The sequence below is a fragment of the Castellaniella sp. WN genome, assembly GCF_054457555.1.
Map to the genome: position 1 here is coordinate 2613107 of NZ_JBTKZC010000001.1, position 57671 is coordinate 2670777.

Here is a 57671-nt window from a genome sequence, read left to right on the forward strand (position 1 = left end):
GGCGGCTTTCCCGCCGTCAAAGACGTCCATCAGGACGACCGGCCTGCCGGCCGCAAAAGCGCCGAGGACCGCGTTGAAACCGAAAACCCCGCACAGAGGCAAAGCGGCCAGCAGGCAGACCTCATCCTGCAGGAACTGGTATGCCTGCGCCACGCGCCGGCTGTGCGTGGAAATCGTGTATTGAGTGTGCATGACCAGCTTCGGTCCGCTGGTCGTGCCGGACGTGGTGAAGAGAATGCTGAGGTCGTCCGCACGTCCGCTGCCTTCCGTCTTGCCAGGCGGCAAGCCGTCCAAGCTGAACGCCACGGTGGGCCTGCCCAGTATCGTATCCGGCAAGGCCCGCTGCGCCGGATTCAACACGGCGACCCGCTCCAGCGCGCGGACCGCGTCCGGATTCACGTCGGCAAGGATGCCGGGAAAGTCGATCTTGCGAAAATTGAGTTCGAGCACCAGCAGACGCGCGCGTGATTTTTCCAGGATGTGCTCGAGTTCATGCGCTCGATAGCGGGTATTGACGGCCACCAGCGTGGCCCCGAGCCGCCCCAGCGCAAAGAACAGAGCCAGCCATTCCAGACGGTTGACCAGCCAGACGGCAACCCTGTCTCCCCGGCCGATGCCCCGGGCGGCAAGCCAGGACACCGTACCGGCGCACAGCCGGCTGAATTCCTCGTAGGTCACCTTGCGGTGTTCCTCGATCAGGGCAATGGCTTCCGGCTGACGTGCAACCTGCTCCGCCAGAAGGGCCTCCAGGGTCTGCAAGCTCGACATGTTCTAGTACAACTCCATCAGTTTCGCGTTGTCATCCAGGTCGCCGGGCAGCGCCTCGGCGATGATGGCTCCAGACTTCATCACGACCACGCGGTCGGAGATCTTCAGCGCCTCCTTGACGTTCTGCTCGACCAGCAGGATCGACATGCCGGTTCTGGATTGCAGTTCTCGAATGGGGCCGAGGAGATCCTGAAACAGTTTCGGCGCAAGGCCGATCGAAGGCTCATCCATCAACAGGCAGCGCGGACGGCTCAGCAAGGAACGCGCAATCGACACGATCTGCTGCTGTCCACCCGAAAGCGTGCCCGCCCTCTGATGGAAGAACTTGCCCATGGCAGGCAATATCGTCATCACCCACTCCAGGCGCTCGGTGCGTTCGGACTTGGGGACATTGGCGGCCCACAGGCCCATTTTCATGGTCTCGGCCACCGTGAGGCCGGGAAAGACGCCCCGGCCCTCGGGCACCAGCGACAGCCCGGCCGCCGTGAGCGCGCGAGGTTCCAGGGGGGCGTCCTGCGGCTTTCCGTCCAGGTAGATCCGGCCGGCCTGGCGCGCCACCAGTCCGAACAGGGATTTGAGCAGCGTGGACTTGCCGGCGCCGTTATGGCCGATCAGGCAGAGGACCTCGTTCGCACGCAGTTCAAAGTTGAAGTCGTTCAAGACCGGCCGTCCTCCGTAGCCGACGACCAGGCCTTCGGTTCTGAGCACACTTCCATTCATGCCGTCTGCTCTCCAAAGTAGATAGCCGCCAGATGCGGGTCTTTCAGAATCACGTCGGGATCGCCCTCGGACAACAAGGTGCCTTGGTCCAGAAAAGCGATGCGGTCGGAAATTCCGATGACGATGTCCAGATTGTGTTCGATGATGCAGACAGTCACCCCCTGGCTGACTTCGCTGCGCAAAAGCTCCAGGAAGAGGTCATACGAGCCGCGGTCCAGGCCCGAGGCCGGCTCATCCAGCAGCCACAGCTTCGCATCCGCCGCCATGATCCGCGCCATGCTGAGAAACTTGCGCTCCGCATACGCGAGGTCGATGGCCCGGACCTTCGCCTTGCCGGACAGCCGGGTTCTTTCCAGGATGTGCCGCACACGTTCTTCACGGGCCTTCTTGCCCGCCTGGCCGCCCGGCTGCCATATCCAGGACGCCGGCTCCATCACGGTACGGACGTTCTCTTCGACAGTCATCTGATCAAACAGTCGCAGGTCCTGAAAGGTCCGGGCGATTCCCTTGCGCGCGATCTTCCAGTGCGCCTGGCCGACGATCGATTCGCCCTTCCAGACGATGTCTCCCGCAGTGGGGGTCAGATGGCCGGTGATCAGGTTGAACAGCGTGGTCTTGCCCGCGCCGTTCGGCCCCACCAGCGTCGTGACGATCCCGGCGCGGAGGTCGAGAGACACGTTGTTGGTGACCTTCAAGCCGCCGAAATTTTTCTGCAGATCCGAAATCCGCAGCAGGACGTCGTGCTTCGGTGCGTTCATTGTGCTTTTCCTTTGCCGCCCCAAGGCCCGACGATTCCGCCCGGCCGGAATATCATGAGCAACACCATGGCCGCACCATAGGCGATCTGCTGGATTGCGCCGACCTCTGAAGAAGGCAGAAACCACATATAGCTGAAGAGACTGGGCAGCAGCATGAGCAATACGGTTCCTACGACAGGCCCGAACAAAGTCCCTGTGCCGCCGATGATGACCATCGCCATCAGAAGGACCGACGTGTCCAGGGTAAAGCTCTCGACGTTGATGAACCCCAGGTAAAAGGCGTAAAGGGCGCCTGCAATGGCCGCCAGCGCCGAGGAAATCATGACCGACAGTGTCTTGATGACCGCGACATTCTTGCCGAACGCGTGGGAGGCCGACTCGCTGTCACGGATCGCCTTGAGGTTGCGGCCGAAGCTGGAGCGCAGCAGGACATTGGTGATCAGCAGCACCACGATCAGGCAGCCCAAGGACAGCAGCACGAAATAGGCGGGATCGGTGACCGCGAAGCCGAACAGTTCGACAGGCGGAATGCCGATGATGCCGCCCAGGCCGCCCGTAAAGGATTTCCATTCGGCAAATATCGTGACCCCCAGGACCTGGAGGCCCAGCGAGGCCGCGACGAAATATTCGCCCCTCACCCGCAGGGCCGGCAATGCCAGCACCAACGACAGGACCGCTGCCGCCACCATGGCGACCGGAACGGCCAGAAAGAGCGAGGCACTGAAATGCAGTGCAAAATAGGCGGCCGTATAAGCCCCGACGCCGAAAAATATCGCGTGCGCCATGGAGAAGATACCGGCATACCCCATGATGAAATTGAGTGTGATCGCCAGCACTGCGTTGATGCTGATCAGCGTGACAAGGTTCAGGATGTAGGCGGTCATATTCCCGGTTCCTCACGATGCAATGGCGCGGCCGAAAAAACCGGACGGCCGGAAAAGGATGAACAGGAACAGCACGACAAAGGTGACGGCTTCGCTCCACTGAGGTTCCAGATACATCAGGGCGAGGTTCTCGGTGATGCCCAGCAGCAAGCCGGCATAGGCCGCGCCGCGCAGGCTGCCCACTCCGCCCACGATGGTCGCGGCCAGGCTGATCAGCATGACGTGATGTCCGACAGCGGGATTCAAACCCGAACTGCTGGCGCTGAGTACGGCGGCGGGGACCACCAGCAAGGACCCCAGAGCGAACACCACCATCGACAGGCGACGCGGACTGAGCCCATAGACACGGACCAGTTCGGGATTTTCGGACAGCGCCCGCAAGCCCATGCCGACGTGAGTGCGCATGAGAAACGCCTGCAAGGCGAAAAAGAACGCCAGCGCGCAGAGGATGGCGATCCCGGAAAGCGGAGCGACATAAAGATTCGGGAGGATCTCCATGCTGCGCGATAGCGGCGAGGTGACCGAGACGAATCCTCGGCCGAAGATCATCCCGATCAGGTTCTGAACAATGATGCCTATGCCCAGCGAGGCCACGAAAACCGTGAAAAAAGAGCCCTCATGCCGCTGGATCGGCGCATAGACCCAGCGATCAAGGGAGACCCCGAACACGACCACCGCGGCAGTCGCGGCCGCTACGCCCACTGTCCAGTGCAGCTGCAGGATGGAATACAGGTAATAGAAGATATACGCCGCAATGGTGAAGGTCGCGCCATGGGCGAAGTGGAATATCTTGGTCGAACCAAAGATCAGCGAAAATCCTACGGCGATCAGGGCATACAGGGCTCCGACCTGCACGCCATTGATCAACAGTTGCAATAGCAGCATGTCGGCCCGCCCCCCGATTACTCGGCCACGACCGACACCACCTTGCCGCCAGCGCCGTCGATCTCGTTGATCTGCATCGGGCTGACGACCGTCCCGTTTTCCGTGAAGGTTACCTGCCCGCCCACCAGATCAAAGGATTTGTCCTTCAGACGCTGGGCCAGCAGATTCTCTCCGGTCACGGGCTTGCCCTGCTGTTCGAGCTCGTGGGCCAGCAATCCGAACAACCGGGCCGCGTTGTAGTAATTGGCGATATACGCCGTCGGCATCTTGTCGTATTTCTTCCGATAGTCGTCCACAAAGCGCTTGGTGACGGGATCCTGGGAATTCCAGTCGATATTCTGGCTGGTGTACAGGGCGCCCTTGGCTTCCGGCAGCGCGTTGATCTCCGGCACCGAGAAGGCGGTGTAGCTCACCAGCTGCTGCTTGATGCCGTTGTCGCGAAACTGCTTGACGATCTGGGACTGCTGGGCGCCATAGGACGCGATGTAGATCACATCCGGGTTCGCCGAGCGCACGCGGGCGGCAATGCCGCTGAACTGCTGGGCCGTCGCAGGCACGGACAGGGCTTCGATCAGTTCGCCACCGACCTTGGGCAGCGTGTCCTTCAGTTCCTTGCGGATCCCCGCGCCCAGCGGATCATCGACATAGACCAGCACGAAGCGCTTCATCCCGCGCTCCTTGACCAGGTAGGGCAGCACCGCCCGGACCTCGTCATTGGCCAGAGGGATGATGTTCCAGAAATAAGGGCCCAGATCCGCGAGATCCGGGCCGACGCCACCACCGTTGACCGCGACGGTCTTGGTGCGTGCCGCCGTGGTGGAGATGGCCTTGGAAACTCCCGTGAACGCGGACAGCACATAGGGCACCTTGGCGACGTTCACCAGCTTGTTCATGCCGATGACGCCCTGCTGCGGCAGGGCCTGGCTGTCTTCATACTGGACCGACAGCCCCCCGTCGATCATCTTGTCTTCATTGATGTGCTCCACGGCGAGGTTGACCCCGGAGCCGAATACGTCGCCATAGGTGGCGTTCGGGCCGCTCATGGGAAATAGCGCGCCTATCGTGAGATTTGCCGCTGAAGCCGGGAGGCTCCAGGCAGCCATGAACAGCAAACCGAAGCAAAGCGTTTTTTTGAAGGGCAACATGTCTGTCTCCTGATCTTGTCGGCGAGGTCTTGTGGCATGGCCTCGGCGTCATGCAGGCGGCTCCTCCGTCCGGGCAAGAGCACGCCTGATGCTTCGTGGAGTGTGCTCTCGCAGTCAATGCCTCACAATTTTCATTTGAGAAAGAGTCGGTTTCAGCAGCGTTAATCCCAGGGTAAACGCTAGGAACAGTCGCCGCGCAGCGCGGCCCATGCCGGCCCGCCGCCGGGCGGCACCGCGACGCTGTTCAACGTCGGCACCGCGCTTGCGCCCTGCCCATCGGGCCGCAGGCCCAGGCCATGCCGCCGTGGCGCCTGGCCCGGTTTCCCGCCGACCCGACCGAGGACACCGGGCCGGCCGAGGTTCACTCCACCGTCACGCTCTTGGCCAGGTTGCGCGGCTTGTCCACGTCCGTGCCGCGCGCGCAGGCGGTGTGATAGGCCAGCAGTTGCAGCGGCACGGTGTGCAGGATGGGCGAGAGCTTGCCGTAGTGCTCGGGCATGCGGATGACGTGCATGCCCTCGGCGCTGGCGATCTGGGAATCCGCGTCGGCGAAGACGTACAGTTCGCCGCCGCGCGCGCGCACTTCCTGCATGTTGGACTTCAGTTTTTCCAGCAGTTCGTCGTGCGGCGCGATGGTGATGACGGGCATGGCATCGGTCACCAGGGCCAGCGGGCCGTGCTTGAGCTCCCCGGCGGGATAGGCCTCGGCGTGGATATAGCTGATCTCCTTCAGCTTCAGCGCGCCTTCCAGGGCGATCGGGTAATGCATGCCGCGCCCCAGGAACAGGGCATTTTCCTTGCTGGCGAAGCGTTCGGCCCAGGCGATGATCTGCGGCTCCAGCGCCAGCACGGCGGACACGGCCGCCGGCAGGTGGCGCAGGGACTTCACGGCCTGTTCCTCGGCGGCGGCATCCAGACGGCCGCGCGTCCGGGCCAGCGCCAGGGTCAGCAGGTACAGGGCGGTCAGTTGGGTGGTGAAGGCCTTGGTCGAGGCCACGCCGATTTCCACCCCCGCACGGGTGATGAAGGCCAGCTTGCATTCGCGCACCATGGCGCTGGTCGCCACGTTGCAGATGGTCAGGGTCTGGTCCATGCCCAGGCCGCGGGCGTGCTTCAGCGCCGCCAGGGTGTCGGCGGTCTCGCCGGACTGGGAGATGGTGACGACCAGGGTGCGCGGATCGGGCACGCTGGTGCGGTAGCGGTATTCGCTGGCGATCTCTACGTTGACGGGGATGCCGGCCAGGGCTTCGATCCAGTAGCGCGCCGTCAGGCCGGCGTAGTAACTGGTGCCGCAGGCCAGGATCAGCACGCGGTCGATGGCCTGGAACACAGCATGCGCGCCGTCGCCGAACAGTTCCGGCATGATGGCGTCGATGTCCTGCAGGGTGTCGCCCACGGCGCGCGGCTGCTCGAAAATTTCCTTCTGCATGAAATGCCGGTAGGGGCCGAGCTCGGCCTCGCCGGTATGGACCTGGACCGTATGCACGGCGCGCTCCACGGCCTTGCCCTGGGCGTCCGTCACCCACACCCGCGCCAGCTGCAGGTCCACCACGTCGCCGTCTTCCAGGTACATGATCTGGTCGGTGGTGCCGGCCAGCGCCAGCGCGTCGGACGCGAGGTAGTTGCCGTCGGCCCCACGGCCGACGACCAGGGGCGAGCCCTGGCGCGCGCCGACCACGCGGTGCGGTTCCTCGGCGCAGAACACGGCGATGGCGTAGGCGCCGTCCAGGCGGCGCACGGCCTGCTGCACGGCGGCGTACAGGTCGCCGTCGTAGAGGTGGTCCACCAGGTGGGCGATGACCTCGGTGTCGGTCTGGCTCTGGAACATGTAGCCGGCGGCCTGCAGTTCCGCGCGCAGGACGTCGTGGTTCTCGATGATGCCGTTGTGCACCAGCGCGATGCGCGGCGCGCCCTGATCCGGGCCGGAGAAATGGGGATGCGCGTTGTGCGTCAGCGGTGCGCCGTGCGTGGCCCAGCGGGTATGGGCGATGCCGGTCAGGCCCTGGACGCCGTCCTGCGCGGCCTGCGCCGCGAGTTCGGCGACCCGCTGGGTGCTGCGCACCCGCCGCAGCCCGGTGCCCGTGTGCACGGCCACGCCGCAGGAGTCATAGCCCCGGTATTCCAGGCGGCGCAAGCCTTCGAGCAGAACGGGAACGATATTGTGCTGCGCCACTGCGCCGACGATGCCACACATAGAAAGATGCTCCTGATTCGGAAAGACGAGTGGGGACCGGTAGGGGCCGGTCCGGTTCTGCGCTATTGTGGACCGGGGAGAAGGAAATAAGATTTCTATTTCACCTAGAATATGAAATAAAATTTCATATAATATTCATTATGAAATTTTATTTCATAAAATCGCTGTGAATGAATTGAACAACGCAAATATCAGGCTCCCGCGTTTGCTCTTCCCCACGCCTGTTGCGTCCCGGAAACATCTCCATGCCCGCCATCGAACTCGACGATCTGGACCGCCGCATCCTGGACATCCTGCAGCAGGACTGCGCTCTCAGCAACCAGGACCTGGCCGCGCGCGTGCACGCCTCGCCGCCGACCTGCCTGCGGCGGGTGCGTCGTCTGGCCAAGACGGGGATCATCCAGCGGCGGGTGGCGGTTCTGGACCCCGCCCTGATGGGCGCGGCCCTGACTGTCCTGATCGAGGTCACGCTGGACGCGCAGGCGGCCGCGCAAGCCGACGCCTTCGAGGCCCAGCTGCTGGCCGAACCGGCCATCCAGCAGTGCTACCGGGTCAGCAGCGGGCCGGATTTCGTGCTGGTCGCCCTGGTGGCGGACATGGCGGCCTACCAGGCCCTGGCGCTGCGCCGCCTGACGGGCGATCCGCGCGTGCGCAACGTGCGCAGCTTCTTCGCCACGCGGCGCAGTAAATTCGACACCCGGATTCCGCTCGCCCCCTGATTCAGCGGACCTGGTCCAGTTCCTGCGTCTCGGGCACGTCCGCCCAGCGCTCGCGGAACTCCAGGATGTCCGGCAGACAACGCAGGAATGCCTCGACCCGTTCGGGATCGAAATGGCGGCCGCTTTCCTTGCGGATGTGCGCCACGGCGTCCTCGACGGGCAAGGCTGGCTTGTAGGGGCGCACGCTGATCCACGATGTGCTGGCGCATGATGGCCCATTCCACAGCGTCCAGCTTGCCGGGCTTGAGCAGCACGGCGTCGGGAATGCCGATCTTGCCCACATCGTGCATGGGTGCGGCGTTCAGCAGTTCGTCGCCCGCCCCGCCGCGCAACCGGATGACAACGGGTCCTCGGGCGCTTCGGGCCGCCCTTCCAGCACCCGGGCGATCTCTTCGTACAACCGGGGGATGTCCAGGGGCTTGACGGTGAAGCCGCTCATGCCCGCCTGCCGCGCCTCGCGCCGGTCGTTGGCCATCACGCTGGCCGTCAGGGCGATGACCGGCGTCGCCAGCAGGCCCCACGTGCGCTCGTGCTGGCGGATCAGGCGCGTGGCCTGCAGGCCGTCGACCACCGGCATGTGCATGTCCATCAGGACCACGTCGAAGTGGCCGGCCAGGAACGCCTCGACGGCCTGTTCGCCGTTGCGCGCGGCCTCCACATGATGGCCGCCGGACCGCAGCACCAGCGCCAGCAGTTCCAGGTTCTGCTCCACGTCATCGGCGATCAGCACGCGCAAGGGCGGCAGCCGCGGCGCCTCGCCCGGGGACTGAGGATCATCGGGCGCACGGCCCGGCGCCAGCGGCAACCACACGTGGAAGGTGCTGCCCCGGCCGGGCTCGCTCTCGACCTCGATGCGCCCCTTCATGGCTTCCACCAACTGACGGGCGATCGTCGTACCCAGTCCCGTGCCGCCGAAGCGCCGGCTGATCGAGGCATCGGCCTGGGTGAAGGGATCGAAGATCGACCGGACCTGCGCGGGACTCATGCCGATGCCCGTGTCGCGCACCCGCACGCGCACCACCCCGCCCTCCAGGGAAAACAGCACGTCCACCCCTCCGGTCTCGGTGAACTTGATGGCATTGCCCACGAGGTTGGTCAGAATCTGCAGCAGGCGCAGGGTGTCGCCCTTGAAATATTCCGGCATGTCGGCCGGGTAATGAGTCGTCAGGCGCAGACCCCGGGCCTGCGCGCCCAGCCGCAGCGAGGACTCGATCTGCATCGCCAGGCTCTTGAGTGAAAAATCGCGGCTTTCCAGTTCCAGCCGGCCACTGTCCGGCTTGGACGTGTCCAGGATGTCATTGAGCAGCCGCAGCAGGCTACGGGACGACTGGCGGATAGTGTTCAGGTGGCCGCGCTGGGCGGGCGCCAGATCTGTCTGCAGCAGCAGATCGGCGAAGCCGATGATCGAATTCATCGGCGTGCGGATCTCATGGCTCATGTTGGCCAGGAAATGGCTCTTGGCCGCGGCGGCCTGCCCGGCGCGTTCCGCCGCTTCGCGCAGGGATGCCTCCAGCGCCTGCTTGTCGCTGATGCCGGTCAGCATGCCGACGAACAGCATCTCCTGATTGGGCAAGGGCACACGGCCGACGGCCAGCCGCGCCGGCACCAGGCTGCCGTCCTTGCGCCGCCCGACGACCTCTCGGCCCATGCCGATGATGTGCGGCACCCCGGTCGCGCGATAGCGCCGCAAGTAGCCATCGTGCTCGGAGTGATAGGGCTCGGGCATCAGCATCTTGATGTTGCGGCCGACCACTTCCCGGGCCTGATAGCCGAACAGGCGTTCGGCCGAATGGCTGAACGCCTGCACGATGCCCTGGTCGTCGATGGTGATGAGAGCGTCCACGGCCGTATCCAGGATGGCCTGCAGGCGCGACTGGCTCTCGCCGACCTCCCGGTACAGTTCGCGGGTGCGGATGAGGCCGTTCAGCGAAGCGACCAGCACCGCCACCGTCAGGCTGAGGGACGCCAGCCCCAGGGACGCCCAGATGGTGCCCAACCGGATGCCGTGTTCGGCGTCGATGATGCCCGGATCGCCATAGAAGCGGGCAGCCGCCATGCCGGTGTAGTGCATCCCGGCGATCGCCACGCCCATGACCGCCCCGCTGATCAGGAATCGCATCCGCCGCGGAAACGGCGTATGGCGCAGGCCGAAGCGGATCCACAACGCCAGCATCGCCAGTGCCACCGCCACGACGATGGACAGGCCGAACAGCAGCGGGTCGTAGCGCATTTCCAGCGTGCTGACCATGGCCGCCATGCCGGCGTAGTGCATCGCGCCGATGCCTGCGCCGACCGCCACGCCGCCGATCACGAGCGGCCAGCCGACCGGCTCGGGCCGCGCCAGCATCCACAGGGCCATCCACGAGGCCGCCAGGCCAGGCAGCAGGGACAACAGGGTGACGTCCGCGCGATAGTGCATGGGCGCCGGCAGGTGGAACGCCATCATGCCGATGAAGTGCATGGTCCATATCCCGCCGCCCAGAGCGACGGCCCCGGTGCCGATGACCACATGGCGATAGAAACGGCTGCGGGTATGGCGGGCGATGTGCGAGGTCTGCAGCGCCATCAGGGACAGGAAGATCGGCACCGCGACGGACAACAGGACCAGTCCGGGCTGCCAGGCGCCCTCGACCAGGGAGCCCGGCCCTTCGCCGACGACGAAGAAATGGTCAGGCATCATGATGCGGACTCAATCCTTTAAGCCTGAAATGAAAGGGTGTAGATCGTAGCCTATTGATCCGGCCCTCAAACAGTTTTACGCAGCGTATTTGACGTGGAAGTCTTGGAAGTAGGCTTTGACACGTGCCGGCTCGCTGGCGACGACTTGCATGTGCTCTTCTGCAGCGGCGCGTAGTTTGGCCTTCGTGCGTATCGGAACCTTGCGCCCGATGACGTGTTTGAGATCGGCATTCAAGCGTTCTTCGGGATTGAGTTCGGGGCTGTAACTGGGCAGATAGAACACTTCCATCTGATCGGAGTGTGCGGCCAACCACGCCTTCACCGGCTTGCAGTGATGCACGCCCAGGTTGTCCAGGATCAGAAACACCTTGCGCCCGGCATCCTGGACCAGCGACTCGAAGAACTCGATCAACTTTTCGTGATTGAACGCGCCATCAATGATCATCCAGCGTGCCTTGCCCTGGTTGGTGACGCTGGCGATCATCGACAGCTTCTGCCGCGTCCCGCCAATGGCCATCGCCACCGGAGTCTTGCCCTTGGGCGCATAGCTGCGACCGCGCACGTCGGTGTTCACCAGCGCCGTCTCGTCACCCCAGTGGACCTCGCCGCCCTCGGCCTTGGCACGTTCGGCGATGGCCGGATACGTGTCCTCCAACCAGGTTTGCACCGCGGCGGGCGATTGCTCGTAAGCACGCTTGATCGGCTTCTGCGGGGTGAAGCCCCAGCGGGCCAGATACTTGCCCACCGAGCGCACATGCAGCGTCACACCACACTCGCGCTCGATCAGCTGCATAACCGCCGCACGGCTCCACAGCGCAAAGTCCATCTTCAGCTGCTCGGGGCGTTTGTCGCAGATGATGCGGCACACCGTCTGTTCCTGCTCGGCGGTCAGTGCGCGATCCTCGCCACGGCGACGGCCACGCCGACGGGGTGCCAGCGACAGCATCCCCCCCGCCTCATAGCGTGCGATCACCTTGCTCACCGCCGTGTGACTCAGCCCAACGTCAACGGCGATCTGAGGTTTGCTTCGTCCGCGTTTGTACGCACGAATCACCTGCCGACGCCTCTCATGCTGCTCGGCCGGACTGAGCTTTCTTGCATCATCTTTTTCCATCCGCAAAGCATCGCATCAGATCGACAGAATTTCAATCTATTTATGGGCCTGATCTATAACAGAACGCATCGGGCGGGAGCACTGGAATTCGGACCAATTAGGCGCCAATCCAACATGATTCGGGAAAACGAGAGGGTTCGACCCACAATTACATTGACCCTGGGAAATCCCTATGCGAAACTTATGAATTGCTTGTTTTCTGACCTTCTGACCTCGGTTTCACGCCAAGTGCGCCGTTTGGGTTGATTCGGTCGGCACATGCGACTGATTCTTGCCCGGCAGACATCCGCGGCAGCAACCCAGCGGGGACATCCGATTCGTTCCCCGCGGCACACCGCCCGCGCTCGCGGGCGCAAGGAAACTCATGTCCTTCGACTCCCTGGGGCTCGCTCCCCGGCTCGTGGCCGCCCTGCGCGACCTCGGCATCGACACGCCCACCTCCGTCCAGTCCGCCGCCATTCCCCAGGCGCTGGCCGGTCACGACCTGATGGTGTCCTCGCAGACCGGCAGCGGCAAGACCGCCGCCTTCATGCTGCCCGCCCTGCAGCGCCTGAGCCACCGCGCCGGCGCGGGCGGACGCGGCGTGCAGGTCCTGGTCCTGACGCCCACGCGCGAACTCGCCATGCAGGTCGCCGACGCCGCCCGGTCCTACGGCAAGCAGATCGACGGCCTGCGCATCGCCACCGTGGTCGGCGGCATGCCCTACGGCGCGCAGATCAAGTCCCTGTCGCGCCGCGTGGACGTGCTGGTCGCCACCCCGGGCCGCCTGATCGATCACCTGCAGGCGCGCCGCGTGAACCTGTCCACCGTCCAGACCCTGGTACTGGACGAAGCCGACCGCATGCTGGACATGGGCTTCATCGAAGACATCGAGACCATCGTCCGCAGCACGCCGGACGATCGCCAGACGCTGCTGTTCTCGGCCACGCTGGACGGCACGGTCGCCAAGCTGGCGGCCAACCTGATGCGCGACCCGAAGCGCATCGAGATCACCCCCCCTCAGCAAAAGCACGCGAACATCACCCAGCATCTGCTGTACGCGGATGACAAGGCCCACAAGCTGCGCCTGCTGGATCACCTGCTGCGCGACACCAGCCTGGACCAGGCCATCGTCTTCACCGCCACCAAGCGCGGCGCCGACGACCTGGCCGACCACCTGTCCGACGAGGGCTTCGCCGCCGCCGCCCTGCACGGCGACATGAACCAGCGCCAGCGCACCCGCACCCTGGGCCTGATGCAGAAAGGCCAGGTGCGCGTCCTGGTGGCCACCGACGTGGCCGCGCGCGGCATCGACGTGCAGACCATCAGCCACGCCGTGAACTACGACCTGCCCCTGCAGGCCGAGGACTACGTGCACCGCATCGGCCGCACCGGACGCGCCGGACGCAACGGCCAGGCCATCACCCTGGCCGTGCACGCCGAGCGCCACAAGGTCCGCCGCATCGAGCACTTCATCGGTCAGGCCATCCCCATGGAAACCATCCCCGGCCTGGAGCCGCAGCGGTCCGTGCGGCCCACCTACAAGGACAGGCCCGCCCGGGGCGCCCGGCCGCAAGGCGGCAAGCCCCACGGCAAGCCGTGGCACAAGGACGGCCCCGCCACCGGCGCCGCGCCGCGCGCGCGCAAGCCCTGGCAGCAGGACGCCCAGGCGGGCGAGGACACCCGCCCGGCCTACGCCCGCAAGCCTTCCTGGCAGCAAGACGATCAGGCCGATAGCGCCCGGCCGGTGCGTGCCCGAAAGCCCTGGGAACAGGACAAGCCGGCCTTCGCGCGCCCGGATCGAGGCGAGGGCCGCTCCGCCTTCCACCCCAAGGCCGACCGCGCGCCTCACGGCGCTGCTCCGCGCCAGGGCCGCGACGGCGATGCGCCCCGCACCGCCCGGCCCGCCGGCAAGGTCGGCGCCAAGTCGTCCTTCAAGCGGCAGGCCCGCCAGGATCAGGCCCGCGCGCAGCGCCCCCGCTTCGCCTGAGCTCCGGCGCCTCCGCGGTATTGTCGGCCCACCGAGCCGCTTGCAAGCGGCTCGGATTCGGCAGGCACAGGCTCATCCCCGGCACAGGCCGGGGTTTTCGTTTGCGGCGTTGCCGATGTCCGCCTGTTATGCTTCGCCCATGATCGAACTGCCCGCCGTCCACACGCCCTCCGGCCTGCCGGAACCCGACGCCGACGCACGCGCCCACGGCACCCGCGTCCAGGCGATGCTCGCGGAGCGCATCCGCGACGCCGGCGGCTGGCTGCCGTTCGAACGCTGGATGGAGGCCGCCCTGTATGCGCCCGGCCTGGGCTACTACAGCGCCGGCAGCGCCAAATTCCGCCGCGAGGGTGATTTCACCACCGCTCCGGAAACCAGCCCCCTGTTCGGCCAGGCGCTCGCGCGCCAGGTCGCCCAGGTGCTGCAGGCCAGCAGGTCCACCCGCGTCCTGGAATTCGGCGCCGGCTCGGGCGCCCTGGCCGCCGCGCTGATTCCGGCCCTGCGGGACCTGGGATTCGAGGCCGATTACGAGATCCTGGAACTGTCCGCCGACCTGCGCGCCCGCCAGCGGGACCGCCTGTCGGCCTGGGCTGGCCAGGTGCGCTGGCTGGACGCGCTGCCGGCGGCCTTCAGCGGCTGCGTGATCGCCAACGAAGTCCTGGACGCCATGCCCGCCGTCCTGTTCCGCTGGAACGCCGCGGGCGCGCCGGAACTGCTGGGCGTCGCCCTGGACGCCCGGCCCGAGGCCACCGCGCCCTTCCGCTGGGCGGCGCGCGAGGCGCCGCCCCCCACCGCGGCGACCCTGGCCGCCCGCATGCCGCCCCTGCCCGGCTACCAGTCGGAAATGAATCCGCAGGCCGAGGCCTGGGTGCGCGACCTGGGCCGCTGGCTGCAGCGGGGCGCGGCCCTGCTGATCGACTACGGATTCCCACGGGCCGAGTACTACCACCCCCAGCGCCTGCACGGCACGCTGATGTGCCATTTCCGCCACCACGCCCACGACCAGGCGCTGGTTCTGGCGGGTCTGCAGGACATCACCGCCCACGTGGACTTCACCGCCATGGCGGACGCCGCGCTGGACGGCGGCCTGGATGTGCTGGGCTACACGTCGCAGGCTCGCTTCCTGATGAACGCGGGCCTGACGGACCTGATCCGCGCGCCAGGCGACGATCCGGCGCAGCGCGCACGCCAGCTGACCGCCCTGAACACGCTGCTGTCCGAGGCCGAGATGGGCGAACTGTTCAAGGTCCTGGCCATCGGCCGGGGCCTGGACGCGCCCCTGTTGGGCTTTACGCGCGGGGACCGGCGCGACCGGCTGTAAAGCCTACGCCACCTTCAGGCCGAAGCTGTTCATCAGGCGCCGCGTGGCGAAATCCGGCCGCCCGCCGGTGAACAGCGCCGCGTCGTCCTTGTCCGGATGCGGTGCGTCGGCGCGGCGCGGCAGCAGGCTGCGGGCGCGCCGCGCGATGGCCTCGGCCGGGTCCAGCCAGTCCACGGGCCAGGGCGCCAGCCGCCGGAATACGTTGGCCATGAAGGGATAGTGCGTGCAGCCCAGCACCACGATGTCGGTGCGGACGCCGCCGTCCTCCACGAAGCAGGGAGCGATCTCGGCGATCACGGCCTCGTCGCTTACCGGCAAGCCGCGGACGTAGGCTTCCGCCATGCGCGCCAGCCGGGGCGACCCCACCAGGGTCACATGGCATTGCGTGGCAAAGGACTGGATCAGGTCGCGGGTGTAGTCGCGCCGCACCGTGCCCGGCGTCGCCAGCACCGACACCCGCCCGGAGCGCGTGCGCTCGGCCGCGGGCTTGATGGCCGGAACGGTGCCGACGAAGGTCATGCCCGGATAGGCCGCGCGCAGCGCCGCTCCCGCCACGGTGAACGCCGTATTGCAGGCGACGATGCACAGGGCCGGATCATGATCGCGCAGCAGGCCGGCGAACAGATGCACGATCCGGTCCCGCAGGGCGTCCTCGGCCCAGCCGCCGTAGGGGAAGCCGGCGTCGTCGGCCACGTAGAGGAAGCGCCGATCGGGCATCAGCACGCGGGCCTCGCGCAGCACGGTCAGGCCGCCGATGCCGGAATCGAAGACGAGGACGGGCTGGTCCGGATCGGCGTTCAGTGCGGACATGGGGAATTCATGGAAAAAAAGGAGATTGTCCTCCTTTTTGCATTGGCCGGATTTCTCTGGCTGGCCTCCGGCCGTCAGAAGGCGTGGTTCACCTGGACGCGCAGGCCATGGTCCCGCACACCGCCGCCCAGGCGACCGGCGTAGCCGATCTCCACCCGCGTCGTGCGCGTGCGCGCCAGGCTGGCCCGCGCCTCGAGCCGCAGGGCGTCGCGCGCGGCCGGGACGCCCGAGATCTCGAACGTCGGACCACCCGCATACGCCAGCCGCGCCCGAGGAGCCAGGCCGCCCCAGGCATGGACCCAGCCCGCGCCCGCCGTCAGCCGCAAATCGCCGGCCCGGGTCGGCACGAGCCGGCCCGCCCGCACACCCAGCGTCGTCTCGGTGCTGGAGGACGAACCCGAACGTCCCGACAGCGCCGCATCACCCTCCTCGTCGAAGCCACGCACATGCTGCCAGGACTGCGCAGCCTCCGCATAGGGTTCGACTTCCGTCGCCCCCTGCGCCAGCGCGTATCCGAGCTGGGCGAACACCTGCGCCGTCCAGCCGCCATAGCGCGCCGTCTGCCGTCCCAGGTCCGCCACGTCCACCTCGCGGCGCGTGTCCGCCACATGCCAGGACTGCCCGATGCCGCCGCGCAGACGCCAGGGGCCGGCGGCCATGCCGCCGTAGGCCAGCGCATGGTAGCCGTCGAGCATCGCCTCGTCACGCGCCTCGGCGCGCACGCGAGAACGCGTATAGCCCAACGCCACGCCCGCCCGCGCGCCGGACGCCCACGACACGTCGCGGCCGATCATCAAGCCGGTCGCCCGCCGGTCGGCGTCCCGGGATACGCCGGCGCCGTCATGCCGGCTCCAGGCGGCCATCGTCCGGCCCCACAGCCCGTTTCCGCTCCGAGCGACCGGGGACGACGCACCGTCCATCGCCAGGCTCCCCAGGACTTCGCCGCGCACCAGGCGCGCATCCTCGAACATCATCGCGCGCGCGGTCGCGTGCAGCTCGCCCGAGAGCTGGTCGTACAGGTCCGGCGCCCGCCCGGCGTCGCGCAGGTCGATCAGGGCTTCATAAGGCACGGTCCCCGCGCCCATGGATTCGATCGCACCCGCCGCGCCGCGCTGGTTGGCCGTGCGCCCCAGCGAAGCGAAGCTCGTGGCGTTGCGGACCACGGCCAGGTCGAACTGCGTCGGCGCGGACTGCAAAAGGCTCAGGTCGGCGAAGACGTAGTCGTCGCGCACTCCCGCGAAGCCCGGTCCGCCCATGACCCCGCCAACCGTCATGAAGGTCATCGCGCGCCCCAGAGACCCGCCCCGCAGCCCCGGAACCTGAACCTCGCCGCCCCGCAGATCGGCATTGCCCTGGACGTCCAGCCGATCCGCGCCGCCCGCGCCGTCGATCTCGATTTCCAGCACCGAGCCAGGCGCCTGGACGTAATCGCCCGCCACCGTCAGGACACCGATCGAATTGCCCGGCGCCACCCGCCCGAAGGCCTCGGTCGGGCCGGCCGTGCCCGTTCCGGCCAGTATGCCGCCGGACAGCACCGTGAATTTCGACGTGCGCGTATCGCCATTCACTGACAGGCGCCCGCCCTCCACGATCGTATCGCCCGTATAGCGGTTGTGCCCATCCAGGAACAAGGTCCCCGCGCCCGCCTTGACCAGCCCGCCGTCGCCCTCGATGTCGTTGCCGAACCAGGAATCATGGCCTCTCGTATCGGCCCGGAACATCGAGGCGAAACCGTCCGCGCCGAACTCGCCCGGTCCCCGGATCGCCTTGCCCAGGTCCAGCAGGCCGCGCCCGTAGACATCATGATCGGCGTAGATGCCGCCATCGTTCGTGGTCGTGAGGATGACCTCGATGATCTGGCGCGCGCTCATGTAGGGAAAGGCCTGGCGCAGCACGGCCGCGGCGCCCGTCACCACCGGCGCGGCCATCGAGGTGCCGCCCATGGTGACGTAGTAGCCGTTGGCCGGGTCGGGATTGGTGGACCAGATCGGATCGCCGTCGGAGCCTCCGTCCCCGCCTGGCGCGGCCAGGCACCACATCGCCGCCTGGCCGCACCGGTTGCTGTAGCTGGCGATCGCACCAGACGGTCCCACCGAGACCACGGACAGCATGCTGCCGCCCAGATCGGAGAAGTCCAGGCCGCTCACGCGGGTGTCGTTGAAAGCGACGACGACGAACTTCGCCGGATCGTAGGGATCCGGCGTGGCCTCGTCGTCCAGGAAGCGGAACATGGGATCGACGCCGCCATGGAGGAAGAAATCCGGCGTGATCAGGTGGTACATGCCATAGCCCGACACATGCGAAGCCTGGTCCTTGTATTCCCGGTAGTCGTTGCCGGCCGCAAAGACCATCAAGATATCGGCCGCCGCCGCGCGCCGGAGCATGGCCGCCTGGGTCCGCAGCATGCTGATCGGAACGTTCTGGTATTTCAGCAGCTCGGGATGCGCGACCACATTGTCCCAATAGCCCGGGTTATGGATCCGGGGACCGTCCGGATCGGCGGGATCGGGCATCGTCACCGGCGGCATGCCGTTGGGACCGTAGCTGCCGTTCAGGACCTGCGCACCCGCGCGGATGGCATGATCGAAAGCGGTCCAGTCGCGGTCGAAATCCGTGCGCAGGCCCAGCAGGACGGCCTCGTAGGCCACGCCGTGCATCCCCGCGCCGTCGCGCGCCGCGCCGATGATCCCGGCCACATGGGTGCCATGCCCCTGGATCCGGCCGGTGTCTTCATCCAGTTCGGTGTCCGCGTAATCCCGGGGCTGCTGGTCGGAGCGGAAATTCCAGCCGCCGACCACGCGGCCCCGGAACTCCGGATGCCGGGCGTACAGCCCCGAATCCAGCACCGCCACCAGCACGCCCTTGCCGGTATAGCCGCGCGCGTAGGCGTACTGGGCGCCAACCCTTTCAAGCGCCCCGCTGCGCCGGAATTCCGCATCCACGAAATCGGCCGGATCGAACAGAAAATCCCCGGGCGCGGCCAGCGCGACGGCTGACACCCCCAGCCCGCTCAACAAGGCGGACAAACGCCGCCGCGCGAACGACGGGCGCCGCCGCGAAAAGAATCCGGAAGGAATGGAAATGGCCGCGGCACGGCGGGCGAATCGCGGAAGTGGCATCATGGTCAGGTCCGTGATGAGCGAAAGGCCGGCGGGCGGCGTGAATCGTCGGCATTCTCACACGAACCGGCCGGCGCCCGTATTCGAGTAAACCCGCGCTCATCCCAGGGGGATGGCGGCACGCAGCGGATCCCGGCCGTCGCATGCGGCCACCACTGACCGCCACCCCGCCCATCGCTCCGGCTCGACGGCGCCGGATACTCAGGCTCCGACCTGTAGCGCCTCCAGGGCCCGCAGCCGCGCCGCGCGCAGATCGTCGCGGATGCGCACCGCGTCGCCTCCGGCCGCGCGAGCGACGGCGCCGGCGTCCACCGCGCGCACCGCCGCCAGCCGCCGGGTCCACGCAGCCGGATCGACGTCGCCCAGCACACAACCGGCCGCCGCCAGCAGCGCCTCGAAACGATCCGGGCGGCGCAGCGCGTCGCAGGATTCCATCAGCGCCAGCCAGGCGGCGGGGCCGTCCAGTTCCGCAGCATGCCCTTCCCGCATACTCGCCGACGCATCGGTCCGGCCCGCTTGCGCATCGGCGCTGTCGGCCGCCGAAGCCCGCGCCAGGCGTTCCAGCACGCCTGGCAGCAGCCGTGCCAGGTCGCGGCAAACGGAAGGCGCCCGCAGCCGGTCCTGCAGCCCGGGAGCCGAACCCCGGCAGAGCAACGCATAGCGCTGCGCCAGATCCAGGCCCCGTGAGGCGCCGCGCGCCAGGCCATCGGCCACGTCGGCCCGCCACACCAGGCCGGGCGCGACCCGGTCCAGTGCCCCGCATTCGGCCAGCACGTCCAGCATGCGGCCGGGATGATCCGTCATCAGGCCCTTGGCGAACTCCTGCCAGACACGCTCGGGCACCAGGGCGTCGACCTCGCCGTCGCGCACCAGCGTGCGGCACAGGTCCAGGGTTTCCGGGGCGATGGAGAAATCGTGAAAACGCGCGGCGAAGCGCGCCAGGCGCAGCAAGCGCACGGGATCCTCGACGAAGGCCGGCCCCGCGTGGCGCAGCATGCGCGCGCGCGCGTCGGCTTCCCCGCCCAGGGGATCGATCAGCGCGCCATCGGGTGCCTGCGCAATGGCGTTGACCGTGAGGTCGCGGCGGCGCAGGTCGTCTTCCAGGGTGACGTCCGGCCCGGCGTGGAACACAAAGCCCCGGTACCCCCGGCCGGACTTGCGCTCGGTGCGCGCCAGGGCGTATTCCTCGTGCGTGCGCGGATGCAGGAAGACGGGAAAATCCCCGCCCACCGGCGTGAAGCCGCGCGCCGCCATGATTTCTGGGCTGGCCCCCACCACCACCCAATCACGGTCCCCCGCCGTCAGGCCCAGCAAGGCATCGCGCACCGCGCCGCCGACGATGTAGACCTCCAGGCCGGCGACGGCCGGATCGTCCCCTCTCCGGGCGCCGCGGCGCATGGTCACGGCAGGGCCGTCCGCGTCCCGGCCATGGGGCCGACGGTGCCCAGGCGCGCCTTCAGCGAATCAGGCTGGCCGGAAAACAGCATCGAGTAGTAGACCGCGTTGGACAGGACGTTCTTCACGTAGAGGCGGGTCTCGGTGAAGGGAATGGTCTCGGCGAAGATCGCGCCCTCGACCGGCGCCTGCAACTGGGCGCGCCAGCGTTTCGGCCGGCCCGGTCCGGCGTTGTATCCCGCCGTGGCGAGCAGTTCGGACCCGTTCAGGTCCTGCAGCACCATGTTCAGGTAGTTGGTGCCCAGGATCGTGTTGGTGTCGAAATCGTTGACCTGGCCGGGCTTGAAGTCCTTCATGCCGATCTTGCGCGCCACGTGGCGGGCGGTGGCCGGCATCAGCTGCATCAGGCCCGACGCCCCGACGCGTGAGCGGGCATCGGTGATGAAGCGCGATTCCTGGCGGATCAGGCCATAGACCCAGGCGGGATCCAGGTCGATCAGGCGCGCCTTGGCGGCCACCTGGCCCTCGAAGGGGGCGATGAAGCGCTGGCTGAAATCGGCCACGTTCCGGGTCAGCAGCGAGGTATTCACCACCCGGTCGTAGATGTGCTGCTCGCGGGCGAACTCCGCCGCGCCGCGCAACTGGGGATCATTCATGCCGCGCAGGGCGAAGTTCCATTCGGGCACGGCTTCCTTGCGCCAGCCCAGGTCGAACAGCACCACGGCGCGCCGCAGGCCGGGATTGGCCCGCGCCTGAGCGACCCAGGCCGGATCCAGGGGGCCTGGCTGGGCCGGCAGAGCCGGCGTGCGGCCCAGTTCCTCGGCCGCGAGCAGACCGTAGAAGCCCTGATCGCCGACGATGGATTCGTAATACTGGCGCGCGGCCACGGCATTGCCCTGGGCCTCCAGGGCGCGGCCGTACCAGTAGCGCCAGACGGGCTCGTCGGCCTGCCGCGCGCTCATTTTGCGGATGGCCGAGGCCACCCGGTCCCAGTCGATCGGCGCGGCGCGCAATTCGGCGCGGACTTCCCAGGCGTGGTTGTAGTCGGTCATCGGCACGAAGCCGGATTGGCGGTACCAGCGCGCGGCCTCGGGATCGACGTTCAGCGCGGCCACCAGACCGAACTGCCCCCAGACCCATTGCAGGTCGGCTTTCGGTATCCAGCCCGCCCAGCGTTCCTGGATATAGCGGGCGGCCTCGGCCCGGTCGTCGCTGCGCGCCAGGCGCGACAGGGCGATGACGGCCAGTTCGAAATCCATGGCCGTGCGCGGCTGGCCGCGGGATTCCAGCCACTTGCGCGGGTTCTTCATCAAGGCGGCGTACTGCACCATGGCCACGTCGTCGAACACCACGCCGGCCATGCGGTCGGCGTTGCCCTGCTTGCCGGTTTCCAGGGTGTCGCGCAACAGGCCGTTCAGTTCCTTGCGGCTGAGGACGTGGTCGGCCACCGCCCGGTCCAACAGGTCCCAGCAGTCGGCGTTGGGCTGGAACGCGTCCAGGACCTCGGCCGGGCGGGCGCGCTTGCCGCTCTGGTGGCGCGCCAGCAGCAAGGCGCAGCGCACCGATGCCGACGGATCGGCCACCTCCGGAATCCGCAGGGCCTGGGCATAGTCGCCGGCCCGGGTCGACGCCAGGATCCACTCGGCGCGGATGCGCTCGGCGGGATAGGCGCCGGCCGCGTCGGCCAGGAATTGGCGCACTTCGGCGTCGGGGACGGGCCGTGCGCGGTCCTGCAGCCGGTTGAGCAGGGCCCAGTAGCGCGGATACAGTCCCAGCACGGGGTCGGCGGCGGCCAGCGGCGCCAGGCGGTCGAGATCGGCCCAGCGCCGCTTCTGGACGGCCTCGTAGGCGTCCACGACGGCCTGGCGGGCGGCGGGCGGCACCGCCGCCAGCGCCGGCGCAGGGGTCGGGGGCGGCGGAATCTCGGGCGCCGCGGACGCGGGCGCAGGCGTGGCCGCGTCGGCCGCCGGCGCGGCCAGGGCGACGCGCGGAGCCTCGCCCGCCTGCTGCTCGGCCGCCGTGGGCGCCTGGGCGCCCGCGCAGCCCGCCAGCCCCAGCAGGGCCGCCAGGCCCCAGGCCAGGGCGCCAGGGCGCGACCGGGACGAGGCCGGCCCTGCATCCCCGACGAATCCCGGATATCCTATAAAACTACGCCCCATAGTCGAAAACTCCGCGAACCAGTCACCACATGAATCAGAATGCACAGGATAACGCAGCCGCCCTGCGGGCGCGACTCAAACAGCGCCGCGCCGGAATCCCGCCCCAGGACCGCGATCGGGGCGCGCTGCTGATCCGTGGCCGCCTGTACACCTGGCTCGCGACCAACCGGACCCGCCTGCGCGAATCGGGCCGCCCCGACGTCCGCCACATCGCCGCGTTCTGGTCCATGGCCGAAGAACCCGCCCTGCAGGCCCTGCTGCGACAATGGGCGGAAGACGAAACCTTGACGGTTTCGCTGCCGGTCGTCGCCGTGCCCGGCGAGTCGCTGAGCTTCCGCGCCTGGACCCCGGACACTCCCATGAAACCGGGGGCCTACGGAATCCTCGAGCCCGAAGGTCCGGACGCCCCGGCCCCCGACGTCGTGCTGGTGCCCACGCTGGGCTACACCCGCCAGGGCGATCGCCTGGGCTACGGCGGCGGCTACTACGACCGCACCCTGGCCGCGCTGAAGGCGACCGGCCATGCGTTCACGACGGTGGGCATCGCCTGGGTCTGCGGCGATCTGAGCGGCGAACCCTACGCGCCCGCCGCGCACGACGTCCGGCTCGACGCGGTCCTGACCGACAAGGGCTGGGCCGTGCCGGCGCCCGAACTGTAGGCCGCGGGCATCCGTCCGGAACGGCGCCGGCGCGGAAACCCCGCCGGCGCCGGCACTCAGGCGTCGAGTCCCAGGTCGGCGCAGATCCGCGCCACCGCGTCGGCGTTGTTCAGGGTGTAGAAATGCGCCCCCGGCGCGCCCTGCTCCAGCAGTCGCGCGGTCAGCCGCGTGACCACGTCGATACCGAAGGCGCGGATGGATGCCTTGTCGTCGCCGAAGTCCTGCAGCCGCAGCCGCATCCAGCGCGGGATCTCCGCCCCGCACATGGACGAAAATCGCGCCAGCTGGGTGTAGTTGGTCACCGGCATGATGCCCGGCGTAATGGGGATGTCCAGTCCCTGCGCGCGCACCCGGTCGACGAAATCGAAATAGGCGTCGGGATTGAAGAAATACTGGGTGATGGCGCCGTCGGCTCCGGCGCGGACCTTGTCCACGAAATGCCGCAGGTCGGATGCCGCGCTTTCGGCCTGGGGATGCATTTCGGGATAGGCGGCGACCTCGATGTGAAAGTGGTCTGCGTAATGCTCGCGCACGAAGCGCACCAGATCGGCGGCGTGGTGCAGCTCGCCCGTATCGCCGCCCATGCCCGAGGGCAGGTCGCCGCGCAAGGCGACCAGGCGGCGGATACCGCGTGCGCGGTAGTCGTCCAGGATGACGCGCAGGTCGGCGCGCGTCGCGCCGATGCAGGACAGATGCGGCGCCACGTCGACGCCCAGGTTCTGCAGCATCCGCACGGTGTCGGCCGTGCCCGCGCGGGTGGATCCGCCCGCGCCGAAGGTCACGCTGACGTAGGCCGGCCGCAGGGCCGCCAGCCGCTTGGCGGAACGTACCAGGCGTTCCTGGGCGGCGATATCGCGCGGCGGAAAGAATTCCAGGCTGATGGCCGAGGGGGAATTGCTCATGAGGCCAGCAGTCCCGACAGCGCCGTGGACACGATGCTGTAGACGAGCGCGCCGATCACCGCCCACCAGAAGCCATCCACCTGGAAGCCCTTCAGGATGGAGCCGGCGAACCAGAACACCAGGGCATTGAGCACCAGCAGGAACAGGCCCAGCGTGACGATGGTCAGCGGCAGGGTCAGCAGGATCAGCAAGGGTTTGACCACGGCGTTGAGCAGGCCCAGCACCAGCGCGGCGATCAGGGCCGAGCCGAACGAGGCCACGGTGATGCCGGGCAGGATGTAGGCCACGATGAGCAGGGCCACGGCGTTCAGGAACCAGACGAGCAGCAGCATGATGGAACTCCTTTCAATAGCGGTAGTGGTCGGGCTTGAACGGGCCCGCGGCCGGCACGCCGATGTAGTCGGCCTGCTTCTGAGTCAACTGCGTCAGGCGCACGCCGAGCTTCTTCAGGTGCAGGCGGGCGACCTTTTCATCCAGGTGCTTGGGCAGCACGTAGACCTGGCCGGTCCCGTACTGGCCGCCGCGCGTGAACAGCTCGATCTGGGCGATGGTCTGGTTGGTGAAGGACGCCGACATCACGAAGGACGGATGGCCGGTGGCGCAGCCCAGGTTCACCAGGCGGCCCTTGGCGAGCAGGATGACGCGCTTGCCGTCCGGGAAGATGATGTGGTCGACCTGCGGCTTGATTTCCTCCCATGGCAGGTCTTCCACCGAAGCGACATTGATCTCGCTGTCGAAGTGGCCGATGTTGCAGACGATGGCCTGGTCCTTCATGCGGTACAGGTGGTCACGGTCGATGACATGGTAGTTGCCGGTGGCCGTGACGAAGATGTCCGCCTGCTCGACCACGTCCGCGTCGTTCAGGTCCACGACCCGGTAGCCTTCCATCGAGGCCTGCAGCGCGCAGATGGGATCGACTTCCGTCACCCACACCTGGGCGCGCAGGGCGGCCAGTGCCTGGGCGCAGCCCTTGCCCACGTCGCCGAAACCGCAGACCACGGCGACTTTGCCCGCGACCATCACGTCGGTGGCGCGCTTGATGCCGTCCACCAGGGATTCGCGGCAGCCGTACAGGTTGTCGAACTTGGACTTGGTGACCGAATCGTTGACGTTGATGGCGGGAATCTTCAGTTCGCCGCGCTGGGACATCTGGTACAGGCGATGCACGCCGGTGGTGGTTTCCTCGGTCACGCCCCGGATCCGCGCCAGGCGGGTGGAATACCACTTCGGATCGCGGGCCAGCTGCGCCTTGATGGCGGCGAACAGCACGCGCTCTTCTTCGTTGGCCGGATTGGCGATCACGGAAGCGTCGTTCTCGGCGTTCGCGCCCAGATGCAGCAGCAGCGTGGCGTCGCCGCCATCGTCCAGGATCATGTTGGCCTGCTCGCCCGGCCAGTCGAAGATGCGGTGCGTGTACCGCCAGTAGTCCTCCAGGGACTCGCCCTTGACGGCGAACACCGGCGTGCCGCCCGCGGCGATGGCGGCGGCGGCGTGGTCCTGGGTGGAGAAGATGTTGCACGAGGCCCAGCGGACTTCCGCGCCCAGGGCCTTCAGGGTCTCGATCAGCACCGCCGTCTGGATGGTCATGTGCAGGCTGCCGGCGATGCGCGCGCCCTTCAGGGGCTGCGAGGCGGCGAATTCTTCCCGCGTGGCCATCAGGCCGGGCATTTCAGTTTCGGCGATGGCGATTTCGCGACGGCCCCAGTCGGCCAGGGCGATGTCGGCGATGACGTAGTCGTGTGCAGTGCTCATGGTGGTCCTGTAGAGCCTGCGCCGGCGGGGAGCGGAACGGCTGCGCCCCGCCCACCCCGCCCGCGCAGGACGGCGATGGGCGCCGTTTGAAAAAGGAATCCCGAGCCTGGCGGCGCGCGCGGGATCCATCGGACCCCGTCGCCGCGCCGGTGCAGCGCCCCTCGGGCAAGCGGGAATTATAACGTGCGCGCTCCGGCGGAGTTCAGGATGCGGTGTCCGCGGGGAGCCTGGCCGCCATCAGGAAGGCGTCGGAGATGCAGGCATTCTCGCCGAGCCCCTGGGCGATGAACGCCGGCACCGCCGCTTCGACCATTCTGACCGAGCCGCACAGATAGACTTCATAGCCGCTCAGGTCCGGGAAATCGGCCAGCATGGCCTCGTGAACCAGGCCGGTGCGTCCCGTCCAGGCATCGCCCTCGACGGATTCCGAGAGCACCGGCACCACGGTGAAGTTGGCGTGCTCGCGCTGCCACCGCTCGCAGAGTCCGAGCATGTACAGGTCCGCGCGCCGGCGCACGCCCCAGTACAGGCGCATGGGACGCGACACGCCGCGCGCAAAGGCGTCCTCCACGATGCTCTTGACCGGAGCGAAGCCGGTGGCGCCCGCCACGAAAAGAATGGGCTGCGGGCTCTCGCGCAGCGTGAACTGTCCCAGCGGTCCCTCGAAGCGCACGACATCGCCGACCCGCATGCCCTGGAACACGTGGGTCGTGAAGCGCCCCCCGGGAACGAGGCGGACGTGCAGCTCGATCAGCGCGTCGCCGCGCGGCGGGTTCGCGAACGAGAAGGCGCGCCGCTGGCCATCCTCGAGCACGATGTTGATGTACTGGCCCGCCTTGAAATCCAGGATCGCGTCGTCGGACGGCCGCAGGACGAGAAGCATCACGTCGCCGGACAGCGGCTCGAGGCGGACCACGGCGGCGGTGTATTCCCGCACGGCGAGGGCCGCGCCACCGGTGAATCCCTCGACCTCGACGACCATGTCGCCGAGCGGCACGGCGCAGCACATCAGGGCCATGCCCCGGGCCTTCTGGTCGCCGGTCAGCGCACCGGGACTGCAAGGCCGGTGATCATAGGCGCCCCGCCGCACGGTGCAGACGCACAGGCCGCAGGCGCCGTTGCGGCATTCGAAGGGCAGGCCCAGGCCCTCGCGCAGGCCCGCGTCGAGGATGGTCTCGCCCTCGCGCGCCTGGAACCGTGCGCTCGCGCCGTCCTCGCCGTGCACCACGAGCCGCGCCAGCCGCCGCTCGCCGCGCCGGAACCGCGGCGGCCACCAGGGCATCAACGCGAGCAGCACCGAGCCGCCGACCACCAGGGCCCACACCCAGCTCATCGGCCATTGCGTCATCAGCGGGAAAATCGCCATGTAGAACCAGTCGAGCTCCACCCGGACGACCGCCCTGGACAGGTCGCTGACGCCGCCCTGGCTATGCACGGGCGCGACGATCGCGAGCGCCAGCAGAGTCGCGGCCAAGCCTCCGACGATGGGACGCGGCGGCGTCGTGCGCGCCTTCGGCACCCTCTGGGCATGGATCGACATGACCATCAGCACCACCAGCGGCAGACCCACGTGCATGAAGGACAGCAGGGTGAAGAAGCGGTTGCCGACGTGCCCGGAGTAGAGGAAATTGCGCATCAGCGCGCCATCGAAGATCGGCAGCCAGTCGAGCCATTCGAAGGCGGTCACGGTCACGTACTGCGCCAGCTGGTCCCAGGGGAGCATGTAGCCGTTGATGCCCGTGGCATAGACCATCCAGATCAGCATCACCCCCGTCAGCCACGAAAACCAGCGGAACCCGCGGAACCGGTCGAAGGCGAAGTAGCGCAGCATGTGCAGCGCCATGGTGAGCACCATCGCATCCGAAGCGTAGCGGTGCACGCTGCGCAGGATGCCGCCCAGCCACCATTGCGCCGTGCTCAGCGCCATCACCGAATTGTACGCGTCGGGGATTCCGGTCTCGAAGAATGCATAGAGGTACAGGCCGCTGCCCCCCACCACCCAGAACAGGAAAAAAGTGATGGCGCCCAGGTGATAGAAGGGATTGACGCGGTCGCCGAACGCGGCGTTGAACAGCCCCTCGACGGACAGGAAGAGCCACTGCAGCGCGCCCTGGATTCTTTTGATCATTGGATTCCCTTCGGACGCACCACCGGCCGGCGGATGGCGCGGATCGCCACCACCACGAACAGCAGCCCCCCGATGATGGCGACGAGCCCGCCCAGGCCCATCATGCCCATGCCGATCACCTCTCCCGTGCCGCGCAGCACCTGCTCGGCGCCCGCCACCTTGCGCTGCACCCCATAGCCGCCGGACCAGACCAGTCCGATGATGTGGATGAGCTGCCCCACCCCATAGAGCCATGGCTGCCAGGTGGCCATGCGGCCATGCGGCGCCTGGTAGCCCAGCGCGGGCAGGACGCGGTAGACCACGCCCATGAACGCCAGCGTCACGCCGACGATGCAGCCGTGGTAATGGGCCGGGATGCGCACATTGCTGCCGGCGATGAAAATACCGATCACGCCGCCCGCCGCGAACACCAGCACGGAGGACAGGAGCGCCGCGCGCAGCGGCCGCTGCTCGGGAGCGTCCAGCCGGGCCGCGAGCACGCCGTAGACCACCGACAGGCCGACCGGCAGGATGGCGGGGCCGCCGCCCAGGCGCATGGCCCAGGTGAGCAGGTCGCGATGTTCAACGGATGCCACATGATGGGCGAGATAGGCATAGGGCGTGACGAAGACCCCCGCCAGCGCCAGGGAGAACATCATGACCGTGACGCGCGGCGTCAGCGCGGAACGCGCTCCGCAGGCGCTGGCCAGCCACAGCCAGGCCACCAGCATCAGCAGAGTCCAGGTGAACTGCAGGGCATGCCCGCCGCCCCAGAACAGGACCTCGTAGTAGGCCTTGCCATGCAACGCGGTGGGCAGCACGGCCCAGGACCAGGCGAAGCTCAGCACGCCGACGGCCGCGGCGACGGCGGCCGCGCCCAGGCCGAAACCCAGCGCGCCGCGCCCGTCATACCGCATGCCCAGCCGGGGCGCCGCCAGCAGGCTGCGCAGCACCAGCAGCGCCGCGCCCAGGCCGAACATCGACAGGCCCGCCAGGAAAAGCCGCGATTCGAGCACCGGAATATAGTTCGCCATGACAGGCTCACCCGGGTCCAGGAAGGGGGCCAGCGCCATGGCGAGCGTACCGGCGGCGGTGATCCACAGCCCCGGCCGGGCCATCCATTGCGCGCGCGCGGTGCCATACAGACTCCAGAGCAGGCCGGCCATGGCGACGAACCAGACCAGCACCGACAGGTCCACGTGCAGCACCAGGGAAATCCTGAAGAAATCGGCGGCCGGCAGCCACTGGTTCACGACCGGGGTGCGCGAAGCCACCAGCAGCACGGAGAAAACGCCCGATCCGATCAAGGCAGCCAGCCCGAGGCCGAGCCAGGCGCGCCCCAGCGCGAGGCGCGCATCCCCGAAGACGTCCAGCTGATAGTCCGCGCCCAGGCGCGCCGGAGGCGGCGGAGAGGCCGGACCACCCCGCGGACCCGGCACGTGGCAAGGATTCGCGCTCATGTTCATTGCAGGACGATGCCTCCCTGGTCCGCATTGAAATCGATCACCAGCACCTGGGCCGGTGCAAGAGAAACCGTGGCTTCACGCCGGTGGGTAAACCCCTGGACCGCCTGGCTGTCCTTGAAGCGCACGGCGATCCGGTGCTCGCCCGCCGGAACATCCAGGCGCCGGTACAGGGTGGAGGCGCCGTCGCGCGACAGCCCGGAAGGGGCGGCGACGTGGCTGAGGACCGGCCTGCCGTCCAGATCCACCTCGATGCTCACCGGCGAACGTTCCCGCTCGCATTTCATGGCCTTGCGCATGTTGGGCGCCAGCCGGGCCAGTTCCTCGGCGGTATAGGGCCGGCAATCGGCCAGCCGCGCGCCGTGGTGCATGAAGCTGACCTTGATCTGCGCCATGCCGGGAGGCAGGGGATGGTAGGCGGGCCAGCGCGAAAAAACGCCGATCGCCACGGCGAAACAACCGTACAGCAGGGCCTGGCCCGTCCAGCCGAACATGCGTCTCATCATCTCTCCTCGGGGGCGGAAAGCCTCGGGCGCGGATCCGCGATCCGGATGCCGGGCCGACGCCCGCCATCCCGCTCGGACGGAAGCACGTCAGGCGACGCCGCGCGCCCTTTCCCTCTTCTTGCTCGAAATTTTCCTGTTCGCACGCCATTCGTGGACGAAAAAGGCCATCATCAGAATGAAAAAGGTCGCGCCCCCGGCAATCTGGATCGGCAAGGTGTAATCGACCCGATAGGCGCCGGTCTCGGGATCGACCACCGTGCAGAGGATGCGGATGCGGTCCATCAGATTGTCGAGCGTGGAATTCGCCGGACTCATGGGCAGCCCGGCGAGCAGCATCTTCAATGGCTCGCCCAGCTCGCCCGCCGCGACGTCCTCGCCGTATATCTGGCGCACGATGCGCCCGTCGGCATCGAGGACGGAGACCTGGAGCACATGGTCGAACCCCGCCGGCGTAGCGACATAGTCGAAGCCGAAATCCGCCGTCAGCGCCGGCACGATGGCCGCCGGCGGACTCAGGAAGTTCCAGTTGGGCGCCGTGATCCCGTACTGCGCGGCAAACGCCTTGAGCGCCCGCGGCGAATCCGCGGGCTGGTTGAAGCCGATGCTGACGACGCCGAACTGGCTGACGCCCACGCTCTTTTGCAGAGACTCGACGGCCTCCTGCAGCGAACGGGTGGTGGCGGGACAGATCTGGAAGCAGCCGGTGTAGATGAAGCTCACCAGCAAAGGCTTGCCCCGGAAAGAGGAAAGGGCCACCGGGCGGCCCTGGCGATCCAGCAGGATGTGCTCGCCGATCCGCCGCCCGACCGCCGCCTGGCTGGAACGCAGGGCCCGGGCGGAATCCAGCCCGGGAGTTCCAGCCACATCGGCACGGCCCGGGACCGGCATCATCGACGACGCCAGCCCCAGGCCGCATATCACGGCTCCACGCCACAGGCGGGAGAGAATCGACGAACCGGACGCCACCATCTGCCCCAATGTCGCGCGCCCCTCAGCTCAGGCCCCACAATTGGCTGAGATACTTCCAGTTGATGAAGTAGTACAGTACGAAAGCCAGGAGGAAGACCATGGCGAGCACGAAGGTGCCGGGCGCGACGAACCCCGCCGATCCGTAGGTCTGGACCGCCGCCGTCGGCGCGGCGCGCGGGACCGGCGTGAAATGAGGGCTCACCACGCCGGCATCGAGTTTCTTGCCGAACAGCAGGGAACCGATCACGAGATAGACGAAGAGCGCGCCGCCGATGATGGCCACGACCCCGCCGATTCCCACCAGTCCCATCATCAGGTAGGCCGAGCCCGGCCATTCGTAGGCCAGGGCATGGCCGCTGAAGGCCATGTCCCAGTGGCGACGGGACACGCCCAGCGTGCCGGCGCCCATCATCACGAGGCAGAAAAAGTACATCGCGAAGCCGAAGAGGTAGGGCTGTATCCTCGCCAGGTCGGGCGAAATGATCTCGCGCCTGAACAGCACCGGAATCAGGAAATAGGTCAGGCCCATGAAGGTCAGCGTGGACCCGACGACGACGGTCGCGTGAAAGTGGCCAGGCACGTAGATGGTGTTGTGGATCAGCAGGTTGAGCTGCTCGGTGCCCATCATCACCCCGGAAATGCCGCCCAGGAAGCCGAAGCCGACCAGCGAGATGAACACGCTGGAGAACATGGGATTGCCCCAGGGCGCCTTGCGCAGCCACTCGAACAGGCCCTTGTTGAAGCCCTTGGCGCGCTGCGCGACTTCCATGGCGCCGGGAATCGACAAGGCATGGATCATCGAGGCCAGCACGGCGAAATACATGAAGTAGCTGGTATTGACGATCTTCCATTCGGTGCTGACGCCCGGATCGGCCAGGATGTGGTGGGCGCTGGCGAGCTGCAGAAACAGGATGTACAGCAGGAAGGCGCCGCGGCTGACGCGCTCGGACATGGGCTTGGCGCCGAAGGCGATCGCCGCCACGGCATACCAGATCGAAATGTGGGCCGCCACGTTGATCTGCTGGGACGAATGGCCCAGCGCCCACCAGATCACCCGGTACACCAGCGGATCCACGTTCTTCAGGACGCCGATGGACATGAAGAAAGTCGGGATCAGGATGATGGCGCCGGAAAGCAGCGTGAAGACCGCGATGATCGCCGCCGTCATCGCGCCGAACGTCACCAGGGGAACCGAACCTTCGTAGGTCTTTTCCCGCTTGGCGACGGCCATCGTGCCGAAGAACACACCGCAGGCGATCAGCGCGCCGACCGCGAACACGATCAGGCCGAGATAGAACGACCAATGGGCCATCATGGGCACATAGGAAGTCATCATCACGCTGGAATCGCCCCGGAACACGGCAATGTTGTTGACCACGGCGCCAACGAGCATGAGCGCATAGGCGAGCCAGGCGAGCCGGGGAGTGGCGATGCGGCAGCGCAACAGGGTCGATGCGGCGAAGTACATCACCGCGACCTCGAAGAAGAGCATCCAGTAGATCAGCATGTCGAGGCCATGCGCCGTGAGCACCATGTAGAAGGTGTCGGCCGGCAGCCAGTGCACGGCGGGCCAGCGGGTGAGCACCACGCCGATGGCCAGCAGCCCCCCGACGAGCAGCGCCACGATGGCCGTGACGGCATTGATCCTGATGAGCTTTTCGGCTTGGTCCTCGAACTGCAGTCCCGAGCGCGGACACGTGCGATAAGTGGTATGGGTGGCCATGTCGATCCCCGCTTTACTTGACGTACAGGCGGCTCACCATCTCATGGTGGCCGATGCCGCAATACTCGTTGCACACGATGGAAAAGGTGCCCGACTCGTTCGGCGTGACCTTGATCACGTGCTCATAGCCCGGCACCACCTGGATGTTCATGTTCACGGGCTGCAGGGAAAAGCCGTGGTTGTAGTCCATCGCGGTCAGGTGGAGCTTGTAGGTCTTGCCCTTTTCAAGTTCCAGGATCGGCCACCAGCTCCAGAGGCGGGCGATCAGGTAGACGTCGGACCCTTCGGGCGGCGCCACCACGGGGATCTTCTGTTCGGTTTCGGTGCGGACCGTCCACTTGTCCACGAAGGCCTGCGTCTGGGCCATGAACTTCGCGGGATTGGTCTTGTAGGTCTCGGTCGCCAGGTTCTGCTTGCCGTAGACGTGCCAGAACACCATCATGAAGAACATGATCATGCACCAAATGAAGGCAATGACGATCCAGGTGATTTCCAGGCGGTCGAGTGGGTGCTTCCACCACAGCCGCTCCGACGGGGGGAGGATTGCGCTCATGGTGCTTCCTTATCTGGCTGCGGGAATGGTCAGGATGTCGATGAAACCCCAGAGGTTGTAAACAACCATGGGGATGATCACACCCAGAAACAGCAATAAAAAGGGGCTGTCCAGCAACTGCTGGATGAGCGGCACTTTTTCGTCCTCGTCATCATGGTGATCCATGCCTGTCTCCTCTCGTGGCAACCTCCGGGGGCTTTTCTTATCGCTGATAAGGTTGAAAGCCCGGCAAACACTTATTCCGGAGTGATGTGATTGTCCAGACCCGAAGTGGCCGACGCCATGATGCAAATCAATTTCCCGAAATGATTCTCCGGCCGCGCCCGAACCGCCCGCCGGACCACCACCAAAGAGGATGAAAATGCCCGGCGTCCCGGCTCACGCCGGCGCGCCCAGGGCATGGAACAGACGCGCGGCATCCAGCAGCAGCCGCGAGCGGATTTCCAGGGCGTCCAGTTCCGCCAGATCGGCCTGGCGGCCGGCCGCGCGGGCGGCCGACGGCGGCACCGCGCCCAGGGCCGCGCGCCGCGCCGCGTCGGCGGCGGCACCCCGGGCCGCCCCGGCGGCGGCATCCCCGGCGGCTTGCGCGGCGCCCGCCTGCTCCAGCGAGGCCAGCGCATCGGCCACTTCGCGGAAGGCGGCCAGCACCGTGCTCCGGTAATCGTCCTCGGCCGCCGCATAGGCCCGCAGGCCGGCGCGCCGTTGCGCCCGCAGGGCGCCGCCGTGGAACAGCGGCGCCGTCAGGCCGCCCGCCAGGCTCCACAAGGCACCGGCGGGCGACAACGCCGACGGCCAGTCGTAGCCGCCGCGCCCCATGGCCGCCGTCAGCGTCAGGCTGGGAAACAGGTCGGCGCTCGCCGCGCCCGCGTCGTGGGCGGCCGCGCGCAGGGCGGCCGCCGCCGCCTGGACATCGGGCCGCGCGGACAGCAGCGCGGACGGCACCAGGACGGGGATGCGCGCGGGCAAGGCCAGCCGCTCGAACGGGATGGCCCCGGGCGCCTGGTCGGGGGGGCGTCCGAGCAGCACGGCCAGGGCATGCCGGATCGCCAGCGCCTGTGCCCGCAAGCCCGGGATCTGCGCCGCCACGGCCTCGGCCTGGCGACGAGCGTCGAGGACGTCGGCGCGCGACGCGGCGCCCAGGGCCCGCCGGCGGACGGACTCCGCCTCGTCGCACCGCAGTCCGTCGGCCACGGATTCCAGTATCCGCACACGGGCCTGCAGCGCGGACAGGGTCAGCGCGCCGGACACCACGTTCGCCGCCAGCGCCTCGCGGGCAGCGCGCCACTGGGCCGCCCGCTGTTCCACCCGGTCGGCCAGGGCGCGGTTGCGTTCGCGGATCGAGCCGAACAGATCGAAGGTGTAGCGGACCTGGGCCTGGCCGACGAAGGTATCGTAGACCGAGGTTCGGGGCAGCTCGGGCAGAGGCGGCGGCAGTTCCAGCGGCAGGCCGAGCGCGCGCTGGCGCGCGACCTGGGCGCCCAGATCGACCGACGGCAGCTCGGTGGCCCCGGACTGCGCCCGCAGGATCTCACGCGCCGCCTCCAGGCGCTCGCGCGCGGCGGCCAGGTCGGGGTTGGCCGCGCGCGCCTCGGCCACCAGCGCGTCCAGCTCGGGCGCGCCGAACCCCGTCCACCAGGACGCCTCCGGCGCCCGCGCCGCGACCAGTTCCGGGCCGCCCGCCGACACGGCGATCGGCGGCGGACCGGCCGCGTAGCGCGCCGGCCCGGGCATGGCCGGCGGTCGTCCCGAGGGCCCCGGGGCGCAGCCCGACAGGCCCAGGCCCAGCGCGGTCGCCGCCATCATCCGCCAGCCGTTCATGGCCCCTCCCTCATGGCACGCCCCGCATCCGGCTCCGACGCCTCGCCCTCGTCCCTGACCCGGAACATCAGCGCGTACAGGGCCGGCAGCACGAAGACCGTCAACACGGTGGCGCTGGTGATGCCGCCCATCAGGGCGGTCGCCATGGGGCCGAAGAAATCGCTGCGCAGCAGCGGGATCAGCGCCAGCACGGCCGCCGCCGCCGTCAGCGTGATGGGACGGAAGCGCCGCACGGTCGCATCCACGATGGCGTCGATGCGGCGACGGCCGGCCGCGATGTCCTGCTCGATCTGGTCCACCAGGATCACCGAATTGCGCATGATGATGCCGAACATGGCGATCACCCCCAGCAGGGCGACGAAACCGAACGGCTTGCCGAAGAGCAGCAGCGCCAGGACGACGCCGATCAGCCCCAGAGGTGCGGTCAGGACCACCAGCGCCACCCGGGAGAACCGCTGCAACTGGACCATCAGCAGCGTCAGCACGGCCACGACCAGGATCGGCACCTCGGCATCGATCGACGCCTGGGCCTTGGCGCTGTTCTCCACCGCGCCGCCCGCTTCGATCCGGTAGCCCACCGGCAGGCCGGCACGGATGCCCGCGAGCCGCGCGTCCACGGCCCGGGTCAGGTCGATTCCCTCGACACCCGGCGACACCTCGGCGCGCACGGTGATCGTGGGCTGCCGGTCGCGCTCCCAGACGATGGCGGGCTCCAGGCCGTCGCGCAGCCCGCCCAGCACCCCCAGGGGCACGGGGCCCCGGGGCGAGGGCAGGGACAAGTGCGCCAGAGACTCGGGGCCGTCCCGCTCGGATTCCGGCGCGCGCAGGTCGATGCGGATCAGGCGATCGCCCTCGCGGTACTGCGACACGGCCCGGCCCGACAGGGTCATGGCCAGGAAATCCGCGATGTCGCGCGAGGCGATGCCCAGCCGCTGCGCGGCCTGCTGGTCGACCTCGAAACGCGATACGCGGGCCGACGGCTCGTCCCAGTCGAACTGCGTGTTGCGGGCGCGGGGATCGGCGCGCAGCACGGCGGCGACGGCCTCCGCCGCCTGGCGCACGCGCGGGATGTCGTCGCCGCTGACACGGAACTGGACCGGAAAGCCGACGGGCGGCCCCGACTCCAGCCGCGACACCCGTCCGCGCACGGCCGGGAACCCGGTCCTCAACGCCGATTCCAGCCAGGGCTTGAGCGCTTCCCGGTCCTCGATGGACTTCGCCGTCACGACGTACTGCGCGAAATTCGGAGACGGCAGCTGCTGATCCAGCGGCAGGTAGAAGCGCGGCGCGCCGGTGCCCACGAAGCCGACCGCGCGCGCCACCTCCGCACGCCCGTTCAGCAACGCCTCCAGGCGCCTGGCCTGTTCCAGCGTCGCCTCGAACGAGGTGCTTTCGCGCAGACGCAGGTCCACCAGCAGTTCCGGCCGGGCGGAATCGGGGAAGAACTGCTGCGGCACCAGCCGGAAGCCCGCCAGGGCGGCCACGAACAGCGCCAGCGTCGCCGCGACGACGACGACGCGGCGACGCACGCAGGCATGCAGCCAGCGCCGCAGCCGGCGGTAGAAGGGCGAATCGTAGATGTCCCGCGCGGGCGCGCCGTCCGCGAGCGCGGGATGCCCGTGCGGACGCAGCACGGCGTGGCCCAGCAGCGGGATCAGGATCACGGCGGCCAGCCAGGACACCAGCAGCGAAATGGCCGACACCTGGAAGATCGACCGCGTGTATTCCCCGGTATTGGAGCGCGCCAGGGCGATCGGCAGGAAGCCCGCGACCGTGACCAGCGTGCCCGTCAGCATGGGAAACGCCGTGCTGGTGTAGGCGAAGGCAGCCGCGTCTAGCCGGTCCCAGCCCTGTTCGAGCTTCACGGCCATCATCTCGACCGCGATGATGGCGTCGTCCACCAGCAGGCCCAACGCCAGGATCAGGGTACCCAGGGACACCTTGTGCAGCCCGATCCCCATCCAGTCCATGACCAGCGCCGTCAGCGCCAGCACCACCGGAATCGAGATCACGACCACCATGCCGGTGCGCAGCCCCAGCGACACCAGGCTGACCAGCAGCACGATGGCCACGGCCTCGCCCACGGCGCGCAGGAACTCGTCGACCGAGGCCGTCACGGCGTCGGGCATGCTGGCGACCTCCTCCAGCGACAAGCCCGTCGGCAGCCGTGCCCGCAGGCCATCCACCGCGCTCCGCAGCGCCCGCCCCAGATCCACCACGTCATGCCCTTCGGCGGCCGTGACACCGATCCCCAGTACCGGCCGCCCGCCGTGCCGCATCTGCGTGGACGGCGGCTCCGCCGCACCACGCCGGATCTCGGCGACGTCGCCCAGGCGCGCCAGCCGGTCGCCGACGGGAACCAGCGTGTCGGCCAGGTCATCCAGGCTGTGGAACTGCCCCGTGGGTCGCACGTACAGCCGGTCGGACGAGGTCGTCATTACGCCAGGATCGGCCACGGCGTTGCGCGCGGCGATCGCCTGGGCGATGCGCACGGGCGTCAGGCCGGACTGCGCCATGACGGCATTGGGGATGCGGACCTCGATGCGCTCTTCCTGATCGCCGAAATAATCGACTTTGGCCACGCCCGGCACCCGCAGCAGCACGGTGCGCAGGATGTCGGCCTGATCACGCAGTTGCGCCGGCGTGTAGCCGTCGCCCGCCAGCGCGTAGATGTTGGTGTACACGTCGCCGAACTCGTCGTCGAAGAACGGCCCTGCCACCCCGGCGGGCAGCTCGGCGGCCATGTCGCCGATCTTCTTGCGCACCTGGTACCACTCTTCGGGCACTTCGTCGGCCGCCACGGCCTCGCTCATGAAATAGAAAATCGTCGACTGCCCCGGCCGCGAATAGCTGGTGGTGTAATCGCGATGCGGCATTTCCTGCAGCTTGCGCTCGATGCGGTCGGTGACCTGCTCGCGCATCTGTTCCGCCGTGGCGCCGGGCCACAGGGTCTGGACCACCATGACGCGGAAGGTGAAGGGCGGGTCCTCGGACTGCGCCAGGCGCAGGCCCGCCATCGTGCCGGCCGCCACCATGACCGCGATCAGGTAGATCACCAGCGAGCGATGCAGGATCGCCCAGCGCGACAGGTTGAACCCCCCATCCGCCGGATGGGGCGCGGACGGCCCGTTCACCGGCTGTCTCCGCCCGGCGCGGCGGCATGGGGGCGATAGGGCGTCGCCTCGACCCGCTGTCCTTCGGACACCGTATGGGCGCCCTGGGCGAGCACGACCTGTCCGGGTTCGACGCCGGACGAGATCGTCACGGTGTCGGCACCGTAGGCGGCGACCTCGACTGTCCGCGGGACCAGCGTGCCATCCGCGCCCACGACCCAGACCGCCGGCCGATCCTCCCGGTGGAACAGCGCCGTGGCAGGCAGGGTGTAGCGCGCCCCGGCGGTCTCGGGCGCCCGGAAGCGGACCGTGGCCGTCATCCCCAGGCGCAGCGCCGGGGCGGCCGAATCGAGCCGCAGCTTCACCCGGAAACCGAGGTTCGCCGGATCGGCGGCCCGGGCGATTTCCCGCACGCGGGCGGAGAGCCACATACCCGGCCGCGCCACCGGTTCGACCTCGGCCGCCTGTCCAGGCTCGACCTCCGCCACCCGGCGTTCGGGCAGATCGACGACGGCCTCCAGGCCGTCCCCCCAGGCCAGGGTATAAACAGGCTGCCCCGCCGCGACGTTCTGCCCCGTCCAGGCCTGCTCGGCGACGATCACGCCGTCGTGACCGGCGGTCAGCCGCGTGTAGCCCATCTGGTCGCGCGCATGCGCCAGGACCTGGCGGGCCTGTTCGAACTGTGCCCGCGCCTGGGCCAATTGTCCGCGCGTCCGCTCCGCCTGTGCCTGGGCGATCAGCCCCTCGCGCCCCTGGGCCTGGTCCCGTCGCCATTGCCGCTCGGCCACGTCCAGCGCCTCGCGCGCGGCCTGGTGCAGGGCCTGAGCCGACTCCAGGTTCTGGCGCCAGGGCCCGGGATCCAGTTCCGCCAGGACCTGGCCGGCGCGCACGGCGTCGCCCAGCCCCGCATGGCGCCGCAGGATCAGACCCGCCTGCCGGAACGACAGCGGCGTGGATTCGGGCGCGGCGATCACGCCCGGCGCGGTCCAGACGCCGGGATGCGCGTCCGGCCGGACCACGACCGTCGGCGCCGGACGCGGCGGCGGTTCGGCCGGCTCCCGGACGCCGCAGGCGGCCAGCGCGACGCAGGCGGTCGCCAGGGCCAGACGGTACGACGGACGTGCGAGGATGTCTTTCATGTGCGACCCAGCGAGCGGCAGACAACGGACCCGGCGCATGGCCCCCGCCCGCGCGGGCGCCGGTCGCCATGCCGACGGGCAGTTTATTTCAATGCGAACCTGGATTCAAATACATTTATGTATTTGGATGGATGCCGGACGTCCAGGCCCCACGCATGCGCGAAGCCGCGGTTTGTTTCTACAATCCGGACATCATGAAGACGAAAATCCGCCTGACCCGCGAACAGAGCCGGGAGCAGACCCGGCAGCGGCTGCTGGACGCGACGCGCGCCCTGTTCGCCGCACAGGGCTATGCCGCCACCAGCGTCGAGCAGATCGCGCTGGAGGCCGGCTACTCACGAGGCGCGTTCTACTCCAATTTCCAGGACAAGGCGGACATCTTCCTGACGCTGCTGCGGCGGGAACACGAACGCATCATGGAGAAACTGCAGGCGCTGCTGGACGAGCCCGCCCCCGAAGGCCAGGAAGGCCCGCCGTCCCCGGATCTGCTGGAATCGCGTCTGCTGGCGCGCTACGCCCGGATGCACCAGGACTCCCAGTTGCTGGCGCTGATGCTGGAAGCCCGGCTGCACGCGGCGCGGGACGCGGCCTTCGCGCCCCATTTCCGCCGTTTCCGGGAGGACCTGCTGGAAGCCGTGAGCCGCTACGCCCAGGCCTTCGCGCAACGCGCGGGACTGGTGCTGTCCATGAGCCCGGAAGACCTGGCTTTCGGCTTCATGGCGCTGTGCGACGGCTGCGCGCTGCACCGGCTGGCGGGCAGCCCGCCGGGCGACGAGGACATCGAGCGCATCCTGAGGGCCTTCATGAAGCGGATGGCGTTCGAATCCTGAGGATCCCGCCGGGCGCGGCCCGCATCAGCGCAGCATCGTGGACATGGCCGACAGGCAATTCAGAATGCGGACCACGGACTCCGTGCGGTCGGACTCGAAGGCCAGGGTCACGGCGTCCAGACGCTCCAGGGTCGGCCATTGGCAGAACAGGTCCGCCAAGCCAGGCGTCTGCGTCACGAGTTCACAACGCAGCACCGGCCCCGACAGCGGCCGAGCACTCAACGTCCGCACCTGCTCCACGGCCCGGGCGGCAGCAGCCCTGATCGCCTCGCGGGACTGCGCGGGAGTAAGCGATACACCGCTGGCATGCCCCGTCGCCTGTTTGGTCTGCACGGTCAGCGCGCCGGGGAAACGATCCCGGGTTTCCGCAATGAAGACATCATCGCCGGCCAGCAGAGCCACGGGCACACCATACTCCGCCGCCAGCGCCCCGTAGAGTCCGGCTTCGTTCAGCTCCACGCCATTGACGCTGATGCGCCGGAAGGCGAAGCTATTGATCGTATGCGCCAGAATGCCAGGGCGGCCCGCTCCGGCATGGTAACCGATCAGGAACGCCGCATCGCAGCCTTCCACACCGGCCATCATGCCCAGATTGCGCGGCTTGCCCGTGATGATCCGCACGCGCTCATCCAGGCGATCGAGCAGCAGATTGCGAAATCCGCCGTGCGAATCGTTCACCCGAACCTCCTTCGCTCCGCCGTCGAAGGCGCCGCAAATGGCTGCATCGGCCTCAGCGGTCATCCAGGCCCGAGCGCGTTCATATTCCGGATTGCCCGGGCGCACCTGCTCCGCATGCGTAACCCCGGCCACCCCTTCTATATCGACAGAGATCAGAATCTTCATGACGAGCATGTTCCTCGATAGCAATCGTTCGAATCCGCCATGCCGCCTACAACCCCAGCGGGTTGTCCTCGACGGACGAGGAGGCCGGTTCCAGCAGCCGGCGCCAGTCCGGACATTGCTCGCGCAGAGCCACGCGCATGTGACCGTCCCGGCCGGTCACGGTTTCGGCCGACCAGAGCGCGTGAATAATAGCCTGCTCGACCGATTCGGCGGCGGCGGCAAAGAGTGCGTCCATACGAGTTTCATGCAACATGGCCAACGCCGGCATGGGTGTCAGGGCCGAGAAGGGAATACGATAAGCCGTGCTGAAGGCCAGGCTGATGTCACCGCTGCCATGGCCGTACACCGAGCCAGTGCGCGCCAGACCAGCCGCTGCACGAAACGACAAGCGCCTCAGCTGACGATTGTCCAGCGGCGCGTCGGTCGCCAGAATCATGATGATGGAGCCCTTGTCCGGCTCATCCTGCAGTACCTGGCCGCGCGCCTGTTGGACGATCCGCTGCCCTAGCGGCACCCCCCCGACCGTGAGGCTGGCCTGCCTTCCGAAATTGGCTAGCACCAGGGCGCCCACCGTATGTTCCAGCCCGTCGTCCCAACGAGCCAGACGGGAGGCCGAGCCAATCCCGCCCTTGAACTGGAAGCAGGACATGCCACGCCCCGCGCCCACGCTGCCCAGGGCGAAATCAGCACTGGCGTCCGCGCATGCCTGCTCGTAATGCGCACGCCGCACGGCAAATGCCTGGATGTCGTTCAAATAGCCATCGTTGCATTCGAACACCAGTGGATTGAGCGTCGGCCAGTCCCGACCGACCCGCGGGTGCCGGTCGATCACTTGGCGCAACTGCGCCATAGCCAGTTCACCGACCGCGAAAGTGTTTGTAAGCGCGATCGGACTTTCGATTACGCCCAACTCGCGCACCTGCACCAACCCAATACTCTTGCCAAATCCATTCAGCACAGTGACAGCGGCGGGCGGGCGCTCCAAGAACGGGTCGCCCTCATGAGGATGAATCACAGTCACCCCGGTCTGCACGGCCCCCCGTGCCAGGGTGGCATGTCCGACACGCACGCCAGCCACATCGCTGATCCGGTCCCGCACGCCGGCAGGCAGCACTCCGATGCGAGGCGCTTGAAGCGCGGAAAATGCCTGTAGGTCAGATGAATTCATTGCTCGATCTTGGGGTCCAATGCATCCCGCAGGCCATCGCCCACCAGGTTGAAAGCCAGTACAGTCAGAAAAATAGCCAGCGCAGGAAAGATGGCCACATGCGGGGCCAGCAACATGTCGGCGCGAGCCTCGTTCAACATGGCGCCCCACTCGGGCGTGGGGGGCTGGGCACCCAAACCCAGGAACGACAGGCTGGCGGCCGTGATGATCGAGGTTCCGATGCGCATCGTGCCGTATACCACGATGGGCGAGATCGTGCCAGGCAGGATATGACGCATGAGGATGACAAAGTCGGAAGCGCCGACGCTACGCATGGCCTCAATGTAGGTCATGTGCTTGATCGCCAGCGTGCTGCCGCGCACCAGGCGAGCGAAGGCCGGTACGCTGAAAATGGCCACGGCGATGATGACGTTGACCATGCTCGATCCCAGCAGCGCCACCACCCCGATGGCCAACAAAATGCCCGGGAAGGCCAGCAACACATCCGACAGGCGCATCGTGATGCGATCCCACCAGCCCTCGTAGTAACCCGCCAGCAGGCCCAGGACCGTACCCACCAGCGCCCCCAAAGCCACTGACACGAAGCCAGCCACCAAGGAAATTCGGGCGCCCATCAAGATGCGGCTGAAGATGTCCCGGCCCAGGGAATCCACACCCAGCCAATGAACCGTGCTGGGCGGCCCATTCAAGACATCGTAATCGAAGAAATTTTCCGCATCGTAAGGTACGATCCAAGGCGCGATCACCGCGACCACGACCAACAGCAGGATGAATACCCCGGCCCACATGGCCAGTTTTTGCTTGCGAAACTTGCGCCAGAATTCACGCAGGGGCGTGCGCACTCGCGCATCCGGTTCCGGAAATGGCGGGGACGCGGCGGAAATGGTCTGTGTCATGGCCCTCACCTATTTGTAGCGGATCGTCGGATTGATGAAACCGTACAACACGTCAACGATCAGATTGATCAGCAGGAACTCCAGCGAGAACAGCAAGATGAGCCCCTGGATCACGGGATAATCCCGCATGTTCACCGAATCGATCAGCAGACTGCCCATGCCGGGCCAGGCGAACACGACCTCCACCACGATCGAGCCGCCCAGCAGGAAGCCGAACTGCAACCCCATCATGGTGACCACCGGAATGAGTGCGTTGCGGAAGGTATGCTTGATCACCACCACCCGCTCGGCCAGGCCTTTGGCTCGTGCCGTGCGCACGTAGTCCTCCTGCATGACCTCGATGAAGGCCGCTCGGGTGAAACGGGCCATGACCGCGGCCACGCCCGCACCCAGAGTGAAGGACGGCAGGATGTAATGCCGCCAAGTGTCGGCCCCAACCGTGGGCAGCCAGCCTAACCGCACCGAGAATACCTGGATCAGCACCATCCCCAGCGCAAACGCCGGAAAGGAAATCCCCGAGACCGCCACAGTCATACCAACGTGGTCCGGCAAGCGGTTGCGCCAAACGGCCGAAACCACTCCGATCGCCAGGCCGAAGACTACCGACCAGATCATGCTCGTGAGCGTCAGGGTCAGGGTCGGCATGAAACGCTCGCCGATCTCTTCCGCCACAGGGCGCTTGGTCCGCAAAGAATTCCCCAGGTCGCCGTGGGACAGGTGGCTGACATAGCGGACAAACTGCTGCGGCAGCGGCCGATCCAGTCCCAATTGATGGCGCACGATCTCCACAGTGGCTTGATCGGCTTCCGCTCCAGCCGCCAGCCGGGCCGGGTCCCCCGGCAGCGCATGCACGAACAGGAATACCACCGCCATGACCAGCAGCAAGGTGGGGATCATGCCCAGGAGACGTTTGATGATGTAGCTGAACATAGTGGCTCGCCGATGCACGGAGGGGCTAGTGTCCTGTCTGGCTGATTCCGATCTTTACCTTCGGCGCCTGGGCTGGCCATCGCTGCGGTTTGCGCCTTGCCTGACAAGCCCATGCATCCGAATTCAAGTGACCAAACTAACCAGACAGGACACTACCCCCCCGCCGATCAATGCTTCAGGGCAACATCCCGATACTGGAAGGATCCGTCGGGCATGACGTAGAAACCTTCGAGCGACGTGCTCTGAGCCGACAATAGCCGCCGGGTAATCAAGAACATCCAGGGGGCCTGCTCCCGGATCCGTTCTTGCACCTGGTTGTAGAGCCTGGTCTTCTCAGACGCATCCGTGGTCAACAAAGCGTCGTTGATACCCTTGTCTACCAGGGCATCGGCATAATAAGAGACATTGTTGAACACCGGCGGCCAGGCGGTACTCGCGAACAACGGCCGCAACGCCCAATCAGCCTCGCCCGTCGACGCCGACCAGGTCGCGTAGTACATGCGCACGGGCGCCGTCTTCGCGTCCTGAACCGACTGCACCCGCTGAACACGCTGGCCGGATTCCAACAGTTCGACAGATGCCTTGACACCGACCTGCGCCAATTGCTGCTGCAGGAACTGCACGACCTTGGCGGCTGTGCCATCGTTATAAGCAGACCAGAGCGACGTGCTGAAACCCTCGGGATAACCCGCCTCCTTCAGCAATTCGCGCGCCTTCTTGGGATCATAAGGCCAGGGGTCCATCTTCTCGGCGTACTGCACCCCCTGGGGCACCACGCCGGTGGAAGGAAAGGCATAACCCGCGAAAGCGACCTTGGCCAGAGCTTCCTTGTTGATGGCGTAGTTCAAGGCCTGGCGCACGCGTACATCGTCGAACGGCTTATGCTGCACGTTCAGGGCGACATAGTCTGCGACGATGGACGGGGCCGCCACTACACGCAACTTGCTGTCCTTCTCCAACAGCTTGGCCTGCTCATAAGGCAGCGGATAGGTGAACTGGGCTTCGCCCGTCTGCACCATGGCGCCCCGGGAGCTATTGTCCGTCACCGTGCGGAAAGTCAGGGAGTCGATCTTTGGATAGCCCTTCCGCCAATAATCCGCGAACTTCTTCACCTTCAAGTGAGTGGCGGGCTTCCATTCGACGAACTCGAAAGGACCAGTGCCGGTCGGGTGGAAGGTGATGTCCTTGCCCCATTTCTTCAGAGCCGTAGGTGAAATCATCATGGCCGAGGGGTGCGTCAGCGAGTTGATGAAGGCCGAAAACGGCTCCTTGAGCGTGATCCTTACAGTCGAGGGATCGACCACCTCGACCTTTTCGATTCTGTTGAACTGGTTGTAGCGCGCCAGACCGTTGGCCTTGTCCAACACCCGGTCGAGATTGACCTTGACCGCCTCGGCATCGAAGTCCGTGCCGTCATGAAACTTCACACCCTGACGCAAGGCGAAGGTGTAGACCTTGCCGTCTTCGCTGACCGTGTGGCCGGTGGCCAGCAGCGGTTGAATATTCAGATCCTTGTCGAAGGCGAACAGCCCCTCGTAGTAGCTCTTGCCCACGGCCTGGGCCAGGGTGGAATTCGTGTTGTACGGGTCCAGGGAATCCAGTGAAATCGGCACCGCGACCGTGACATCATCGCTCGCCATGGCGGGCATCCCCGCCAGCAGGCCGACACCCAGGCTCAGCGCCACGACAGTCCGCTTGAGATTGAAATGCTGCATGTGTGCTCTCCTCAATAGGCCACATCGGGTTGATGCGGCGCGACAAAATGACCGGTAGCCACCTCGATCAGGGGCTGTATCAAGGGCTCGTCCCCGACCCTACGCCGGGGACTGGGGATTTCGCCGGACAGAAGCCGCCGATCCCGCCGCCGCCGCGCGGGATCGGCGATCGGCACAGCCGCCATCAGCTTGCGGGTGTATGGATGCTGCGGATTCTCGAATACAGCGCGGCGCGGCCCCATCTCGACGATCTGGCCCAAATACATCACCGCCACTCGGTGACTGATGCGTTCGACCACGGCCATGTCGTGCGAAATGAACAGAAAGGCAAGGCCCATCTCACGCTGCAAGTCAATCATCAGATTCACGATCTGCGCCTGGATGGACACGTCCAGCGCCGATACGGACTCGTCCGCGATAATGACCTTGGGACGCAGCGCCAATGCCCGAGCGATGCAGATGCGCTGGCGCTGGCCGCCGGAGAATTCATGCGGATACCGTTGTGCTGCCCGACGCGGCAAACCAACCTTATCCAGCAGCGCCAGCATGGCGGCTTCGGCTTCCCGGGGACCCGCCAGTCGATGGATCAGCAGCGGCTCCATGATGGAATAGCCCACGGTCAACCGCGGATCGAGGGAAGCAAAGGGATCCTGGAAAATGAACTGGATGCTGCGGCGCAAAGCCTGCAGCTCCGCCCCCTTCAAAGCGCCGATGCTGCGCCCGTCGAATTCGATCTCGCCTGCCTGACTTTCCACCAAGCGCAGCAGCGAACGGCCGGTAGTGGATTTTCCGCAGCCCGACTCGCCCACCAGAGCCAGGGTTTCACCGGCATAGAGGTCGAAGCTGACCTTCTCCACGGCATGGATGCGATGCGTGACGCGGCCCAGCAACCCCGAGCGGATATCGAAACGCGTCACCAGGTCACACACCCGCAGAATGGGTGAGTCTGCCCGCTGGTCCGGTCGTGGCCCCTCCCGCGCCAGGTCCGGTGTTTCCGCCACCGGCGTGGCCTGCGGGCCGTCCGCCGTCGGCATCGACGCCGCGTCCACCAGGGGGAAATGGCGTGGATGATCGGTCCCCCGCATCGAACCCAGGCGGGGCACCGCCGCCAGCAGGGCGCGAGTATAGGGCTGCCGAGGCCGGTCGAAAACATCCTGCGCCGCCCCGGTTTCAACCCGCTCCCCGCGCAACATGACCAACACCCGGTCAGCCACCTCGGCGACCACCCCCATGTCATGAGTGATGAAAATCACCCCCATGCGCATGTCGTTCTGCAGTTCGCGGATCAGTTGCAGGATCTGGGCCTGAATAGTGACGTCCAGTGCGGTAGTCGGCTCGTCGGCGATCAACAGCACCGGCCGGCAAGCCAGGGCCATGGCGATCATCACCCGCTGGCGCATGCCGCCCGACAGCTGGTGAGGGAAGCGGCCGAGCACGGCGGCAGCGTCTGGGATACGCACCTGGTCCAGCAGGCGCCGAGCTTCCGCCAACGCCCGCCGACCATCCATGTTCTGGTGCAGGATCAGACTTTCGGCAATCTGGTTGCCCACTGTGAAAATAGGGTTGAGCGAGGTCATGGGCTCCTGAAAGATCATGGCCATGTCTGAACCCCGCACCCCGCGCAACTGTGCGATGCCGGCAGTGGCCAGGTCCAGGACCTGGCCACTGCGCCGGCGCAGCAACATTTCACCACGCAAGAGGCGCCCGCCGCTGTGGCGCAACAGCCGCATCAGCGCCAACGAGGTCACGGACTTGCCCGAGCCCGATTCACCCACGACAGCCAGGGTTTCGCCCCGGTCCACGTGGAAAGACAGATCACGCACAGCATCCACGACACATCCGGCACCCCGGAACTGGACGCTCAGGTTCGTAACACGCAGCACGCGCCCTTCTTCCAGAGGCGTGGGCGCCAGGTCGTGAGATGGATCGGAGGTCCGCATCCTACTAGCCCATTTATCGGTAGATCGACACATCGGGCTCACCACCCAAGCGCAGATAACCGCGATACATCCCTTCGGTGTTGAAGGGCATGGCAACGTGACCCTGCGCGTCGACGGCGATCAGCCCCCCCGCCCCATCCACCAAAGGCAATTTGTCATGCACCACCCGACGGGCGGCCTCCGCCAGCGAAAAGCCGCCATATTCCATCAGCGCGGAAACGTCGTAGGCAGCCACCGTGCGGATGAAAGCCTCGCCCTTGCCGGTGGAAGACACCGCGCAGGTCGCATTGTTCGCATAGCAGCCCGCACCCACTATGGGGCTGTCTCCCACGCGGCCCGGCCACTTATTGGTCATGCCGCCGGTCGATGTGGCTGCCGCCAGATTGCCGTGCGCATCCAGCGCCACGGCGCCTACCGTGCCCATCTTGCGGCTTTCATCCAGTGGTGCGACGCCGGCCGCGTCGTGATCCAGGGAGATGAATTCAACGTCTGCCCGCTGAGCCTCACGCAACTGTTCAAGACGTTGTGAAGTGGAGAAGAACGCGGGATCCACACATTCCAGTCCTTGCCCGCGTGCAAATGCCTCGGCCCCTTCGCCGACAAAGAACACATGGGGGCTGCGCTCCATCACGGCCCGGGCGGCCAGTACCGGATTACGCAGGACGCGCACGTTGGCCACCGCGCCGCAAGCCCGCGTGCGGCCATCCATGACAGCGGCATCCAGCTCATGGCGAGCGTCCCGCGTGAAAACGGCACCGTGACCCGCATTGAACAGCGGGCACTCTTCCAGCAAACGCACGGCTTCGGTCACGGCATCCAACGCCGAACCGCCCTGCGCCAGCACACGCCCCCCCTCCTGAAGCACCGCGCACAGCGCTTCTTCATAGGCTTGCCGCATATCCGGCGTAATCCGGGGCCGGGCAATGGCCCCGGCTCCTCCATGAATGACGATAACGGGTTCAGTCATGACGGGGTTTTCCATGAATCAGCCAGGGCATGACCGACTCGGCCAATTGAGCGGCTGCGACGAGGGAATGTTGGGACTGATAGGCGACCGCTGCGGACAGAGCCTCGATCAGGCCCAACACGGCAGTTTCGGAATTCGCCAGCAACTGCCGCTGGCTACAGGCGTACAGGCAGATATCGGCCAAGGGAACCAAAGGCGACGTGGGTTTGTCCGTCAGCGCCAGGACCGCGACACCCGCATGACGCGCCGCCTGAGCCAGCGTGATGGTGTCGGCCAGATAGCGTGGAAAGGCGATGGCGATCACCAGATCACCCGACTGCAAGCGCGACAACTGGCGGGCCGCGTGAGAAACGCCCCCCGGCCCGGCCAGTGATTCGACCATCCTGCAATGGAGGCTCAGGCCGCGCTGCAGCAAGCCGGCCAGAAAGCCGCTGGCACCGAACCCAATGATGAATATCCGTTCCGCCTTCAGCACGGCCCGCACCGCCTGCTCGCATTGCTCGGGGCTCAACGCCATGCGGGTACGTTCGGCGTTGCGCTCGTCCTCGTACAGGGAAGCGGCAAAGATATCGGCCGCGCTGGCCGCCTTCCCGCGCTCCAGGCGTAGACGCTCGACTGGTGCCAGAGCCTCTTCGAAACCCCGGGCCAATTCAGCACGAAACTGCGCGTAGCCGGGCAGACCCAGCGCCCGGGCGAAGCGGTTGGCGGTCGCCACGGAAACCCCGCACTGCTGGGCGAATTCGTCGATGGACATCGTGGCCACCTTGAAGGGATGGGCCAGCACATGATCGGCCATTCGGCGATGCGACGCACTCAGGGTGGGCATGACATCCTGGATACGGCTGGCAATTGTCTGTTCAGCCATGTCAGGCTCCGTGATGGGAAACAGGTGCCGGATCGAGCGATACGTTCGGTGCGTACCGGATCTGGTTCAAAGATTCCCGATGAATGAATTGGTAGTAAATTTACATTAAATATGTGATAATGAAAAAAAATTTTCACCGGGATTAACCCGGATACCGCTGACAGCGACGCAGGGATGAAGCCCATCCGATCCCGCCCCGGAAGCGCCAGGAGGACAGCATGATTCCAGATGTAGACAACGACAGCGTGGTGTATCTGAACGGCGAATACGTCCGGCTGGGCGATGCCAAGATTTCAGTCCTGGACCGCGGATTCATCTTCGGCGACGGGATCTACGAAGTCGTGCCGGCCTATGGCGGCAAGCCCTTCTTGATGGACGAGCACCTGGCCCGCCTGGAACGCAGCTTGAAGGCCGTAAGCATCGACACCGGCCTGTCCACCACCGACTGGGAACGGCTCATCCTGGACATGCTGGCACGCGCAAACCTGGATACCTGCATGGTGTATCTACAAGTCACACGAGGAGTGGCGAAGCGGGATCACGCCTATCCGAAACAATGCCGGCCCACGATCTTCTGCATGGTTTCACCGCTCAATCGGCCCGGCGCGGCGGCGCGCGAAAACGGCATGATCGCCGTCAGCATGCCCGACGAACGCTGGTCGCACTGTGAAATCAAGTCAGTTTCGCTGCTGGGAAACATCTTTGCCAAGCAATACGCACTGGACAATGGAGCGGACGAAGTGCTGCAGTTCCGCGGCAACCACCTGTCAGAAGGTTCTTCCTGCAACATCTGGATCGTGAAGAACAACGTCCTGCGGGCGCCGCAACGCAACCACCTGATCCTGGAAGGCATCCGCTACGGCTTCCTGGAAACACTGGCGGCGATCGACGGTATCCCTTTCGAGTCCCGCCCGATCTCCCGGGAGGAAGTCGCGCAGGCCGATGAAATTTTGTTGACATCCGCCACCAAGGAAATCCTGCCGATCACGCAACTGGACGGCCGTCCGGTGGGTTCAGGCCGACCCGGCCCGATCTACGCCCACCTACGCGCGGCATATGACGAGCACATCGCCCGCACCGCGCAAGGCGGTTGAACGACGGCGGGCGTCCAGGTACGCCCGCCTCCCGGGATCAGCCCGGACCCGACGCCCGGGGCGCACGAAAAGAAGACGGCCCGCCGAAGCGGGCCATCATCGTCAGGCCGCGGCCTTCAGGACCTGGACCTTGTCGGTGGCTTCCCAACTGAATTCCGGTTCGCTGCGGCCGAAATGGCCGTAGGCGGCGGATTTCAAATAGATGGGACGCAGCAGGTCGAGCATGTTGATGATGCCCTTGGGACGCAGATCGAAATGCTCGCGCACCAGGCGCGCGATCTGATCGTCGGGAATCACGCCCGTGCCTTCGGTGTAGACCGTGATGTTGATCGGCTCGGCCACGCCGATGGCATAGCTGACCTGCACCTGGCACTGGCGCGCCAGGCCGGCGGCAACGATGTTCTTGGCCACGTAGCGCGCGGCGTAGGCAGCGGAACGGTCGACCTTGGACGGGTCCTTGCCGGAGAACGCGCCGCCGCCGTGCGGGCAGGCGCCGCCATACGTATCGACGATGATCTTGCGGCCCGTCAGGCCGCAGTCGCCCTGCGGTCCGCCGATGACGAACTTGCCAGTGGGGTTGACCAGGAACCGGGTCCGGTCCGTGAGCAGACCGTCGGCGAAGACCGGGCGGATGATATGCTCGATGGCGGCGTCGCGGATTTCCGCCTGGGAGATGTCTGGATGGTGCTGGGTGGACAGCACCACGGTGTCGACCTCGGCCGGCTTGCCGTCGAGGTAGCGGAAGGTGACCTGGGATTTCGCATCCGGGCGCAGCCAGGGCAGGCGACCGTCCTTGCGCAGTTCGGCCTGACGCTGCACGATGCGGTGCGAATACCAGATCGGCGCGGGCATCAGGTCGGGGGTTTCGTCGCAGGCGTAGCCGAACATCAGGCCCTGGTCGCCGGCGCCCTGGTTCAGGATTTCCTCGGGCGAACGGTCCACGCCCTGGGCGATGTCGGGCGACTGCTTGTCGTAGGCGACCAGCACCGCGCAGCCCTTGTAGTCGATGCCGTAGTCGGTGTTGTCGTAACCGATGCGGCGGATCGTGTCGCGGGCGACCTGGATGTAGTCGACGTTGGCGCGCGAGGTGATCTCGCCGGCCAGCACGACCAGGCCGGTGTTGCAGAGGGTTTCGGCGGCGACCCGGGAATTCGGGTCCTGCTCGAGCAACGCATCGAGGATGGCGTCGGAGATCTGGTCGGCGACTTTGTCGGGGTGCCCTTCGGAGACGGATTCGGAGGTAAAGAGAAAATCGTTGTTTGCCACAGCGATGCGTCCTGTAAAAACGCCGGGTTCGCCGGCGCGAGGTTGAACGAAACGCGTTGCACCTCTTCAGGATATCGGGGCGCGACGCTTTAGCGGAAAGTGGCCCGGCGAGACTTCGCTGCCGGGTGATCGCTCCGCAAGTTGTCGGTTAACTCAGCGATCCCCGCCATTTTAAGCGAAAATGGAATCCATCCGAAAGAAAGCTTATGCCCCGGTGTGGTGTTTGCACGATTCGCGCGGCCGCGCGAATCGTGCCATGCGCCGGATGCAGACGCCCCCTCCAGAATCCCTCGATGCCGCTGTTCCTCGTCCGCCTGCTGGCCACGCCGCCCCTGTCCTGGCTCCAGGCCATCGGCCGGCTGCTCGGCACGGCCGTCTACCTGTTTCCCGGCCGCTACCGCCGCCGCCTGCGGGCCAACGCAGCCCAGGCGGGCTATGCCGATCCGGCCTTCGCCCGCCGCGCCGCCGCCGAGTCCGGCGCCATGATCCTGGAAATCCCCAAGGTCTGGTGGCGCACGCCGCAATGCCTGGCCCTGACGGGCGGCGACCAGGAATCCGTGGTACGCGAGGCCCTGGCCGAAGGCCGGGGCGTGCTGTACCTGACGCCCCACCTCGGCTGCTTCGAGATCACCGCCCGCCACCTGACGCAATACGGGCCGCTGACGGTGATGTTCCGCCCATCGCGCAGCCCGCTGCTGGACCCGATCGTCGAATCCGCGCGCGACATGCGCAATCTGCGCGCCGTCCCGGCCAACCGGAACGGCGTGCGCGAATTCGTGCGCGCCCTCAAGCGCGGCGAGGCCGTGGGCATGCTGCCCGACCAGGTGCCGCGCGAAGGCGACGGCATCTGGCTGCCCTTCTTCGGCCGCCCCGCCCTGACCATGACCCTGGCCGCGCGCCTGGCCCTGCAGACGGGCGTGGCCGTGATCCTGACGGCCGGCGAGCGCCTGCCGGGCGGGCGCGGCTGGCGCATCCATTACCTGCGCCTGCCCGAACCGCTGCCCGGAGATCCGGCCGCGCTGGCCGCCGCCATCAACCAGGCGATGGAAACCCTGATCCGGCGCTTCCCGGAGCAATACCTGTGGAGCTACAACCGCTACAAGATCCCGGGCGACGCCCCGCCCCTGCCCGACGAATCCGCGCCGGCGGCCCAGGGACCGTCCTGAGCGCCGGGCGCGCCGTCCTTCCCCGCTTTCCCGACCATGGCTTTCGATAAAAAACCCCTGCTGCGTGCCGTCCTGGGCCATTTCGGCCGCTGTTCCACCGGCGCGCGGCTGCGCTGGGGGCGCGTCCTGGGATGGCTGACGCCGCGTGTGCTGCGTTCGCGCGCCCACATCGTCCGGGTGAACCTGGAACGCTGCTTTCCCGACCTGTCCCCGGCCGATCGGGACGCCCTGGCGCGCCGCCATTTCCGCCTGCTGGCCCAGTCCTTCGTCGACCGGGGCCTGTGCTGGTTCGGTACACCCGAGCGCATCATGGACACGGTGGAACTGCACGGCGAACATCACCTGCAGGCGCTGCTGGACCAGGGGCGCCGCATCCTGATGTTCGCGCCGCACTTCATCGCCCTGGACGCCGCCGCCACGCGCCTGACCCTGTTCCTGAAGGAATCGGCCACGCTGTACACGCGCCAGAGCGACGCCGACGTGGACGAGATCGTGCGCCTGGGGCGCGGGCGCTTCAACCGGGTCCACCTGGTCAGCCGCCACGACGGCGTGCGCGGCCTGATCCGGCACCTGCGCAAGGGCATCCCCGTGTACTACCTGCCGGACATGGATTTCGGCCGCCAGGGCAGCGCCTTCATCCCCTTCTTCGGCGTGCCCGCCGCCACCCTGCTGTCGGCCGCGCAGATCGCCTCATCCTGGGACGCCGTGGTGGTGCCGGTCATCAGCCGCCTGGACCCCGAGACGGGCCGCTACCGGGTGGACGTGGGCCCGCCCGTCGAGGACTTCCCCGGCGGCGACGGCCCCGAGGCCGCCACCGCCCGCCTGAACGCCCTGATCGAAGCCGAAGTCCGCCGCGATCCGGCCCAGTACTACTGGGTGCATCGGCGCTTCAAGACGCGACCGGAGGGGGAGAAGGGGTTTTATTGACGCGGGACGCGCGAGCGCACGTCCAGGCATCCGCGCGCCGCTCTCGCAGGATTTTGCAGGATAATGCACCAATGATCTGGAACTTCACCAAAATGCAGGGCGCGGGCAACGATTTCATCGTCCTGGACGGCGTGCGCCAGCCCATCGACCTGACGCCCGCCCGCGCCCGGGCGCTGGCCGATCGCCATTTCGGCATCGGCGCCGATCAGATCCTGCTGGTCGAGGACCCCCTGCACCCGGACGCGGACTTCCGCTACCGGATCTTCAACGCCGATGGCGGCGAGGTCGAGCACTGCGGCAATGGCGCGCGCTGCTTCGTGCGCTTCGTGCACGAACAGGGCCTGTCGCGGCGCAACCCGCTGCGCGCCGAGATCGCCACGGGACTGATCGTGCTGCATGAGGCCGAGGACGGCCAGGTCGGCGTGGACATGGGCCGCACCGCCTTCGCGCCCCCGGACCTGGCCTTCGACCCCTCCGGCCTGGAAACCCGGGCCTGCGGCCAGGACACCCTGTACCGCCTGGACCTCCCGCCCGAGGCGGGCGAGGTCTGGTGCTCGCTGGCGGCGGTCTCCAACCCGCATGCCGTGGTCCAGGTAGACGACGTGGACACGCACCCCGTCGCCCGCCTGGGGCCGGCGATCGAATCCCATCCCCGCTTCGCCCGGCGCGTCAACGCCGGCTTCATGCAGGTGATCGACCGCCACCATATCCGGCTGCGGGTCTACGAACGCGGCGCGGGCGAAACTCTGGCCTGCGGCACCGGCGCCTGCGCCGCCGCCGTCTCCGGCATCCGGCGCGGCCTGCTGGACAGCCCGGTGAGGGTGGACACGCGCGGCGGGATCCTGCGGATCGAATGGGACGGCCGGACCCTGTGCATGCAGGGTCCGGCGACCACGGTTTTTCACGGCCGGATCGATATCGACGCCCTGGCCGCGACCCTCTGACCGGCCGCACCTCTTCTGACCGACGGAAAGCCCACATGACACAGGACGCATTCACCGCCCGGGACGTGGCGGACTACCTCAGCCGCAACCCCGACTTCTTCGAGGCGCACGCCGACGTTTTCGCCTCGCTGAACGTGCCCCATCCCCACCAGGCCCGAGCGATCTCGCTGGGGGAACGGCAGATCCTGACTCTGCGCGCGCGCGTCAAGGAACACGAACACCGGCTGATGCAACTGCTGCACAATGCCGGGGGCAACGAGCGCATCAACCAGTCGCTCATGCAGTGGTGCGCGCGCATGCTGGCCGAGCCCGATGCCGGCCGCATCCCGGCCCACATCATCCGCAGCCTGTCGGACCAGTTCGACCTGAGCGCCATCGCCCTGCGGGTCTGGGATCTGCCCGCGCTGGCGGACAGCGAATTCGCCCAGGACGTCGACACCGATATCCGCGCCTATGCCGGGAACCTGGCGCAGCCCTACTGCGGCCCGATCAAGGACCAGGCAGCCGCCCGCTGGCTGGCGTCCGAGCCCGCCTCGCTGGCGATCCTGCCCCTGCGCACGCTGAATGGCGCCACACCGATCGGCCTGCTGGTCCTGGGATCGGACGACGCCCAGCGCTTCACGCCGGACATGGGCACGGCCTTCCTGTCGCTGATCGCCTCCCTCGCGGGCGCAGCCCTGGGGCGGCTGGCCCGCACGGCGCCCGAGGCGGCCTGAACGGCGGCCCGCCATGAACGTGCGCCCCGGCGGCCGGCGCCCTCGCGCGGGGACGGAGGCCGAAGCCTCCTCCACGCGGCCATCCGCATCCCCACCCGAGGCAGCCGCGCCGGACGACGCTCTGGCCGAAGCCTGGCTGTCCGAACTGGGGGCGCAACAGCGCTATTCCGACCATACGATCGCCGCCTACCGCCGCGACCTGCGGGCGCTGCGACAGTGTTTCCCCGGCCAGCCGCTGGACGCGCTGGGCGAAGCCCAGATCCGCCAGGCCTTGGGGCGGCTGCATGCCTCGGGGCTGCAGCCCCGCAGCCTGGCGCGCGCCCTGGCCGCCTGGCGCGGCTATTACGAATGGCGCGCGCCCGCCGCCGGCCTGACGCGCAACCCGGCCCACGGCGTGCGCGCGCCCCGGATCCCGCACAGCCTGCCCAAGGCCCTGTCCGTGGACCAGGCCCAGGCTCTGCTGGACCGCAGCCACCTGCCGCCCGCCGAAACCCCGGTGGAACGGCGCGATATGGCCATGTTCGAGATCCTGTATTCCGGCGGCCTGCGGCTGTCGGAACTGGTCGGCCTGGACTGGCGGCCGGTGCGCGCGCCCGGCCACATTTCGCATAGCTGGATCCTGGCCGACGAGGGCGAGGCGGTCGTCCGGGGCAAGGGCGGCAAGACCCGCATCGTGCCGCTGGGGCGCCAGGCCCTGGCCGCCCTGCGGGCCTGGCTGGACGTCCGCGACGGAATGCTGAACCCCCGGTCCGACGAGGACGCGCGGGCCGCGCTGTTCCTGGGCGAGCGCGGCCAGCGCATCGGCCCGCGCGTGGTGCAGCTGCGCCTGCAAGCCCTGGCGCAGCGCGTCGGCCTGCCGCTGCACGTGCACCCGCACAGCCTGCGGCACAGCTTCGCCAGCCACCTGCTGCAATCCGCCCAGGACCTGCGCGCCGTCCAGGAACTGCTGGGGCACGCCAACATCTCCACGACCCAGATCTACACCCGTCTGGACTTCCAGCACCTGGCCGCCAGCTATGACCAGGCCCATCCCCGGGCGAAGCGCAAGACCGGAGACTGATCTACCGATCGGCCGATGGCCGCAACCAGCCGGCAGGCCGCCATGCGGCCCGCCGCGGGGCGCCTACGGCGCCTCGAACGCCCGCAGCAGCTGCTCCGTGTTCCAGCGGAACATGCCCAGGTAGGTCGAGGCCTCGCGCCCCGGCAGGTCCAGCGTGTCCGCGTACAGCGTGCCGCCCGGCGCCACGCCGGTCTCGGCCGCGATCCGCCGCAGGGCGCGCGCATTGCCGCCCTGCTCCAGGAACAGCGCCCGGATATGGTGCGCCCGGATCCGCCTCACCAGGTCCGCCATGGCGCGCGCCGAGGGCTCCGCCTCGCTGGACAGACCGACGACCGACAGGACCTCGATCCCGTAGGCCGCGCCGAAATAGCCAAAAGCATCGTGCGAAGTCGCCAGCACGCGCCGGCCGGCGGGCACGGCGTCCAGCTTCTGGCGCCATTCAGCGTCGGTCCGGCGCAGCTTGCGCACGTAGGCCTCAGCCCGCGACTGGTAGGCGGACGCGTGGGCCGGATCGGCGTCGGCCAGCCCGCGCGCGATGTTGCGCGCATAGATCACGCCGTTGGCGAGGTCCTGCCAGGCGTGGGGATCGACGCCGCCATGGTCATGATCCGCGTGGCCATGTCCGTGATCGTGGTCATGATCATCGTCCGCCTGCGCGTGGTCGTGGTCCGCGTCTCCGTGCCCGTCCGCCTCGTCCTCGTCGTCCAGGCGCCGGGGCTGCACGCCCCGCGAGGCCTCGATCACGCGTCCCTTGAAGCCGGCCGCCTCGACCAGGCGCGGCATCCAGGACTCGAACCCCAGTCCGTTGACCACCAGCACCCGGGCCCGGCCCAGGGCGCGCGCGTCCTTCGGGGTCGGTTCGAAGGTATGGGCGTCGCGCATCGGCCCGACGAGGACGTCCAGGCGGATGTCATCCCCGCCCACCTCGCGCACGATGTCGCCCAGGATCGAGAACGAGGCCACCACGGGCAGGCGCGCGTCGTCCGCCACACCCTCGGCCT

48 protein-coding genes and 1 riboswitch (2 of these 49 running past the window's edge) are annotated in these 57671 nt (G+C 67.4%); of the genes, 11 read left to right on the plus strand and 37 right to left on the minus strand.

Annotation, left to right across the window (positions count from 1 at the left end; genetic code table 11):
* The 7 genes from ACTPOE_RS12385 to glmS all read right to left on the minus strand — a co-directional run.
* Positions 1-768: the 5' end (the start) of an AMP-binding protein gene (locus ACTPOE_RS12385; RefSeq protein WP_458872443.1), read on the minus strand. It extends 834 nt beyond the left edge of the window; 768 of the gene's 1602 nt are visible here — the first part of the coding sequence; it begins with the start codon at positions 766-768; its stop codon lies off the left edge, out of view.
* Between the two features lie 3 nt (positions 769-771).
* A complete protein-coding gene (locus tag ACTPOE_RS12390; RefSeq protein ID WP_458872444.1) occupies positions 772-1476 on the minus strand; it encodes an ABC transporter ATP-binding protein in 705 nt (234 codons plus the stop codon).
* 8 nt (positions 1477-1484) lie between these two features.
* A complete protein-coding gene (locus ACTPOE_RS12395) occupies positions 1485-2270 on the minus strand; it encodes an ABC transporter ATP-binding protein (protein WP_458872445.1) in 786 nt (261 codons plus the stop codon).
* Positions 2243-3130, minus strand: coding sequence for a branched-chain amino acid ABC transporter permease (locus tag ACTPOE_RS12400; RefSeq protein WP_458872446.1), 888 nt, complete (start codon positions 3128-3130; stop codon positions 2243-2245). Before ACTPOE_RS12400 ends, ACTPOE_RS12395 begins: the two co-directional genes overlap by 28 nt.
* Before the next feature lie 12 nt (positions 3131-3142).
* On the minus strand, positions 3143-4015 hold the full coding sequence (locus tag ACTPOE_RS12405) for a branched-chain amino acid ABC transporter permease (protein ID WP_458872447.1): 873 nt from the start codon (positions 4013-4015) through the stop codon (positions 3143-3145).
* A gap of 17 nt (positions 4016-4032) precedes the next feature.
* Complete coding sequence (locus ACTPOE_RS12410; protein WP_458872448.1) at positions 4033-5160, minus strand: ABC transporter substrate-binding protein; 1128 nt, start codon at positions 5158-5160, stop codon at positions 4033-4035.
* Positions 5161-5521: 361 nt separating this feature from the next.
* The gene (gene glmS, locus ACTPOE_RS12415; protein WP_458872449.1) at positions 5522-7354 is read right to left on the minus strand and encodes a glutamine--fructose-6-phosphate transaminase (isomerizing); all 1833 of its coding nucleotides are present in this window, start codon (positions 7352-7354) and stop codon (positions 5522-5524) included.
* A 245-nt stretch (positions 7355-7599) separates the two neighbouring features.
* On the opposite strand from glmS, the gene ACTPOE_RS12420 reads away from it, so the two are divergent.
* Positions 7600-8073, plus strand: a complete 474-nt coding sequence (locus ACTPOE_RS12420; protein ID WP_458872450.1) for an Lrp/AsnC family transcriptional regulator — start codon at positions 7600-7602, stop codon at positions 8071-8073.
* A 1-nt stretch (position 8074) separates the two neighbouring features.
* Here ACTPOE_RS12420 and ACTPOE_RS12425 read toward each other — a convergent pair whose 3' ends face one another.
* From ACTPOE_RS12425 to ACTPOE_RS12435, 3 genes are all read right to left on the minus strand, one after another.
* Positions 8075-8257 (minus strand): hypothetical protein, encoded by a 183-nt coding sequence (locus tag ACTPOE_RS12425; protein WP_458872451.1) that lies wholly within the window; start codon positions 8255-8257, stop codon positions 8075-8077.
* Between the two features lie 117 nt (positions 8258-8374).
* A complete protein-coding gene (locus ACTPOE_RS12430) occupies positions 8375-10753 on the minus strand; it encodes an MHYT domain-containing protein (protein WP_458872452.1) in 2379 nt (792 codons plus the stop codon).
* Between the two features lie 75 nt (positions 10754-10828).
* Positions 10829-11866, minus strand: coding sequence for an IS630 family transposase (locus ACTPOE_RS12435; RefSeq protein WP_458870376.1), 1038 nt, complete (start codon positions 11864-11866; stop codon positions 10829-10831).
* A gap of 364 nt (positions 11867-12230) precedes the next feature.
* Between ACTPOE_RS12435 and ACTPOE_RS12440 the strand changes: the two genes are divergently transcribed.
* Together ACTPOE_RS12440 and ACTPOE_RS12445 are read left to right on the plus strand one after the other, a co-directional pair.
* Positions 12231-13835, plus strand: a complete 1605-nt coding sequence (locus tag ACTPOE_RS12440; protein WP_458872453.1) for a DEAD/DEAH box helicase — start codon at positions 12231-12233, stop codon at positions 13833-13835.
* A gap of 115 nt (positions 13836-13950) precedes the next feature.
* Positions 13951-15156: a class I SAM-dependent methyltransferase gene (locus ACTPOE_RS12445; protein WP_458872454.1), complete on the plus strand. Its 1206-nt coding sequence runs from the start codon at positions 13951-13953 to the stop codon at positions 15154-15156.
* 3 nt (positions 15157-15159) lie between these two features.
* On the opposite strand, the gene murI is transcribed toward ACTPOE_RS12445, so the two are convergent.
* The 4 genes from murI to ACTPOE_RS12465 all read right to left on the minus strand — a co-directional run bounded on the left by murI (position 15160) and on the right by ACTPOE_RS12465 (position 22639).
* Complete coding sequence (murI, locus tag ACTPOE_RS12450) at positions 15160-15966, minus strand: glutamate racemase (protein WP_458872455.1); 807 nt, start codon at positions 15964-15966, stop codon at positions 15160-15162.
* A 74-nt stretch (positions 15967-16040) separates the two neighbouring features.
* Entirely contained in the window at positions 16041-18992 is a 2952-nt protein-coding gene (locus ACTPOE_RS12455; protein ID WP_458872456.1) for an autotransporter domain-containing protein, read from the minus strand.
* Between the two features lie 294 nt (positions 18993-19286).
* A complete protein-coding gene (locus ACTPOE_RS12460) occupies positions 19287-20483 on the minus strand; it encodes a tRNA CCA-pyrophosphorylase (RefSeq protein WP_458872823.1) in 1197 nt (398 codons plus the stop codon).
* Positions 20484-20485: 2 nt separating this feature from the next.
* Positions 20486-22639, minus strand: a complete 2154-nt coding sequence (locus tag ACTPOE_RS12465; protein ID WP_458872457.1) for a lytic transglycosylase domain-containing protein — start codon at positions 22637-22639, stop codon at positions 20486-20488.
* Between the two features lie 29 nt (positions 22640-22668).
* Between ACTPOE_RS12465 and ACTPOE_RS12470 the strand changes: the two genes are divergently transcribed.
* The gene (locus ACTPOE_RS12470; RefSeq protein WP_458872458.1) at positions 22669-23298 is read left to right on the plus strand and encodes a 5-formyltetrahydrofolate cyclo-ligase; all 630 of its coding nucleotides are present in this window, start codon (positions 22669-22671) and stop codon (positions 23296-23298) included.
* 56 nt (positions 23299-23354) lie between these two features.
* Here the strand turns inward: ACTPOE_RS12470 and metF are convergent, their stop codons facing one another.
* The 13 genes from metF to ACTPOE_RS12535 all read right to left on the minus strand — a co-directional run bounded on the left by metF (position 23355) and on the right by ACTPOE_RS12535 (position 39343).
* Positions 23355-24200: a methylenetetrahydrofolate reductase [NAD(P)H] gene (gene metF, locus ACTPOE_RS12475; RefSeq protein ID WP_458872459.1), complete on the minus strand. Its 846-nt coding sequence runs from the start codon at positions 24198-24200 to the stop codon at positions 23355-23357.
* Complete coding sequence (locus ACTPOE_RS12480) at positions 24197-24535, minus strand: phage holin family protein (RefSeq protein WP_458872824.1); 339 nt, start codon at positions 24533-24535, stop codon at positions 24197-24199. Before ACTPOE_RS12480 ends, metF begins: the two co-directional genes overlap by 4 nt.
* Before the next feature lie 10 nt (positions 24536-24545).
* Positions 24546-25952: an adenosylhomocysteinase gene (gene ahcY, locus ACTPOE_RS12485; RefSeq protein ID WP_458872460.1), complete on the minus strand. Its 1407-nt coding sequence runs from the start codon at positions 25950-25952 to the stop codon at positions 24546-24548.
* A 70-nt stretch (positions 25953-26022) separates the two neighbouring features.
* Positions 26023-26121: riboswitch (S-adenosyl-L-homocysteine riboswitch) on the minus strand.
* 33 nt (positions 26122-26154) lie between these two features.
* On the minus strand, positions 26155-28080 hold the full coding sequence (locus ACTPOE_RS12490) for a cytochrome b N-terminal domain-containing protein (RefSeq protein WP_458872461.1): 1926 nt from the start codon (positions 28078-28080) through the stop codon (positions 26155-26157).
* Positions 28077-29519 (minus strand): cbb3-type cytochrome c oxidase subunit I, encoded by a 1443-nt coding sequence (locus ACTPOE_RS12495; RefSeq protein WP_458872462.1) that lies wholly within the window; start codon positions 29517-29519, stop codon positions 28077-28079. Before ACTPOE_RS12495 ends, ACTPOE_RS12490 begins: the two co-directional genes overlap by 4 nt.
* Positions 29520-29521: 2 nt before the next feature.
* Positions 29522-30016, minus strand: coding sequence for a hypothetical protein (locus tag ACTPOE_RS12500; protein ID WP_458872463.1), 495 nt, complete (start codon positions 30014-30016; stop codon positions 29522-29524).
* A 99-nt stretch (positions 30017-30115) separates the two neighbouring features.
* Positions 30116-30919 (minus strand): SCO family protein, encoded by an 804-nt coding sequence (locus tag ACTPOE_RS12505; protein ID WP_458872464.1) that lies wholly within the window; start codon positions 30917-30919, stop codon positions 30116-30118.
* A 100-nt stretch (positions 30920-31019) separates the two neighbouring features.
* Positions 31020-32720 (minus strand): cbb3-type cytochrome c oxidase subunit I, encoded by a 1701-nt coding sequence (locus ACTPOE_RS12510; RefSeq protein ID WP_458872465.1) that lies wholly within the window; start codon positions 32718-32720, stop codon positions 31020-31022.
* A gap of 13 nt (positions 32721-32733) precedes the next feature.
* Positions 32734-33273 carry a cytochrome C oxidase subunit II gene (locus ACTPOE_RS12515; RefSeq protein ID WP_458872466.1) on the minus strand — a complete coding sequence of 180 codons (540 nt, stop codon included), beginning with the start codon at positions 33271-33273 and terminating at the stop codon, positions 32734-32736.
* Between the two features lie 9 nt (positions 33274-33282).
* The gene (locus ACTPOE_RS12520; RefSeq protein ID WP_458872467.1) at positions 33283-33438 is read right to left on the minus strand and encodes a hypothetical protein; all 156 of its coding nucleotides are present in this window, start codon (positions 33436-33438) and stop codon (positions 33283-33285) included.
* A gap of 213 nt (positions 33439-33651) precedes the next feature.
* Positions 33652-35091 carry an efflux transporter outer membrane subunit gene (locus ACTPOE_RS12525; RefSeq protein ID WP_458872468.1) on the minus strand — a complete coding sequence of 480 codons (1440 nt, stop codon included), beginning with the start codon at positions 35089-35091 and terminating at the stop codon, positions 33652-33654.
* A complete protein-coding gene (locus ACTPOE_RS12530) occupies positions 35088-38225 on the minus strand; it encodes an efflux RND transporter permease subunit (RefSeq protein ID WP_458872469.1) in 3138 nt (1045 codons plus the stop codon). Before ACTPOE_RS12530 ends, ACTPOE_RS12525 begins: the two co-directional genes overlap by 4 nt.
* Positions 38222-39343: an efflux RND transporter periplasmic adaptor subunit gene (locus ACTPOE_RS12535; protein ID WP_458872470.1), complete on the minus strand. Its 1122-nt coding sequence runs from the start codon at positions 39341-39343 to the stop codon at positions 38222-38224. Before ACTPOE_RS12535 ends, ACTPOE_RS12530 begins: the two co-directional genes overlap by 4 nt.
* Positions 39344-39537: 194 nt before the next feature.
* On the opposite strand from ACTPOE_RS12535, the gene ACTPOE_RS12540 reads away from it, so the two are divergent.
* Positions 39538-40173 carry a TetR/AcrR family transcriptional regulator gene (locus ACTPOE_RS12540; RefSeq protein WP_458872471.1) on the plus strand — a complete coding sequence of 212 codons (636 nt, stop codon included), beginning with the start codon at positions 39538-39540 and terminating at the stop codon, positions 40171-40173.
* A 24-nt stretch (positions 40174-40197) separates the two neighbouring features.
* Here ACTPOE_RS12540 and ACTPOE_RS12545 read toward each other — a convergent pair whose 3' ends face one another.
* The 8 genes from ACTPOE_RS12545 to ACTPOE_RS12580 form a co-directional block, all read right to left on the minus strand.
* Positions 40198-41016: a M55 family metallopeptidase gene (locus ACTPOE_RS12545; protein ID WP_458872825.1), complete on the minus strand. Its 819-nt coding sequence runs from the start codon at positions 41014-41016 to the stop codon at positions 40198-40200.
* A gap of 46 nt (positions 41017-41062) precedes the next feature.
* Complete coding sequence (locus ACTPOE_RS12550) at positions 41063-42184, minus strand: DmpA family aminopeptidase (protein ID WP_458872472.1); 1122 nt, start codon at positions 42182-42184, stop codon at positions 41063-41065.
* Complete coding sequence (gsiD, locus tag ACTPOE_RS12555) at positions 42181-43080, minus strand: glutathione ABC transporter permease GsiD (RefSeq protein WP_458872473.1); 900 nt, start codon at positions 43078-43080, stop codon at positions 42181-42183. Before gsiD ends, ACTPOE_RS12550 begins: the two co-directional genes overlap by 4 nt.
* Before the next feature lie 9 nt (positions 43081-43089).
* The gene (gsiC, locus tag ACTPOE_RS12560) at positions 43090-44010 is read right to left on the minus strand and encodes a glutathione ABC transporter permease GsiC (RefSeq protein WP_458872474.1); all 921 of its coding nucleotides are present in this window, start codon (positions 44008-44010) and stop codon (positions 43090-43092) included.
* A gap of 167 nt (positions 44011-44177) precedes the next feature.
* Positions 44178-45725 carry a glutathione ABC transporter substrate-binding protein GsiB gene (gsiB, locus tag ACTPOE_RS12565; protein ID WP_458872475.1) on the minus strand — a complete coding sequence of 516 codons (1548 nt, stop codon included), beginning with the start codon at positions 45723-45725 and terminating at the stop codon, positions 44178-44180.
* 11 nt (positions 45726-45736) lie between these two features.
* Entirely contained in the window at positions 45737-47665 is a 1929-nt protein-coding gene (locus tag ACTPOE_RS12570; RefSeq protein WP_458872826.1) for a dipeptide ABC transporter ATP-binding protein, read from the minus strand.
* Positions 47666-47678: 13 nt separating this feature from the next.
* Positions 47679-48632 carry an isoaspartyl peptidase/L-asparaginase family protein gene (locus ACTPOE_RS12575; RefSeq protein WP_458872476.1) on the minus strand — a complete coding sequence of 318 codons (954 nt, stop codon included), beginning with the start codon at positions 48630-48632 and terminating at the stop codon, positions 47679-47681.
* The gene (locus tag ACTPOE_RS12580; RefSeq protein WP_458872477.1) at positions 48625-49497 is read right to left on the minus strand and encodes a MurR/RpiR family transcriptional regulator; all 873 of its coding nucleotides are present in this window, start codon (positions 49495-49497) and stop codon (positions 48625-48627) included. The genes ACTPOE_RS12575 and ACTPOE_RS12580 overlap by 8 nt, the downstream gene beginning before the upstream one ends.
* 218 nt (positions 49498-49715) lie before the next feature.
* On the opposite strand from ACTPOE_RS12580, the gene ACTPOE_RS12585 reads away from it, so the two are divergent.
* On the plus strand, positions 49716-50591 hold the full coding sequence (locus ACTPOE_RS12585) for a D-amino acid aminotransferase (protein WP_458872478.1): 876 nt from the start codon (positions 49716-49718) through the stop codon (positions 50589-50591).
* A gap of 102 nt (positions 50592-50693) precedes the next feature.
* Here ACTPOE_RS12585 and metK read toward each other — a convergent pair whose 3' ends face one another.
* Positions 50694-51857, minus strand: a complete 1164-nt coding sequence (gene metK, locus ACTPOE_RS12590) for a methionine adenosyltransferase (protein ID WP_458872479.1) — start codon at positions 51855-51857, stop codon at positions 50694-50696.
* A 293-nt stretch (positions 51858-52150) separates the two neighbouring features.
* On the opposite strand from metK, the gene ACTPOE_RS12595 reads away from it, so the two are divergent.
* Genes ACTPOE_RS12595 through ACTPOE_RS12615 form a run of 5 tightly spaced genes read left to right on the plus strand, consistent with a single transcriptional unit; the run spans position 52151 to position 56670 of the window.
* Positions 52151-53023, plus strand: a complete 873-nt coding sequence (locus tag ACTPOE_RS12595; RefSeq protein ID WP_458872480.1) for a lysophospholipid acyltransferase family protein — start codon at positions 52151-52153, stop codon at positions 53021-53023.
* A 36-nt stretch (positions 53024-53059) separates the two neighbouring features.
* Positions 53060-53950, plus strand: coding sequence for a lysophospholipid acyltransferase family protein (locus ACTPOE_RS12600; protein WP_458872481.1), 891 nt, complete (start codon positions 53060-53062; stop codon positions 53948-53950).
* Between the two features lie 53 nt (positions 53951-54003).
* Positions 54004-54894 carry a diaminopimelate epimerase gene (gene dapF, locus ACTPOE_RS12605; RefSeq protein ID WP_458872482.1) on the plus strand — a complete coding sequence of 297 codons (891 nt, stop codon included), beginning with the start codon at positions 54004-54006 and terminating at the stop codon, positions 54892-54894.
* Positions 54895-54929: 35 nt separating this feature from the next.
* On the plus strand, positions 54930-55610 hold the full coding sequence (locus ACTPOE_RS12610; RefSeq protein ID WP_458872483.1) for a DUF484 family protein: 681 nt from the start codon (positions 54930-54932) through the stop codon (positions 55608-55610).
* A 13-nt stretch (positions 55611-55623) separates the two neighbouring features.
* Complete coding sequence (locus ACTPOE_RS12615) at positions 55624-56670, plus strand: tyrosine recombinase XerC (RefSeq protein WP_458872484.1); 1047 nt, start codon at positions 55624-55626, stop codon at positions 56668-56670.
* 63 nt (positions 56671-56733) lie between these two features.
* Here the strand turns inward: ACTPOE_RS12615 and ACTPOE_RS12620 are convergent, their stop codons facing one another.
* On the minus strand, positions 56734-57671 hold the 3' portion of the coding sequence (locus ACTPOE_RS12620; RefSeq protein WP_458872485.1) for a metal ABC transporter solute-binding protein, Zn/Mn family. 106 nt of this gene lie beyond the right edge of the window; only the last 938 of its 1044 coding nucleotides appear in the window; its start codon lies beyond the right edge, outside the window — the gene reads right to left on this strand; the stop codon is at positions 56734-56736.

What these genes read in the sequence shown, in the direction of transcription:
- ACTPOE_RS12405 (WP_458872447.1), bottom strand. Translation starts at nt 4,015, where the DNA reads ATGCTGCTATTGCAACTGTTGATCAATGGCGTGCAGGTCGGAGCCCTG.
- ACTPOE_RS12460 (WP_458872823.1), bottom strand. Translation starts at nt 20,483, where the DNA reads ATGCGCCGCGGCGCCCGGAGAGGGGACGATCCGGCCGTCGCCGGCCTG.
- murI (WP_458872455.1), bottom strand. Translation starts at nt 15,966, where the DNA reads ATGTCCGCACTGAACGCCGATCCGGACCAGCCCGTCCTCGTCTTCGAT.
- ACTPOE_RS12400 (WP_458872446.1), bottom strand. Translation starts at nt 3,130, where the DNA reads ATGACCGCCTACATCCTGAACCTTGTCACGCTGATCAGCATCAACGCA.
- gsiD (WP_458872473.1), bottom strand. Translation starts at nt 43,080, where the DNA reads ATGACACAGACCATTTCCGCCGCGTCCCCGCCATTTCCGGAACCGGAT.
- ACTPOE_RS12525 (WP_458872468.1), bottom strand. Translation starts at nt 35,091, where the DNA reads ATGAACGGCTGGCGGATGATGGCGGCGACCGCGCTGGGCCTGGGCCTG.
- ACTPOE_RS12595 (WP_458872480.1), top strand. Translation starts at nt 52,151, where the DNA reads ATGCCGCTGTTCCTCGTCCGCCTGCTGGCCACGCCGCCCCTGTCCTGG.
- ACTPOE_RS12500 (WP_458872463.1), bottom strand. Translation starts at nt 30,016, where the DNA reads ATGTTCGGCTGGACGGGCCAGGCCCTGCTGTACGGTTGTTTCGCCGTG.
- ACTPOE_RS12410 (WP_458872448.1), bottom strand. Translation starts at nt 5,160, where the DNA reads ATGTTGCCCTTCAAAAAAACGCTTTGCTTCGGTTTGCTGTTCATGGCT.
- ACTPOE_RS12490 (WP_458872461.1), bottom strand. Translation starts at nt 28,080, where the DNA reads ATGATCAAAAGAATCCAGGGCGCGCTGCAGTGGCTCTTCCTGTCCGTC.
- ACTPOE_RS12420 (WP_458872450.1), top strand. Translation starts at nt 7,600, where the DNA reads ATGCCCGCCATCGAACTCGACGATCTGGACCGCCGCATCCTGGACATC.
- ACTPOE_RS12495 (WP_458872462.1), bottom strand. Translation starts at nt 29,519, where the DNA reads ATGAGCGCGAATCCTTGCCACGTGCCGGGTCCGCGGGGTGGTCCGGCC.
- ACTPOE_RS12580 (WP_458872477.1), bottom strand. Translation starts at nt 49,497, where the DNA reads ATGGCTGAACAGACAATTGCCAGCCGTATCCAGGATGTCATGCCCACC.
- ACTPOE_RS12515 (WP_458872466.1), bottom strand. Translation starts at nt 33,273, where the DNA reads ATGAGCGCAATCCTCCCCCCGTCGGAGCGGCTGTGGTGGAAGCACCCA.
- ACTPOE_RS12570 (WP_458872826.1), bottom strand. Translation starts at nt 47,665, where the DNA reads ATGCGGACCTCCGATCCATCTCACGACCTGGCGCCCACGCCTCTGGAA.
- ACTPOE_RS12505 (WP_458872464.1), bottom strand. Translation starts at nt 30,919, where the DNA reads ATGATGCCGGTCCCGGGCCGTGCCGATGTGGCTGGAACTCCCGGGCTG.
- ACTPOE_RS12545 (WP_458872825.1), bottom strand. Translation starts at nt 41,016, where the DNA reads ATGAAGATTCTGATCTCTGTCGATATAGAAGGGGTGGCCGGGGTTACG.
- gsiB (WP_458872475.1), bottom strand. Translation starts at nt 45,725, where the DNA reads ATGCAGCATTTCAATCTCAAGCGGACTGTCGTGGCGCTGAGCCTGGGT.
- gsiC (WP_458872474.1), bottom strand. Translation starts at nt 44,010, where the DNA reads ATGTTCAGCTACATCATCAAACGTCTCCTGGGCATGATCCCCACCTTG.
- ACTPOE_RS12465 (WP_458872457.1), bottom strand. Translation starts at nt 22,639, where the DNA reads ATGGGGCGTAGTTTTATAGGATATCCGGGATTCGTCGGGGATGCAGGG.
- ahcY (WP_458872460.1), bottom strand. Translation starts at nt 25,952, where the DNA reads ATGAGCACTGCACACGACTACGTCATCGCCGACATCGCCCTGGCCGAC.
- ACTPOE_RS12535 (WP_458872470.1), bottom strand. Translation starts at nt 39,343, where the DNA reads ATGAAAGACATCCTCGCACGTCCGTCGTACCGTCTGGCCCTGGCGACC.
- ACTPOE_RS12610 (WP_458872483.1), top strand. Translation starts at nt 54,930, where the DNA reads ATGACACAGGACGCATTCACCGCCCGGGACGTGGCGGACTACCTCAGC.
- ACTPOE_RS12550 (WP_458872472.1), bottom strand. Translation starts at nt 42,184, where the DNA reads ATGAATTCATCTGACCTACAGGCATTTTCCGCGCTTCAAGCGCCTCGC.
- ACTPOE_RS12510 (WP_458872465.1), bottom strand. Translation starts at nt 32,720, where the DNA reads ATGGCCACCCATACCACTTATCGCACGTGTCCGCGCTCGGGACTGCAG.
- ACTPOE_RS12440 (WP_458872453.1), top strand. Translation starts at nt 12,231, where the DNA reads ATGTCCTTCGACTCCCTGGGGCTCGCTCCCCGGCTCGTGGCCGCCCTG.
- ACTPOE_RS12430 (WP_458872452.1), bottom strand. Translation starts at nt 10,753, where the DNA reads ATGATGCCTGACCATTTCTTCGTCGTCGGCGAAGGGCCGGGCTCCCTG.
- glmS (WP_458872449.1), bottom strand. Translation starts at nt 7,354, where the DNA reads ATGTGTGGCATCGTCGGCGCAGTGGCGCAGCACAATATCGTTCCCGTT.
- ACTPOE_RS12540 (WP_458872471.1), top strand. Translation starts at nt 39,538, where the DNA reads ATGAAGACGAAAATCCGCCTGACCCGCGAACAGAGCCGGGAGCAGACC.
- ACTPOE_RS12520 (WP_458872467.1), bottom strand. Translation starts at nt 33,438, where the DNA reads ATGGATCACCATGATGACGAGGACGAAAAAGTGCCGCTCATCCAGCAG.
- ACTPOE_RS12585 (WP_458872478.1), top strand. Translation starts at nt 49,716, where the DNA reads ATGATTCCAGATGTAGACAACGACAGCGTGGTGTATCTGAACGGCGAA.
- ACTPOE_RS12575 (WP_458872476.1), bottom strand. Translation starts at nt 48,632, where the DNA reads ATGACTGAACCCGTTATCGTCATTCATGGAGGAGCCGGGGCCATTGCC.
- ACTPOE_RS12600 (WP_458872481.1), top strand. Translation starts at nt 53,060, where the DNA reads ATGGCTTTCGATAAAAAACCCCTGCTGCGTGCCGTCCTGGGCCATTTC.
- metF (WP_458872459.1), bottom strand. Translation starts at nt 24,200, where the DNA reads ATGAGCAATTCCCCCTCGGCCATCAGCCTGGAATTCTTTCCGCCGCGC.
- ACTPOE_RS12435 (WP_458870376.1), bottom strand. Translation starts at nt 11,866, where the DNA reads ATGGAAAAAGATGATGCAAGAAAGCTCAGTCCGGCCGAGCAGCATGAG.
- ACTPOE_RS12615 (WP_458872484.1), top strand. Translation starts at nt 55,624, where the DNA reads ATGAACGTGCGCCCCGGCGGCCGGCGCCCTCGCGCGGGGACGGAGGCC.
- ACTPOE_RS12470 (WP_458872458.1), top strand. Translation starts at nt 22,669, where the DNA reads ATGAATCAGAATGCACAGGATAACGCAGCCGCCCTGCGGGCGCGACTC.
- ACTPOE_RS12445 (WP_458872454.1), top strand. Translation starts at nt 13,951, where the DNA reads ATGTCCGCCTGTTATGCTTCGCCCATGATCGAACTGCCCGCCGTCCAC.